This window comes from Flavobacterium aquariorum, from assembly GCF_003254745.1.
GTDB lineage: Bacteria > Bacteroidota > Bacteroidia > Flavobacteriales > Flavobacteriaceae > Flavobacterium > Flavobacterium aquariorum.
Map to the genome: position 1 here is coordinate 115,344 of NZ_QKXH01000012.1, position 46,689 is coordinate 162,032.

The window sequence follows — 46,689 nt, forward strand, 5'->3', positions numbered from 1 at the left end:
TTGACCTTTATATCTCAAAAAAAGCATAAAAATGAAAATTACGGTATTAGACGATTATCAAAATGCAATTAAAGACTTAAACTGTTTTAATTTATTGAAAGACCAAGATGTTCAAATACTGCATATAACAGAAAAAGATCCTCAAAAACTTTCTGAATTATTAAAAGATACTGAAATCTTAGTTCTAACACGAGAAAGAACAGAAATTACTCGTGAATTGCTTGATTTACTTCCAAATTTAAAACTGATTAGCCAAACGGGGAAAATCTCCAATCATTTAAATTTAAGAGAGTGTACCAACCATAAAGTTGCCATCGCCGAAGGAATAGGTTCTCCAATAGCGCCATCTGAGTTAACTTGGACTTTGTTAATGAATACCGTAAGACAGATTCCCCAAGCGATAGAAGCCATGAAAATGGGCAAATGGCAAACGAATATTGGTGCAGCTGTTCATGGCAAAACAATCGGGATTTGGGGTTATGGCAAAATAGGCCAAAAGATAGGCCAATATGCAAATGTATTTGGTGCCAAAGTTTTGGTTTGGGGAAGTGAAAATTCCAGAAATAAAGCAGTTGAGGATGGATTTGAAAAAGCAAATTCCAAAGAACATTTCTTTGAAACTGCCAACATTATAACACTCCACTTGCGTTTGAATGATGCCACAACTGGAATTGTAAAGGAAAGTGATCTTTTGCGAATGAAAGAAAACTCTATTCTTATCAATACAGCACGTGCTGAATTGATAGAAAAAGGAGCATTAGTTAATGCTTTAAAAAAAGGAAGACCAACATACGCAGGATTGGACGTTTATGAAGAAGAACCTATTTATGACACAAATTATGAATTGCTTCAAATGGACAATGTTGTTTGCACACCTCATTTGGGATATGTAGAGCAAAATGGGTACGAACTTTATTTTGGAAAAGCATTTGAAAATGCAATCAATTTTATAAATGGAAACCCAACAAATATTGCAAATCCTGAGGTTTTAGAATGATTACAACTGAAAATATCAATATATTTCGAACAAATATTTTATTGAAATTACAACTTTAAATGATTTCTCTATAAAAATTTATAAAAACATATCATGAGCAAATTACATTTGGATGAAATTAAATTGATTGGTTTAGCTTTAAGCAAAAAAACAACTAATGCTAATGGGCAATCTAGCATTGATTGCGGAAGCTTATGGCATAAATTTGAAAAAGAGAATTACTTTGATAAAATCCAGAACAAACTAACGGATGAAATAATAGCCGTTTATCATGATTATGAAGGAGATCATGCACAACCTTTTTCTTATTTTATTGGATGTAAAGCGCCATTGGATACAAAAACTCCAATAGGAATGGAGAGTTTGATTATTCCAAATCAAACGTTTCGAAAGATAATTGCCAAAGGTGAAATGCCCTATTGTCTAATAAAAGCCTGGAAAGAAATTTGGGATTCAAATATTCCAAGATCTTATAAAACTGATTTTGAAGTTTATGACAAAAGAAGCAAAGACTGGAGCAATGCAGAAGTTGATATATACATTTCAATTCAATAGAACATTACAACAAATACACCTCAACCATATCCCCTTTTTTCAATTCATAATGTCCGTTGGGAACGTAAATCAATCCGTTTGAAACTGAAAAAGAATTAAGCATGGACGAATTTTGATGTGATAAGATTTGTGCTTCTCCATTGCTGATATTTGCTTTCAAAAACTGAGAACGGCTGTTTCTAACTTCAAAATCATCGGATAAAGGAAACAATACAGCTTGTTTGTAATTTGCCTCAGCTCCCGACATAATTGCCAATGTGGGTAAAACATACACATAAAAACAAGTTAGGCAAGCCGCAGGATTTCCAGGTAACGCAAAAATCATTTTATTATTCAACTTTCCTGCAAACAATGGCTTTCCAGGCTTTTGATTGACTTTATGAAATAAGGTTTGCACATGAAGTCCTTTTAAAGCTCTTGCCACAAAATCATAATCCCCAACTGATATTCCGCCAGAAACCAAAACCATTTCGTTGTTTTTTATCGCATCTTGGAGTACATTTTTAGTGTTTTCAAAATCATCATTGACTTCGTATATCGTCACGGCATCATAATAAGCATCAATTAATGCCGATTGCAACATAATTCCGTTACTCTCATATACCTTTCCGTATTCGAGTGGCGTACCGGGTTTGGCCAACTCATTGCCTGTGACCACAATTCCAATATTTGGTTTTTTATAAACTTTAACGTGAGTAAAACCAAGTCCTGCCAAAAAACCGATTGCAGCTGAGTTCAACAAAGCTCCTTTTTCTAGTGCCAAATCTCCTGCCGAAATTTGCTCTCCAATGGGCCTAACATTCGTTTCCGGCTCTACCAATTCGTCCAGTAATAATTGTGTTCCGTTAGCCGCAACCAATTCAATCTGGATTACAGCCTGTGCCGAATCCGGTATGGCTGCTCCCGTAAAAATTTTGACAGCCTGTCCAGGAATCAATTCCACTATATGAGAATCTCCCGCTTTTATTTCGCCAACAATTTCATAAACCAAATCATTGTGCAAACACAAAGCATAACCATCCATCGCCGATTGTCGAAAAGGCGGCATATTAATGGGTGACAAAAGAGATTCTGCCAAAATATGTTTTCTGGCTTGAGAAAGAGAATACTCTACTTTATGCAAAGCTGGCAAATTATGTTCTAATATCGAAAAGGCTTCTTGAACGGAAATCATAGGACAATTTTTAATAGTACTCAAAAATACAATTCGAAAATGACTTTAACGAGAGGTACTAAATAAAATATAAACACAAATTTCACGAATTAGCACTAATTCGTTAGTGAAATTTGTGTTTATATTATTTTACAAACTATAATTCAAATTGAACATCAAACGGTAATTGGCTTCAATATTAGAACCTGCCAAATTCTGAGTAACTGGAAGCATGGCACTCATGCCAAGAGAAAATTTATCCTTCCCAATTTCTAAACCAAATTTACTGAACAATACATCACCGGCCGTATTAGGCAATTCTTGTCCGTGTTGTTTATTGGCATCATACTTTTCACCCACCAACCCCAAATGAGGCATTATTTTTACGGTATTTGCTTCCAATAAATAAAACAACAATCCTCCGTAATTAAGTTGGTTACCATATTGATAGTTTTTACTATTTTCCGTTTTAATCGTATAATCTAAGAGTAAATTCAGACCTAGATTATTTTTTTGGATGACGTAATCGGCTACCAAAAGGTAATCCCAACTACCCGTTCCCACTTGAAAACTTTGATTAACTGTCCCCAGATTATTAGCTTCGTTAAACTTTCCAGTAGGCATTTTTACACCACCACCCATTTGCAATTTATGGGTTAAGGTAATGCTGTCTTTATGTGTTTGATACAAAGTGTACATTCCCATCAAAGTGATATCACCCAATCCTTGAATTTCTTCTTTTCCAGTTGTCAGTTCTCGGCTGTGGTGCTGAAAAGGAATCAATGTAAAAATCTGAATCCTTTCCGTAATAGGTATTTTAGACCAAATCTGGACAGTATTAAAATTTTCGTCCACCCAAGGTGAATTGTCAAAAATCCCATCTTTACTGGTGTAACTTTGATTCAAATAACGAACTCCCACAAAGTTTGAATTGAGCATAGAACCAAAACCCAATCCACCACTACTAGCAGAACATCCGCAGGCATCACAATCTTCATACTCATATTCGCTAAGCAATAACAGATTATGTAATTTTTCGGCATAAATACTGTCCTTTATTGGATTTGAAAATGCCAATTGAAAACTACAAGCTAGGATTATAAAAAAATATTTTTTCATATGTGGATATTTATTGTTTTTTATAGGTCATATGTAATTCGCATATCTTCATTGGTGTTTGCGACCAATTTAAGGTCATGCTCATTTCATTGTATTTTAAAATTCTGAAAATCGCTTATCGGTTAGATATTGATTATCGGTTAATGTTTTTAGAAAAGCAATTACTTGCGCTTTCTTTTGGCTGGTCAAAGTAATTCCAAGTTTGCCATTTTGATTTAAAATGGGGTCTAAAGTTTCGGAATCAACAACACCAGAAGCATAATGTTCCAGAACAGCCTCTAAAGTTCCAAAACGTCCATCGTGCATATAAGGAGCTGTCTTTTCAACGTTTCTCAAACTAGGTACTTTGAACTTATAATAATCAGTCGCCAATTGGGTCACGCGATAACGCCCTACATCTTTTAACTTCGGATTAATTGCCAAGCCGTTGTTTCGAAACGAATTGTCGGTCATTAAATCTGTGGCGTGACAGGAACTGCATTTGGCTTTGAAAATATCATAGCCAGACAACTCTTCCGTTGTCAAAGTTCCTCCCGATTCGTTCCGACGGTATTTGTCAAAACGTGAATTACTGGAAGTCAACATCAATATAAATTGTGACAGTGCTTTCAGCATATTCTCGGAATTGATCTGACCATCCTTGAATGCAGAAACAAACAATTTTTGATACGTTGCATCCGACTTCATCATGGCAATGGCATCGGTAAAATTACCGTTCATTTCGATTGAACTCGTAAACGGAATAATGGGTTGCAAATCGAGATGCGAAGCAGCACCATCATACATAAAAGTTGTTTGATAACCTAGATTTTGAATTGCCGGTGTGTTTCTGGTTCCGATATTATCCCCTACTCCGTGACTAAAAACGTGACCATGATGGGTAAATGCATTTTCCTGAATGTGACAAAACCCACAGGAAACCAATCCATCCGAAGACAATCTTCCGTCATAGAATAATTTTTTACCGAGTTCAAATCCTTTCTCTGTTGGCGGATTCAAGGCAATATTGTAAGCCAAAGGAGGAAAATTGGACGGAACGGTAAATGCTAATGGCACATCAATATAGTTGTCATCAATATCATTGGAACAACTTAAAAATAATGGTATAATTAAACACAGAAAATATATTCTCTTCATGTTTTTTTGAATGTTGAAAGAATTACTGAAGCTCTAGGATAGCCCCGATAGCGCCGATATCTCCCGATTTAGAAAAACAAGGTTTTTTTGCCGTAGTTTTTCTAAATCGGGAATAAAGGCAATAGCGGGAGAAAAGTTGTTATAAAAACCAATCTTCTGCTCCTAAAAATTCAGCAATTTATTAGTCGTTGTGTACGTGTGCTACCGAGAACATTCCGTTTAAATTGGCAGTAATCAAAGGCAACTGAGTACCTCCCATAATCATGGCTCCCATTCCTCCCATATTGTTGTCTGAAAGCTTAATTTTATTGGTACCGTCAATGATTTTAGACACATCAGCTATGACGTGAATTTCAGGAGTAATAGTAGTTCTCACCAAAGCATTTGAAGGCAGGGTCAAAGTAACTTCTGTATAGTTATAGTCCGTTCCAGTTTGTCCTGTATGCACCATAAATGAAGTGTCTGTCGTTACTGAAGAAGAAGTAAAAGTTCCCTCGAAAGCTACAAATTTATAACCAGCAGACCAACTCCACAGCATTCCTGCATCCTGTGCTTGAGTAAGGAAATCTCCCTGACCAGTAGCGCCCAATTCCCACTGTGCTTTGTCTACACCAATTCCGAATTTTATTTTGGTGTAATCACCAGCAGGGATGTTTTCCAATTCGATTTCGTGGCTATCGTCAGTCGCTTCATCAACAATAAAATAGCTATCATTTTTTGGATAGGTAAGTGTCGTACCATCAGCTTTGGTCAAAACTATATTACTTATGATGTACTTTATTTGACTTATTTTTAAAACTTCCCCTTGCGAAGTTGTGTTGGCCTGTGTATCTAAAATCAAGTCATTTGCCCCAAAAGCATTATCAAATTCCACCACTAATTTTCCAGTACCTGTGATTGCTTCATCATCATTGTTAGAACAGCCTACCAATACAGTGCTGATTGCCAAAACAGCAATTGCTTTATTTATTATGTTTTTCATTATTTAGTATTTCTTAATTTATTTAAAATGGGTGCGTGCGCAAAAACGTTTACAAAAGATGAATATCATTTGCAACTATTGACACAAAAGTGTTTTTAAAAATTCTAAGAAATAAAAATGGGTGGTCGGAAAAGTGATTCCAAATGGGAATTGGAATATAAATTAGAATAGGTATTGCTATTGTTTTCTTTATCCAAAAATGATACGGAAGCAATAGAAAAAGTTTTGATTTCTTGAAAAAACAATAATTCAACAACGGGAGCATACCCTTTTTTATCGGAAGAAGCAGGCTTTTCGTTTTCGGCAGCTTTTGCTAATTCCTTCATCAAATGACATTTTCCGTTACAATGCATCATTGGCTTTGCCTTGTTTTCACAAAGTACCTTTGAGATATATTCATAATTAACCACATATTCTATAACCGGAAAAATCGGTTTTAGAAAAATAGCGATTATGAGTATGAATACGAAGTTTTTCACGGCGCAAAGATAGCACAGCATTTTAAATTTTTAATGACATATATCAGTTTTTCATAAATTAACGTTAAAGCATTAAACCTTTGCTACTTACAACCATCTTAAACCTAATAACTTAAAAACAGACAAACATGAAAATTTTAATTATTGCCTTAGTATTCGGAATGGGATTGACTGGATTTGCACAAGAAACCACCACAAAACAAAACAGAGCCGGAATGGAAAAAATGACTCCAGAACAGCGTCAGCAAAAACATTTGGCTTATCTAACCAAAGAATTGACTTTGGATGCCAAACAACAAGAAGCCGTAGGTAAAATTTTGGCAGAGAAAGGTACCAAAGTACAAGATCTAAAAGTTCAAAAAGACACCAGAAAAGCCAGCGAAAGCAAAATGACTTCAGAAGAAAGAGCAACTTTAAAAAATAAAATGGAAGCCGAAAAAACAGATACTGAAGCCAAAATGAAAGCCATCTTATCAGCCGACCAATATCAAAAATGGATTACGCTAAGAGAAGAAAACAAAGAGAAAATGAGAGGAAAAAGTGAGGCAATGGGAGGAGCGCCAATGGAAAAAATGACTCCAGAACAGCGTCAGCAGAAACACTTGACTTATCTAACCAAAGAATTGACTTTGGATGCTAAACAACAAGAAGCCGTAGGTAAAATTTTGGCTGAGAAAGGTGCCAAAGCACAAGATCTAAAAGCTAAAAAAGAATCTCGTAGATCCAGTGGCGAAAAAATGACCGACGCAGAAAGAGAAGCATTCAAAACTCAAATGCAAGCTGAAAAAGCAGATACTGAAGCTAAAATGAAAGCCATCTTATCAGCCAACCAATATCAAAAATGGCTAACAATAAGAGAAGAAAACAAAGAAAAAATGAAAGGAAAAATGAAAGAAAGAAGAAATGGAGGGATGTAGAAAATAATAAAAATTAAAAACAAATTCCACTAATTAGCACGAATTGATTCATACTAATGGTGGAATTTGTGTTTTTATTAATTGACGTTATTTAGAACGTTTTAGAAACTTTGTCAATTGCTTGAATGGTAAAATCCAAGTCTTCGTAAGTTAATGCATCGGTGATGAACCAAGTCTCATAAGCTGATGGCGCTATGTAAACCCCTTCGGCAACTAATCCGTGGAAGAATTTCTTGAAAGTTTCATTATCACCTGCAGCAGCAGATTGAAAATCAGTCACTGGATTCGCATCAAAATGAACCGAAATCATAGACCCTATTTGATTGATGGTGAAAACAACATTATTAGCTTTCAGAACTTTCTCAATTCCTGCGCTTAAATAAGCAGTTTTTTCTTCTAATCTTTTGAAAATTTCCCGATCGTTGTCCAACGCCTGCAACATCGCCAATCCGGCCGCCATAGCCAATGGATTCCCCGACAAAGTTCCCGCTTGGTAAACAGGTCCCAATGGTGCGAGGTAATTCATAATTTCGGCACGAGCGGCAAAAGCACCAACAGGCAATCCACCCCCAATTACTTTTCCGAAGCAAACAATATCTGCATTGATGTTGAACAATTCCTGAACTCCACCTCTGGCCAATCTAAAACCTGTCATTACCTCATCAAAAATCAATAAAATTCCGTTTGCAGTACACAACTCACGCAAGCCTTCCAAAAATCCTTTTACTGGTGGAATACATCCCATATTTCCGGCAACAGGTTCAACAATTATGGCAGCAATTTCATTTTTATTGGCTTCGATTAAAGTCTTCACATTCTCCAAATCATTGTATTTAGCAAGCAAAGTGTCTTTGGCCGTACCTGCAGTCACACCCGGGCTGTTTGGCGTTCCAAAAGTAACCGCACCACTCCCCGCCTGAATCAAAAATGAATCGGAATGACCGTGATAGCAACCCGCGAATTTGATGATTTTATCTCTTTTGGTAAATCCACGAGCCAAACGCACCGCACTCATACATGCCTCTGTTCCTGAATTCACAAATCGGATTTTATCAATATTTGGAACCATAGATACAGCAAGTGCAGCAATTTGTGTTTCTAATTCAGTTGGCATCCCAAAAGACGTCCCTAGTTTCGCTTTTTCAATTACGGCTTCCACCACAGGCTCGTAGGCATGACCCAAAATCATTGGTCCCCATGAATTGATATAGTCGATTAATCGGTTTCCATCTTCATCGTACAAATAAGCTCCTTTGGCACTTTTTACGAATATTGGCGTACCTCCCACGGCTTTAAAAGCTCTTACTGGTGAATTTACTCCCCCTGGGATTACTTTTTCTGCTTCAGCAAAAAGCTGACTACTTCTTTGGTATATCATTTTTATATTTATTTGAGATGATAGACAAAAAGATGATAGATAAGAGACTCCAACGAGTTCTATAAACTGTCATATTCTTTAAATTATTCATTAGTCTATTATCTATTTTCCCTTTTATTATCTATTATCTATTCGTCTATTATCTATCTGTCTTTACTTCACTATCAACTTCTGTCCAATCGAAAGTGTATTCTCTGTTAGATTATTTTTCTGTTTTAATTCTTCTACCGTCAAATTGAATTTTTTGGAAACGGAATAAAAAGTATCTCCTTTTTGAATTTCATACAAACTGGATTCATCTGCACCAAAATTGTCCTGAAGCAAAACTTTGGTTTCTTCCTTTGCCATTTGTTTTCCTAAAACTTTGGCGTCGTACTGACTCAAATTATAGGTCTCAATATAACTTATTAATTTTTCCGGATACCTTGGATCAGTGGCGTATCCTGCGTCTTTCAATCCTTTTGCCCATGATTTATAGTCCCCTTTAGGTAAGGTAAACAAATTGGCATATCTTTTTTTACCTGTCAATACCATTGCGTGATCTTGGTAGGATTCGGAGGCTTGATTGTATTTTCTAAAACATTCATTGGCAGAATCGTCGTCTTTATAGATTTTATCACCAGTCCAATCGTTATGACATTTGATTCCAAAATGATTATTGGCTGTCGTTGCCAAATCACTTTGTCCCGAACCTGATTCTAGAATTCCTTGTGCCAAAATAATACTGGCAGGAATTCCGTAAGTTTTCATATTAGACATCGCAACTGAATTGTATTGCGCAATATAACCATAGGTCATTTCATTTGTGGACATTGGTTTTGAAGTGGACTGTGTACCAACTTTACTGCTGCTGCCGTTTTGGATTGGTTTGGAATATTTCCATCCCACCGGTTTTTTTGTAGTGACAATTGTTGGTTTCGATGAACCACAACTTATAAGGGTTGCAATTAAGAGAAATAAAAATATTTTCTTGACCATATTTAATTTTTGATATTGATTTTACTATTGTACTTCAATCAATGTTTTATTTTTGCTTTTCAAAAGCGTGTTCATCCCCTGGATTCCCTGTAATCCTCCTGTATGAATCAATAGAATTTTGGAATTATGAGGAAAATAATCTTTGTGAATTAAATCTATAACGCCAAAAACCATCTTTCCCGTATAAATAGGATCTAATGGAACTTGTGTTTGTTTGTAAAACTGATTTATAAACTGAATCAGTTCTTCATTTACCTTTCCGTAACCCCCAAAGTGGTATTCGGTAATTAACCCCCAATTTGTATTGGTGGCAAATTTACGAATTTCATCTTTTAAAAAGTCTCCTTTTAATGCTGGAAATCCCAAAACTTTTTGGTGTGGCAATGCGGTATTGATAATCCCCGAAACGGTTCCACCCGTTCCAACCGCGCAACAAACATAATCAAATGCAGCGTCTTCCTCAATCAGTATTTCTTCGCAACCTTTTACGGCATATTCATTGGTTCCGCCTTCTGGAACTAGGTAAAATGATCCAAATTTATTTTTTAGATTGGCTATAAAATTAGGTTCAGTTTTATGTCGATAAGCTTCCCTGGTGACAAACTCGAATTGCATTCCACATTCTTGAGCAAACTTTAAAGTGGGGTTTTCGTCAATTTTATCGCCCAACTCATCTCCGCGAATCACGCCAATGGTTTTGAAACCCTGCTCTTTTCCAGCATAGGCCACTGCCGCAATATGATTGGAATAAGCGCCACCAAAAGTCAACACAGTTTCGTGATTTTCGGCTTTCGCCTGAAGCAAATTATACTTTAGCTTCCTAAATTTATTTCCAGATATAAAGGGATGAAGCAAATCTTCCCGTTTTATTTCGAGAGAAATTCCATTAGGTAGTTCGTATGTTATTTTTTGGTTCAAAGTTTAGGATTTATTAGTTTTAAATAGTTTAAAAAACTAAAAAAAGTTCTCTTTTTAAAATAGTCAAAGTCCGTTTCATTAGCATAAGCCTCTCTTTCAAAACTGATATTTCTATAGGCTAAATTGGCGTTTTTATACTGCAGCAAACGTACCGCATATTCCATAAAATACCAAACAAAAAAAGGCAAGATTAGTAGCTCCAATTGTTGTCGGAGGTGAATTTTTTCGTGATTGACAAGTACTTTATTTTCGGAATCAAATGCATATTTTACAAACACAAAAGGAAAGACTGTTAACCCGCGATATCCTTTAGGAATTAAATATTTGGCAACAATAACAAACATTGGTTATAAAATTTATAGATTTGTACAGGCAATTTAGTCCGAATTAAAGAAAATCACAATCGCCTAGTCGCGAATTGCAAGCATAAAAACAGAATGGCAGAACAAAGTAATGAAAATAAATTAATAGAAGGTGAAGATTTTTATTATACACCCGAAGGTTACAAATGTTTTACCGAAAAACACCACTTAAAAAGAGGCTATTGCTGTAAAAGCGGTTGTCGTCATTGTCCCTATGGATTTGACAAGAAAACGGGGCTTTTGAAAAAGTAATCAGTTTGCAGTTTTTAGGCTGCAGAACTTAGATTACAGAAAACAGTATTTTATATATTTCAACACTAACAATGGACATTCTTTCTTTAAAATATAAAATTAAAATTCATAAGTCCTACCACAGGTCGGATATACGGTATCCTTAGTGGCGAATTCCTCTAAATTAAGAAAAATATCTTGATTTACGGGATGCGAGAGGGATAGAAACTAGCTACCGAAGTAGCGTGGATAGCCCGACCGCATTAAGGAAAATGGGCGACTAACCGACACGAAACGTAGACCCCTTTTCTTAATGCGGTCTCGCCCAAAAGCTGCTCATTAGAACAATTAATTTTAGATTTTAAATACCAAAAAAATGACTTTTCAAGAACAAATACAACAAGGAATTCCTTTAATATTACCACAGCCAAAACCGTATGAAGCCAACATTAACCACGCGCCGAAACGGAAAGAAATCTTAACAGACGAAGAAAAAAAATTAGCACTTCGTAACGCTTTGCGCTATTTTGAACCCAAGCATCACGCCGAATTACTACCAGAATTCAAGGACGAACTCGAAACTTACGGTCGCATTTATATGTACCGTTTACGTCCCGATTATAAAATGTATGCCCGACCAATCTCGGAATATCCTGGAAAAAGCGAGCAAGCCAAAGCGATTATGCTGATGATTCAGAACAATCTGGATTATGCGGTGGCGCAACATCCACACGAATTGATTACGTATGGCGGAAACGGAGCGGTCTTCTCGAATTGGGCTCAATATTTATTGACGATGAAATACTTATCGGAAATGACCGATGAGCAAACATTGACGATGTATTCCGGACACCCAATGGGATTATTTCCATCCCACAAAGAGGCGCCGAGAGTTGTGGTAACCAACGGAATGGTCATCCCTAATTATTCCAAACCCGATGATTGGGAGCGAATGAATGCCCTGGGCGTTTCGCAATACGGACAAATGACAGCAGGAAGTTATATGTACATCGGTCCACAAGGGATTGTGCACGGAACTACGATTACGGTTTTGAATGGTTTCAGAAAAATAAAACGTTCCCCAAAAGGTGGTTTATTCGTGACTTCTGGTCTTGGAGGAATGAGTGGTGCGCAACCCAAAGCGGGAAATATTGCAGGTTGCATCACAGTTTGTGCCGAGGTAAATGCTAAAATAACACATATTCGTCACAGTCAAGGTTGGATTAATGAAGTGATAGAAAACTTAGACGAATTAGTACAGCGAGTAACTTTGGCGAAAGCCAATAATGAAACAGTTTCTATCGGTTACCTTGGAAACGTGGTAGATGTTTGGGAACGATTTGATGAAGAAAACCTATATATTGATTTGGGTTCTGACCAAACTTCGCTTCACAATCCGTGGGCTGGTGGATATTATCCGGTTGGAATTTCATTTGAAGAAGCCAATGAAATGATGGCGAACAATCCTGATTTATTCAAAGAAAAAGTACAGGAAACATTGCGTCGTCATACAACAGCCATCAACAAACATACAGCCAAAGGAACTTATTTCTTCGATTACGGAAATGCCTTTTTACTGGAAGCCTCTCGTGCCGGTGCCGATATTATGGCCGAAAATAAAATTGATTTCAGGTACCCGAGTTATGTACAGGACATTATGGGACCTATGTGTTTTGACTATGGTTTTGGGCCTTTCCGTTGGGTTTGTGCCTCAGGAAAGCCGGAAGATTTAGCCAAAACAGATGCTATTGCCTGCCTAGTTTTAGAAGAAATGGCCAAAACTGCTCCAATAGAAATTCAGCAACAAATGCAGGATAATATTCAGTGGATAAAAGGTGCACAAGAAAATAAATTGGTTGTGGGTTCTCAAGCCCGAATCCTATATGCTGATGCTGAAGGCCGTGTAAAAATCGCCGAAGCTTTCAATCAGGCGATTGCCAAAGGTGAAATAGGATTGGTAGTTCTAGGTCGTGATCATCACGATGTTTCGGGAACCGATTCCCCTTACCGCGAAACTTCCAATATTTATGACGGTTCTCGTTTCACCGCAGATATGGCTATTCAAAACGTGATTGGCGACAGTTTTCGTGGTGCGACCTGGGTTTCCATTCACAATGGTGGTGGTGTAGGTTGGGGAGAAGTTATCAATGGTGGCTTCGGAATGGTGTTGGACGGTAGTAAGGAAGCTTCCCGTCGCTTGGCTTCTATGCTTTTTTGGGATGTCAATAACGGAATCTCAAGACGCAGTTGGGCTCGTAACGAAGGTGCAGTTTTTGCCATAAAACGTGCTATGGAAGTCGAACCGTTGTTGAAAGTGACGCTACCCAATTTGGTGGATGATAAATTATTAGAATAAAGCACATAAAAATCATTTTAAATCTGCTGAATCTGCGTGACATAAAAAATTTGGCACGCAGATTTTTGCAGATTCAGCAGATAAAAATAAAATCTAAAGAAATTTTCGGGAGCTAATCCTGCTATTCGCTTCAAGATTTTTCATAAACTCGTTTTTTTCTAAGAGCAAAAAGAGCTTCCGTTGGTCGCTTTTTTTGTTCAAGAAAAAAATACTCGTTTATCAAAAAATGCTTTCCGCTACTATCAGGGCTAACACAGCTAACTGTAAACAAATGTCTTTGAAAGAAGTTTTTGAAAAATCATTTTTTTTAACTACCTTAGAGTAGCCAAATTGGTACGATTTTTGCAGTTTATTTACTCCACCATAAATCAAACAAAACATGAAAACATTTAAATTCCTGCCCCTATTATTACTTTTCATTGTTAGCTCATGTGACACTGTAAGAGTATATTCTGATTATGACAAATCCGTTGATTTTACGCAATACAAAACTTTTGCCTTTATGAAATCTGGAATTGACAAAGTCGAAATTTCTGATTTGGATAAAAAAAGAATCCTAAACGCCATCGATCAACAATTACAGGCTAAAGGATTGACCAAAAGTGAAACTCCCGATTTATTAGTCAATATTTTTACTAAATCTCGTGAAGAAATTAGTGTAAACCAATTCAATGCAGGTTATGGCTACGGTTGGGGATGGGGATGGAATCCTTATATGTATGGAGGCCAAACATATGTGAGCTCTTCTACAGAAGGCACATTATACATTGACCTAATCGACGCCAAAAAGAAAGAACTAATCTGGCAAGGTGAAGGCACTGGAACCCTTTCTAAAGACATGGCAGAAAAAGACGCGATAGTCAATGATATTGTCACCCAAATTTTGGCACAATATCCGCCTGCAAAACCTGAAAAAAAGGAAAATAAAGAAAAGAAAAAATAATTTAGTTTTTAAAAAACCTACCTTTGTGTAGGTTTTTTTATATCCAGAAATCATGACAAACAAAGACATAACAAATATAGAAGATATTCAATTAATGGTAGATACATTCTACTCGAATGTGCGAAAAGACGAACTGATTGGTTCTATTTTCAACGAAAAAATAGGTGACCGCTGGCCAGAACATTTGGAGAAAATGTATCGCTTTTGGCAAACTATTCTACTGGAAGAACACACATATTCTGGAAGTCCTTTTCCGCCACACAAACAACTTCCTGTCGAAAAAGAACATTTTAACCGCTGGATGGAGATTTTTACCGAAACGGTCGATAGTTTATTTACTGGTAAAAATGCTGATGAAGCCAAACTCAGAGGCAAAATGATGGCCGAAATGTTCAACCACAAAATTGAGTATTTCAGACATGAAGCGAAGCATCCGCTTTTATAATCTAAAGACAGAAACCGCAATAGTGATTTTGCGGTTTTTTTATGTTGAAATTTATATATAAAAATAAAACTCTAATTGAGTTTACACAAAATTTCACTTAACCTACCTAAACCATAGGCACGCATACCAAAATGATAGGCACACCTGCCAAAATCATAGGCGTGCCTACTTAAAATTATGGCGAGCCTAAACAATCAAAACGCGAGCCTATTAAAAACAAAGGCGACGCCTCCAAAATTTATAGGCGAGCCTATAAAAAAATATGCAACGCCTAGTAAAGTCGATGGCGCGCCTGCCAAAACTAAAGGCAAGCCTATCAAAAACAAAGGCGACACCTTCAATTTTAATAGGCGCGCCCTAATATTATTATGGCGCAGCATTACATAAACCAAGGTTCTGCATTGGAATCATTACGGTTAATTTTTGAATCTGTAAATTTGCTAAAATCGTAGTTAAAAAACTTCTTTTACGCCTCTGAAAATTGTACTTTTGCATACAAACTACATCGATTTCGTTATGAACACAAAAATAGAAAGCAATCCATTATTAGAACGATTGCCTAAACATTTAAAACAGTTTATCAAAGCTCAGGATTACAGTGATTACACACCTATAAACCAAGCCGTTTGGAGATATGTAATGCGTAAAAACGTGAATTATCTCTCTAAGGTAGCTCACAGTTCCTATCTTGAAGGGTTGAAAAAAACGGGTATTGAAGTAGACAACATTCCCAGTATGTATGGCATGAACCGAATACTAAGCGAAATTGGATGGGCTGCTGTGGCCGTTGATGGTTTTATTCCACCGAATGCTTTTATGGAATTTCAGGCATATAATGTTTTGGTCATTGCATCAGATATTCGTCAACTCGAACATATTGAATACACTCCCGCTCCCGATATTATTCACGAAGGTGCCGGCCACGCCCCTATTATTGCGAATCCGGAATATGCGGAATACCTGCGCCGTTTTGGTGAAATAGGTTGTAAAGCCATTTCTTCGAGCAAGGATTACGAAATGTACGAAGCCATACGCTTGCTTTCTATTTTGAAAGAAGCGGAAGGTACTCCACAAAGCGAAATTGAAGCTGCCGAAAAAGCGGTGGAAGACTTGCAAAATAATATGGGTGAATTATCAGAAATGGCACAAATTAGAAACCTGCATTGGTGGACAGTGGAATACGGTTTGATAGGAACACTCGAAAACCCTAAAATTTACGGTGCCGGTTTATTGTCATCCATTGGTGAAAGCGCTTGGTGCATGACCGATAACGTAAAGAAAATCCCTTATGGTTTTTCGGCTGTCAATCAAAGTTTCGACATTACCAAAGTGCAACCGCAATTATATGTTACTCCTGATTTTGCTTATTTGAGTTTGATTCTCGAAGAATTTGCCGATACCATGGCTTTACGCACCGGAGGATTATCCGGTATCAAAAAACTGATCCATTCTAGAGCCTTGGGAACTATTGAATTGAGTACCGGTTTACAAGTTTCGGGTGTGTTTACAAATGTCATTGAACACGAAGGAAAACCAATTTACTTCCAAACTACTGGAAAAAGTGCTTTGTCTTATCGTGAAAAAGAATTGGTAGGTCACGGAACTAGTACGCATCCGGAAGGCTTTGGCAGCCCAATAGGAAAACTAAAAGGTATTAATCTGGCTATTGAAGATATGAGTCCTCGCGACTTAAAAGCTTACGGTGTCTATGAAGGACAAACTGCCTCTTTGGAATTTGAAGGCAATATAAAAGTGGTTGGAGAAATCATTACCGGAAAGAGAAATCTGCATGGAGAGATTATCTTAATTTGTTTCAAAAATTGTACGGTGACCCACGGAGATACTGTTCTATTTCAACCGGAATGGGGAAATTATGATATGGCAGTGGGAAAAAAACTGGTTTCGGCTTTTTCTGGACCAGCCGATGTCAACAGCTTTGATTTGATTTCGCACGTTCCTTCGAGCAAAACCATTAAGGCCAAACATTCTGCTGAAAGAGATGATTTGGAAGTATTGTATCAAACCGTAAGAAGCATTCGCGAATCGAATGACACGGTGACTTCATTGGAACCTATTTTTGAAAAACTTCAAAATAATCATCCAAACGACTGGTTACTTTCAGTCGAATTGATTGAACTTTTACACACACGAAATGAAACGAATTTAATGCAACAAGTAATTCTGCACTTGGAAAACTTAAAAAAACAACGTCCAGAACTCGAAAAATTAATTTCGAATGGATTGGAGTTGATTTTTGAGAACGAAAAAACGACACATTAGAATTATACGCACGAATTGCACTAATAGGCACGAATTACAGAAACTGTAGTTCGTGTTTTTTTTTAGCAAAAAACAATCATTAAAAAGGATAACCAATTGCAATATTAAGCATCAAATTATCTTTTCGCCAAGCTCCGCTTCCAAAATCGACTGCATCAATCACCCAATTACTTCCGTTAACCAAATAAGGCTGTCTGATGGGGAAAGCGAGATCGGTTCGCAGGATCAAAAAAGAAAAATCAAAACGCAATCCCGCTCCTACTCCTACCGCAATCTGTTTCATAAAATCTTTAGAAATCTGACCGCCGGGTTTGTTTTTATCTTCGTTCAGAAGCCAAACATTTCCTGCATCCAAAAACAAAGCTCCATTTACTATGCTGAATAATTTGGTTCTGTATTCGGTATTGAATTCTAATTTTATATCCCCCAATTGATCTTCTAAAAATTCGGCATTTGGATCGGTATTTTTATAACTTCCCGGTCCCACCGATTGTGATCTAAAAGCTCGAATACTGTTGGGCCCACCGGCAACAAACTGTCTGGACGACGGCATCACGGTATTGTTACCGTAAGCATATCCCGCACCGGCAATTAATCTAGTGGCCAACTTACTGTTTTCACCGAGCTTTAAGTAATGTCTAAAATCTCCTTTGACTTTTACAAATTGGCTGAAAGGCACATCAAAGAACTTGATAGTATCCCCCTTTTTGGCATTTGCTCCCATAAGCAATCCTGTAACATTTCCCGCTAAATCCAATTCTCCATTGAAATAAAAAGTATGTTTCTTTCTTTTTTGCATCGTATTGGTAAAAGTATAAGAATAGGTAGGCCCAAAAATTAACTGCTTTTCGATTACTTTTCCTAATGATGGATTTGTCTTAATTTCTTCCAGATATGAATCGGTTACGTCTTTTGGACTCACATAATTGATTTCCAATACTTTCAGTTCATGTTCTGCCCTAGCGCTTTCTTTCCATAAATAGCCGAAAGAGGTTTTGAATGAATTCAAAGTATATTGTTCTGCCTTGCTTTGGCGTTCATAACGAAGAAGCACTTTGGTTTTAGGAACGAACTCACTCGAATTTTGCCATTTAAAAGGTGCAACTAAACGAGGCCATACCAAGCTGGCTTCCCCTCCAAAAGTATAAATATCGTGTGCACCATTCTGACCCGAAACCTGAAAATCAATTCCTCCAAATAAGGAAAGCGTAAACAATTCGGCTCCACCAAAAAAGTTTCTGTTATTCCAATTAATCTTTGCTTCGGTTCCTGTATATCCTGCCGAATTGGTACTGGCTCCCACTTCAAAACGAAGGAATTTTTTGGGTAACAACGTTAGATAATAATAGGCATTTAAGGCATCTGGAATTGAATCATCCACTTTAAATTCATTTTTAACGAACTTGAAAGTTCCTAAATTTATAAACCTGTTTAAGGAAAGATTATGGTTTTTTCTGTTGTACAAATCACCCTTTTTAAAATACAAAGTGCGGTCAAAAACTCTGGGATTGAAAGTCTTGGCAGAATCAATAATAGTGAAATCTTTGTACTTTACAATATCTTCCTTTTTATATGCAAAACTATCCGTTAGAATGGAATAATTCGGATATACGATAATATCATTTATGGTATAGGGCTTTCTCGCTTTGGATGGTGTTTCTTCTTTTATTTTCAGTCTAATATTCACTTCGTGATCTCCTTTGGTACTATCAACCTGTGCCAAAATATAATCGGGATTGAAAAAATAATATCCTTTTTCTTTTAATCTGGCATCGATTCGGTCTCTCTCCAATTTTATAGCTTCCAAATCATAAGGGTTTCCTGAAATTAAAAGGGTTCTCCTTTGGGTTCTTGCAATCGATTTGCCCAAAGCAGTGGAGTCGTCCGGAAAAGAAACATTTTTAATTTTGTATTGCTTTGACGGCCAAACGATATATTCTGCCGTGGCTTTTTTTCCATGTCTTGTAGAATCTGACTGCACTTTGGTTTTAAAATACCCCCTGTTTTCGGTATAATTTCTAAGCACAGAAGCATTATATTCTAAATCTACTTTGCTGAATAAAACGGGAGGCTCCCCAACCTTAGTGCGCAACCAGTATCGAAATCCTTTTTCTTTTTTGGGTTTTCCTGCCAGATTATAAATATACAATTTGGGCCTTAATCCCAATATTTGTTTGTTTGGTATAGGGCGCAAAAGATTTTTCAATTCGGTTTCTAATGCTTTCCTGTCTTTTCTTTTTATCATTGAATCCTCAACTTTTACAGAACCTCCAGTATACAGCAAGTCCCCTTCGGGCAAATACTTGGTGTTACTACATCCTAAAATAAAGAATGAGCACAGGATTAAAAGATATTTTGAATGTTTAAGTGTCATATTAAGGCTATTTCCTAAATAAAAAGTATTTGTTTTTTTTAAAACCATATAAGGCATATAAGAGCATTTAAGCTAGAAGGTTAAAACAATCTCTTATATGTTCTTATATGTTCTTATATTCCTTAAATGGTAAATCTTTTTACGGTGTTTTTTTATTATATTATAAGGTTAATCCTTTCGCTTTTTGTTTCTCTTTCTCTAATCTCTTTTTTTCTTTACGAATTTGTTCCTTTTTCGTAATCTCAATGTCTTTGGCACTTCGTTTAAAAAGTTCTCTGAATTTATTGTACTCCATCGTTATGATAAAGACAACCCCTGTTTCCACAATTTCGCCTTGAATCGCAACTTGGTACTCATTTTTTCTATACGCCCGAACCATATATCTACCGTCTTTACTCAATTGATATTCCAACGAAGCATCACCCGCAATATTGGACGCATCTTCATTGGCTCGTTCTGCTCCTTCCACACCAAAGCTACTGCCTACGGTAACTTTTAATCGGTCGTTCAAAAGTTTTTTTGAAATCCCTACATTCAAATCCGTTCTAGTTTCTTTCGCCCCGGTGGTGTAATCTTCAGTCGATTCCAAATCAAATTCTAGTTGAACCCCTGCAATTAAATCTCCTGCGAGATCGTTTAATTGTTGTGAAAGTATTTTACTTGCACTTTGTCGGGCAAGATACTCGGCGCTTGTGCTTCCGCTTTCACTGGAAAAAGGATTCTCGCCCACGAATCGATTTAACAATAACAAGGCAAATACCTGTTTGTTTAATTCTGATGGATTTTGTCTCAGCTGTTCCAATTTTGTCTGTGATGCACTCACTATATCCGACGAAACATTGTAATTCCCATCAGGTAAAGTAATATCAAAAGTAATTTCAGGTTTTAACAATTCGCCATTCATCTTCAATAAAGTTTGAAAAGGTATTTTTTGTTTGTAAGTATTTTTAACCTCTGGAGTTAGGGTTCCAAGTTGATCGACGAGCAAATCCAATGGTGCAGTATTGACTTTATACACAGCCGTAATATTCACAGTTGCCATTGTTGGTTCACCATTCCAAATAATATAACTGCCTTTCTGAATATCAAATTTTCGTCGAATCATATTGAAATTCATTTCATAAGAACCACTGTCAAACTCGTATTTCCCCGTCAGCGTAGTTTTTCCGGAAGGGTCAATTCCTGCGGTAAGTTCCGCCTCGCCTTTTAAATTCAGATAATCCCCATTTCCCTTATCAATCACTAGTGTAAATTCGGCTTCCTTATCAACAGTAATAGCAACCGAGACATCCATCCCTACAAATTTCGACTGATTCAGTTCTTTCTGCAATTCAGCCGTTTGCTTTAAATACAGATTATCTTCATCTACAAACTCCACAATTCCTTCCCTGTCCACAATAGAAGGATCAGACTGAGGAAGCACAACGGTAAATTTTGTTTCATCATTTATTTCAATATTCCCGTTAACGAGAGGATTTTCAAGGGTTCCTCCTATTTTTAATTTGGCATCCAAAAACAAATCGCCATAAAACAGGTCATTATCGGTAACCTTAGAATGTATTGCTCTGAAATCATCTGCTTTTACGGCTAAATCAAAATTGAAATCTCTAAAATTTTGAGTTGTCATTCTACCATTTACGCCAAGTTCATTTCCATTTTCATCAAAAATAGAGAAGTTGTCGAATGCAATTTCTTCATTTCGCAAAGCGATTTTTTCATCATTTACGGTAAAATAAGAATTCAGTTTTGTGATTCGGAAACCTGCATCTTTAAATAGCAATTCTCCATTAACTTTTGGTTCCAAAGCATTTCCGGTAATTTTAAATTGTCCAGACAAAGAACCTTTTCCATCGGTTATGTTTCCAAACGAAAACCCCTGAATGCTTTTGATATTTAATTGATTTACATCTAAGTCAAGATCGAAATTTTCGTTGTCAATCCTATAAGTTCCCAAAAGGGCAAGATCATTTCCTTCGCCAGATAGCGTCATATTTGCCGAAAGAATATTTGATGTTTTATTATCTACTTTTAAACTGATGTCGCCAATAGGTTCTCCCCCAAAAGCAAACTTATCAATGGTCAAATCTGAAGTAAAAATAGGGTTCACCATCACGTTATCCAATACGACAGAACCATTTATCAAACCTTGCATTACGAATTCTTCTTTCTTGATCATATTCAAAATTGTCTCCATTTTGAAATTCACAAAATCAACGTGAAGCGGAGCATTATTCTGATTATTTTGAGATTGAATCTTAAGTTCATTTCCGGAATGATCCAAATAAAATTTATTGACATAAAGTCTTTGATCTCCAAATTCAATTGAATTTTCCGGATTTATATTCCATTTGTCATAGTTTAAAATCAAGTTTTCGGCATTCAGTTTAATGATGTTTTTTGAATCTTCGTGAAGTAATTCACCTGCAACAAAATAAAGATCTTTTTTCTCTTTATCTTTTACCTGCAACGCATACGAAAGGATATTGTTTTCCGCTTTTCCCGATAAACTTGTAAACGGAATTTTAAATTGCCCACCTTCAATCGTCGCTACAGAAACTTGATATTCTAAGGCATTATTCTTCGTTGCGACATTTATTTTACCGTCGGATATTGTAGTATTTGCATAAATAATTTTCGGAATTGCTCCTTTAATTTCCAACGTATCCCCAACACTATTGTATTTTCCTGAGATATTTATAGGGTCCAATCCAGTCAACTTTGGAATCAATTTATATAAAATAGGGTCATTTTGAACAGCAATAGTAAAGGTAAATTGTTGGTTCTCCGAATTGGGTTTGTATTTCGCAGACTGAACATTAATGTATTTTGACAGTGAATTTTTTATCGCATCAGAAAGTGTGGTCAGTTTGTATTTACCGTCAATTTCGGCTTGAATAAATTGCGAACTGATTTTAATATTGTTTTTTTGATTGTCTGAAAAAGCAATAATTTTAACCTTATCTAAAACAATCGGTTCTGTATCCTGCAAAATTTGAACATTAGAAGCTACAATTTCTCCGTTCAAATAATCGGGATTACTGTTGGCAATATCTGCGACAACGTTTCCTCGAAGTTTCATCGGGCCTGCATGCAGATTTAGTTTTTCCAAATCGGCGATATCAAGATTCAGATTCAATTTTACGTCTGGATATTTATCTTTAAAACCTCCATTTGCATCCAATTTGAATTTTAGATTTGGATCTTTACTGTCGGCTTTTATATCAAAATTTCCTTTGGCAATCGTACCTTTCAAAGCCATGTTGGAGTACGTATATTTATTGAAATCCGCTTTTTTCACAATAGCTACGAGCTTAGCATTTGCAGTTTTAGGATTCAGACCTTGCCCTTTAACTTTTGCATTTAACGTAATTTTCCCCAACGAATCATTCTTAATTAATCGGCCAAGATTAAAATCCATAAAAGCAATCGTGGCGTCATATTTTTCGCCACTCTTAATTCTCCTGTCAAACAATGCATCCACATTGGCTTTACCATAACTGCTGTTTAACAGTAATTTGGTTTTGAAATTATCGATGGTGCCTTTGAATTTTCCATTAGCATTAAATTGTTCCGGAAGCCGAATCGTTTTGGGAAGTGATCCTTCAGGAACAAAAGAAATTACGTCACGGGAAGAAGAAGTTATGTTTTTTATATCCAAATCAAAAAAAGCTTTTTCGTAATTGGGAAGCCCTTTTATTTTACCTGAAACAGAGACTTTAGTGTTCCCGATTCCCTGCATTTGAAAATACGGAATATTCAAATCTTTAACTTTTCCGTTTACTCGGGAATTGATGTATAAAATAGCATTGGGATTCGATAGAAAAGGATTCGTTTTACGCAATTGTGGAGCGAAAAGTAAAACATCCTTAAACCCAATTCTTGACTGACTCAAATTAGCATCAATCGACAAATCACCTATCTTTTTTGAAATACTGCCAATCGATTGATAGTTCACTTTTAATTTGTCTTTTAACTCTGTTTGAGGTGTTCTTAAATACAAATCATTCAGATAAGCTTGTTTTGGTCCATAAAAAAACTGCGTTCTAAGCTGTTCAATTTTCAGTCCGCTTTTCTCGTTTACTGTCAAAGATTTTACCTTGCCCGAAATAGTGTCATTTGCAAAATAAATCTGCTTCCCTTTGGCATTCAATCCATTCATATCAAGATGCCTGTAATCGATGCCATTTGCTGTCACAGGGAATTCCATATCATCAAACTTGAAAGCAATATTTTGCAAATCGATGGATTCCAATTTCATTTTCCATCCTTCCGTTCTGGAAGCAGATGCAGTCATGTCGGGTGCTTGGATTTGTTTTTCTTTTTTTCCGAGAAGTAAATTTCCTTTTAGTCCGTTTAATTCAAAACTGACAAAATCAAACATTTTATTTTTTATATCAATGTCGTTTACCAAAAGATTTAGTTTGCCCAAAGTCAGGCCTGAATTCATTTTAGAATTTTTATTGTCGTACAAAACATTAATTTTAGACAATGTTATTTTCTTTAATTCTAAATTAAAATCGGTTCTTTTGGCAATTGTGTCAACCGTTTTCACAGACACTTCGGCAATTTTCTGCACCAAATCCTGATTTAAAACCACATTCAGCCCATTCAAATCAATGTATGGAATATTGAAATCCATTTTGTCTAAATCAAATTTTTTGAATTTTGTACTGAAATTTTCGAGCTTTAGGCGAAAATCGTTATTCGATAAATCATCTTTAAAGTTAAATCTGATGTTTTTTAAATCCACATCCACAACAGATATACTATAAGGTTTACTGTTCGGGTCTTTGGGTTCAGTCGAGGCAAATGCTTTAATAATGTAATCGTAATTAAACGCACCATCTTTATTCCTAGAAATATTGGCGGTTGTGTTTTCCAGTTCAACCGAGTTTATCTCAACTTCGTGATTGATGATTTTAAACAAATCAATGTCAATGGCCAACCGTTTGCCGCTCAATAAAGTGTCTTGACGTTGGTCTTCAAAGTAAAAGCCTTCAAGTACTATCGTTTTTGGAAAACTTATTGCAATTCGATCTAGGGAACTTTTGGTTTTAAGTTTATCATTCAAATAAGTAATGACCCTATCCTTAGTGAAATTTTGAACAGCAGGTACTTGAATCAAAACAATAATCAAGAGCAAAAAAAACACGATTGTAAGAGCGCTCCAAAGCATAATACGTACTGCTTTTTTCACATAAGGATTTAGTTTTATGCCCATATAAAAATCTTTGTAAATGAATTCGGTGGCGTTTTCACTATTCCTGCCCTTTATTAGAAATTTCTCAATCTACAAATATGCAATAACTATAATTTTATAAGTTATACAATTCCTACAATATGTTTTAAAATTATTGTGAGATTCTTCTAATACTTGTCAATAAGTTCAAATATTCTATGAGATTTAGGGCTCTCCCGTACTTCAAAAATTGCTTTCTACAGTTTTACTTTCGTCGCAAAATCTTTTTCATTTTCAATCACTTTTCCGTCATATTGCAGTTTCCATCCCATCGTATTTGTAAGAATCAAAATCTTCGACAATTCACTTATCAAACGGTTTTGGGCATTGGATTTCAACGAAGATTTTTCGATTTTCTTCGCTAAATTGGTTTTTACAGATTTATTGATTTTATTGTAATCATCCCCAGTAAACGGATTCATCTGACTTTGCTCCACATCATAAAATTTGATGTCTGGGCTTATTTTAATTTCTTCTTTCGGGATACTTATGATTGTGATGGTTTTATTGGCTTCATCAATATCATATTTCATTTGATGCAGATCATAGGAAACTGTAACATCAGCATTAACGATTATCAATGCTTTTTTCTCAAACGAAAGCATATTCATCATGTATTTCTGCTGGTTCTTATAGGTAACCACTTCTGAATAATGCCCTTCGGTAACCACCAATTTACCCACATTTACAATTTGTTGTTGAATCAAATTGGTATTGTAATCTAAGGAAGATTCATCTCCTTTTTTGAATTCACAGAATTTGAATGCCAAAATTATAACCACCACTATTACTGCACCTGCAACTATTCTCTTTATCATAATTAAAATTTCATAAATGAATACTGAGCCACTAATGTAGCGATTTTCGACTGAAGATTCACTTCAAATTTTTTATGGCTCTCCGAATGGGGATTAAATGGGCGGTGTTGCAAACCCTTTTGAATACCTTCGACTACATCCATTGTTGAATAAGCCGTTTCCGAAATAGTAGATTCCTTAAATCGTTCCCAAATATAATCAATTGCCATCTGGCTTGGATGTAACATATCCTCCGCATAGAAACGATAATCGCGAAGTTCATCCATCATGATTTCGTAGGAAGGGAAGTAGACTATAGATTGCAGATTGTAGATTGCAGATTCCTTTAAAACGTGATAAATCGTTGAAATCAAATGTGCTTTACTGACTTGATTTTCAACAAAACCATCTTTAAGATGGCGTACCGGCGAAATAGTAAAAATGAAGTTACATTTGGGATTGATCAATTGTATCAAACGAATTACATTTTCAATACTTTCCTGAATAGCTTGTACAGAAAGTAATTCTTTATCAAACTGCTTTTGGGGCACTTTATGACAATTGGCTACTACTGCATTTTTTTCAATACTTTGATACACCCAGGAAGTTCCATACGTAATAATGACGTGGGTTGCTTCCTGCAATTGTTTTTTAGTTTCCCTCAAAATTTGATTCAGATTTACCAATAATTCGGATGCATCCGAATTGCTTAAATCAGAATGAACCTCAAAACAATGCCAACGTTCATTGTGAAAAAAAATATCTTCTTCGGTAAATAAAACCTCATTGATCACTCTATCGATAATTTTTTCAATAGAAACCGGATTAAAGATAATCCCGAATGGATTAATCGTGCTTTGAAATTTGAAATATTGAAATTTATCTCCCATATTTTCGGCAAAGCAAGAACCCAAAGAGACAATTTTGGAGTTGTAGTCTATTGGATTGGGATTTTGTGGGATATCGATTTTGGTTGTGAAGTTCATTGTACATTTTTAATATTTCAAAAATACGAAATAAAAAAACTTTAAATACAAAACCCCAAATACTCCAATTTTGAAAAGGCGTATTTGGGATTTTAATTAATTTATTAATTCTTGAAATTTACTTCACAAACTCAATAGCTTTAGTCAAAGCCTGAGCAATTCCATCTGCATTTTTTCCTCCTGCGGTAGCGAAGAAAGGCTGTCCTCCTCCTCCTCCTTGGATGTATTTCCCTAATTCACGAACCACTTGACCCGCGTTTAGTTTTTTATCGGCAACCAATTCTTTAGAGATATAACAAGACAACATTGGTTTTCCACCATCAGCAGTTGCCAAAACCAAGAATATATTTGTTCCTAAAGTTCCCAATTCATAAGCCAAATCTTTTGCTCCTTCCGGACTTAAGTCAACTTGTCTGGCAAGAAACTGAATACCATTTATTTCTTGCAACTCCTGAGCCAATTCGCCTTTCATATTTTTGGCTTTATCTTTCAATAAAACCTCCAATTGTTTTTTAAGCGAAGTGTTTTCTTCCTGTATTGAATGAATAGCTTTTACAGGATCAACGGCATTTTTCAACACTTCTTTTATCTCAGCAAAAGTAATCAACTGCGATTCGAAAAAATCTTTGGCAGCTTCGCTTGTAATTGCTTCAATACGTCTGATTCCTGCAGCAACGGCACCTTCCGAAGTAATTTTGAAATGCCAAATATCACTTGTATTAGGAACATGCGTTCCTCCGCACAACTCTACCGAATCACCAAATTTTATCATTCGAACCAAATCACCATATTTTTCTCCAAATAAAGCCATTGCACCTTCTTGCAACGCTTGGTCTTTTGGAATGGCCCTTTTTTCTATCAATGGTAAACTCTCGCGAATTCTTGCATTTACAAAATCTTCCACTTCTTTAAGTTCATCATCTGTTACTTTAGAGAAATGAGAAAAGTCAAAACGCAAAGAAGCGGAACGTACCATCGAACCTTTTTGTTCGATATGAGTTCCCAATATTTTACGCAATCCTTGGTGCAACAAGTGAGTTGCCGTATGGTTTGAAGATGTTTTTGCTCTTTGAATTGCATCCACCACAGCAGTAAAACTATCGGTTAAATTGTCCGGCAATGATTTGGTAAGATGTATCGTTTGATTGTTTTCTTTTTTAGTGTCAATAATATAGATAATGTCTCCGTTTGGAGCTTCCAAATATCCTTTATCACCCGTTTGTCCTCCACTTTCTCCATAAAAAGGCGTCGCATTGAAAACCAACTGATAAATTTCACCATCTTTCACACTATCCACTCTGCGGTATTTCGTGATTTTAACATTGTGCTTCAATCTATCATAACCCACAAATTCCTGAACGTCGTCTTCAACCAAAACATTCCAGTCTCCAGCCGTAACTTTGGAAGCCGCACGAGAACGCTCCTTTTGTAATTGCAATTGTTCCTGAAATCCTTTTTCGTCTAATTCCAATCCTTTTTCAGACAAAATCAAAGCCGTTAAATCGATTGGAAAACCATAAGTATCATACAATTCAAATGCTTTTTTACCATCAATTATTTTACCAGAATTGGTGTTAATCACCGCATCCAACAACACCAATCCTTGATCCAATGTTCTCAAGAAAGAACTTTCCTCTTCACGAATCACGTTCGAACACAATGCTTTTTGCGAACGGATTTCTGGAAAAGACCCTCCCATTTGAGCACTTAAAGTGTCAACTAATCTATATATAAAAGGCTCTTTGGTATTCAAGAAAGTAAAACCGTAACGAATCGCACGACGTAAAATTCTACGAATTACATAACCAGCTCCCGTGTTTGATGGCAACTGACCGTCGGCAATGGCAAAAGCTACCGCACGCACGTGATCCGCAATTACCCGAATCGCAATATTTACTTTTTCTTCGGCTTCGTCTTTCGCTTTAATTGTATATTTAGTTCCGGTAATCGTTTCGATTTCTCTGATTAGCGGTGTAAAAACATCGGTATCATAATTGGACTGAACTCCTTGCAAAACCATACAAAGACGCTCAAATCCCATCCCCGTATCCACGTGTTGAGCAGGCAATTTCTCTAGAGAACCATCGGCTTTACGATTAAACTCCATAAATACATTGTTCCAAATCTCCACTACGTGCGGGTGATCATTATTCACCAAAGATTTTCCTGAAACCAAAGCTTTTTCTTCGGCAGAACGAATATCAACGTGAATTTCAGAACAAGGTCCACAAGGTCCCTGGTCACCCATTTCCCAGAAATTATCTTTTTTGTTTCCCAGAATAATTCGGTCTTCGTCAATCAACGTTTTCCAAATATCCCAAGCTTCCTGGTCAAAAGGCACATTCTCATCTGGATTTCCTTCAAAAACCGAAACATAAAGTATGTCTTTTGGAATTTTATACACTTCCGTCAACAATTCCCAAGCCCAGTGAATAGCCTCTTTTTTGAAATAATCTCCAAAAGACCAGTTCCCCAACATCTCAAACATCGTGTGGTGATACGTATCAATCCCAACTTCCTCCAGGTCATTATGCTTTCCGGAAACACGAAGACATTTTTGTGTATCGGCAATTCTGTTACTTTTTGGAGTTCCCAGACCCAGAAAATATTCTTTAAACTGCGCCATTCCCGAGTTGTTAAACATCAAAGTTGGATCGTCCTTAAGAACTATCGGAGCCGATGGTACAATTAAATGCCCTTTACTTTCAAAAAAATCTAAAAATTGTTTACGTACGTCTTGTGATTTCATTTTTGCTGTATATTCAGTAATTCGTTTATTTTTTTTAAAGTTTCTAAGTCTCTGAGACTCTAAGTTTCTAAACTAAAAAACTTATACACTCAGCCAATTAGAACCTTAGTAGCTTTTCTTCTTGGGCGTGCCCCCGTTGAGAAAAGGGGCTTACTTATAGCACCGCTTACAAAGCCCCTTTCCTCAACGGGGTCGGGCTATCCGCGCTACTTCGGTAGCTAGCTTCTATCCCTCACGCAAACCCGCACTATCAAGAACTTCTTTCTAAACCAAAAGACTCAGTCTCTTAGTATCTTAGTCCCGATAACTATCGGGATAGCGTCTCTCGAAAGACAGGCAACATTTATTTATTATTAAAAAAAAGAGCAGAACAACTGAAACATTTATTAAATTTGTTCGACTTACCTTTAAATAATTTGCAAAAATAGGGTATTTTAAAATATGGCGAAAGTAAAATATTATTACGATTCCGTAAATCTGGCTTATCGCAAAATAAAAATCAGAAAGAGAAGAAAAGTTGGCTTTGCCGTTCTGTTTTTATTGGCATCAGCTATTTTTGGATTTTTAAGCTTCATTATATTGTTAAACACCCCTTATTTTGACACACCAAAAGACCGCTTGCAAGCGAGGGAAATAGAAAATTTAAAATTAAACTATGCCATTTTAAACAAAAAAATGGACCAATTAGATGATGTAATCGAAGATATTGAGGACAGGGACAACAATTTATATCGTGTTTATTTCAACACAGCCGCCATTCCCGAAGAAGAACGAAAAGCTGGTTATTCAAAAATAAACCGTTATGCAGCTTTACAAGGCTATAACAATTCAAAATTGGTAATCAACACCACAGAGAGAGTGGATGCGTTGAGTAAAGAATTGGCCATACAATCCAAATCATTGGATGAAATTGTAAAATTGGCCAAAGCCAAAGGCAAACTGCTCTCGGCAATTCCGGCGATACAGCCCGTAAAAAATGAAAATTTAAAAAGAATGGCCTCTGGTTTTGGATATAGAACTGACCCATTTACAAAGGCTAGAAAAATGCACGAAGGAATGGATTTTACGGCCAAAACAGGAACACCAATCTATGCCACTGGTGATGGAGTTGTTGCACAGGCTGACAATACCGCTTCGGGATATGGAAACCATATTGTAATCAGACACGGTTATGGATATGAAACACTTTATGGCCATTTAAGTAAATACAATTGTCGCGCAGGAAAATCAGTAAAACGAGGAGATATCATAGGATATGTAGGCAGCACTGGACGTTCCGAGGCACCACATTTGCATTACGAAGTACACAAAAACGGAAAAGTGGTTAACCCGTTAAATTTTTATTATGGCAATATTTCGGCAGTGGAATACGTTGCAATTTCAAAAATAGCTAACCAAGAGAATCAATCTTTGGATTAGTTTTTTAGTTGGCAGATTTCAGTCGTCATCTGAGCGAACTTGAAGGATAAAAAGAAGATTTAAAAAAAATATTCAAAATAAAATTATGCATATAGAATTATCGCCAGATAAAAGATACTACAGCATAGGCGAAGTCGCCAAAGCATTTGATGTAAACGCTTCCCTAATTCGTTTTTGGGACAGCGAATTTGACATTCTAAAACCAAAGAAAAATGCCAAAGGGAATAGAATGTTCACCCCCGAAGATATCAAAAACCTGCAGCTTATTTATCATTTGGTCAAAGAAAGAGGATTTACTTTAGAAGGCGCCAAAATACATTTAAAAGAAGGCCAAAAGAAAACAATGGATAAATTTGAAATTATCAGTAAATTAGAAACCATAAAAATGCAATTAATCAACATTAAAAACGAATTACAATAACAATAAATTAAAACAACAAACAAACTCTAAATTAAACAAACATGAAAAGATTTTTGCCTTGGATTATCGGAATTGGATTAGTTATTATAATTGGCCTTTGGTATATTAACGTTAAAAACGGAGCTATTGAAGTTGATCAGGCTGTTAAAAAAGAATGGGGAAATGTTGAAACAACTTATCAAAGAAGAAATGACCTTATTGGAAATTTGGTAAATACAGTTAAAGGTGCAGCTGATTTTGAGAAAAGCACTTTAACAGCTGTAATTGAAGCACGTGCAAAAGCAACTTCAATAACTGTTGACCCCTCAAATATTACACCTGAACAATTTGAAAAATTCAGTCAAGCACAAAGCGGTGTTTCTTCAGCTTTATCAAGATTATTAGTTAGTGTTGAAAAATACCCCGAATTAAAAGCTAACCAAAATTTTATCGATTTACAAAGAGAACTAACCAGTACAGAAAATCAAATTCTTACCGCAAGAACTCGTTTTAATGAATCTGTTGAAACTTACAATAATTATGTTTTAAAAATGCCTAGAAATATAATCCTTTCCGAGTATAAAGAAAAAGCACTATTCAAATCAGTTGCGGGTGCTGAAAAACCTGTTGAAGTAAAATTCTAAAAAATCTAACCCTGCTTTGGCGGGGTTTTTAAAACCAATACGATGTCAAAAGTAGAAGATTTTTTAAGTAAAGAAGACGAGCAGGAAATTGTTGAAGCTATTCGAATAGCCGAAAAAAATACTTCTGGCGAAATTAGAGTCCATTTAGAAAAAACAACTTCCCTAGATGCATATGATCGTGCTATGGAAGTTTTTCATGAATTGAAAATGGATGAAACCGAATTGCAAAATGGTGTTCTAATCTATTTGGCTGTCGAAGACAAAACCTTTGTGATTTGTGGAGACAAAGGCATCAACGATATTGTCACCAATACTTTTTGGGACAGTACACGTGATGTCATGATTACCCATTTCAAACAAGGAAATTTCAAACAAGGATTAATTGATGGCATTTTGAAAGCAGGAGAAGAACTGAAAAAGCATTTTCCTTGGCAAGAAGGAGATACCAACGAATTATCAAACGAAATATCAAAAGGATGATGGAAATAAGTCGAAAGTCGAAAGTCGAAAGTCGAAAAATAAAAGCTGGGTGGAACTTATTTCTTTATGTTTTTCTTTTCTTAAATAGTAGCTTTCTATTTGCCCAATTTACAATTCCGGAGAAACCTAATTTTCAAACTTCGGTTTATGATTATGCCAATGTTTTAAGCCCGCAGGAAAAAGCACAGCTTGAAGAAAAACTCATCAAATACTCAGATTCAACAACGACCCAAATTGTGGTAATCACTATCGAAAGTCTCAAGAACGAAAGTATTGACCAACTAGCCACAAATTGGGGACAAAAATGGGGAATTGGAGGAACACAAAAAGATGATAATGGGGTCATCATACTTTTGGCCAAAAACGAAAGAAGAATCGCCATTCACCCAGGATACGGACTTGAAGACCGTTTAACAGCAGCTATTGGTGGGCAAATTATTGACTATATAATTGTTCCTGAATTTAAAGCGGGTAGTTATTACCAAGGTTTAGACAAAGGCACAGACGCACTTTTTGATGTTTTTAAAGGAAAATACAAAGGTGAACGTAAACAAACCAAAGGAAAAGATTTTCCAATTTTACCAATCATTGTTATAGTTATCATCGTTTTGATATTACTTTCCAAAAACAAAGGTGGCGGAAATAGTAATTCAGGAAACCGTGGCGGTGGAGGCCCTAGCCTACTCGACGTCATTATACTAAGCAGCCTCGGAAGAGGTAGCGGAGGTGGTTTTGGTGGTGGATCATCAGGTGGCGGCTTCGGAGGCGGAGGTGGCGGCTTCGGTGGTGGTTTTGGCGGAGGCGGATTCTCTGGTGGAGGTTCAAGCGGAAGCTGGTAGAAATTATAATAAAAACAAATAAACCACTCAAATCGAGTGGTTTATTTACTTATGCACTATTCTTAAAATTCTACAACTTAAAAATTTTATCTATTTACCAAATAAAAAATAAGTTAGGAAAAATTATTAATCATTTTCTATTAAGTTTGAGGAAATAAAAAATCAAATTTCTTTTTTAAAAATAATGTCAATGAAAAAAATTTTTACTTTAACATTTGTCGCATTTAATTCTCTTTTTGCTCTCTCTCAAGTTCCTGCTCAATCCGTTAAAGGAGATACTGATGACTTCTACCTAACAGTAGAAGATGCACCTGATTCTAATAATGCAAATCCAGCTATTTTTACTGAGAACAACAAATATGGCATAAAGCAAGGCAATACTGTAATTGTAAAACCCACTTATGATTATATTGATTTTTCAGAAAATGATTTCAAAGTAAAAAGCAATAATAAATTTGGCATCATAAATAAAAATGGGGAATCTATTTTGGAAACCAAATACGATTCAATTGGCAATGGAATACAATCTTACATTGTAAAACTCAACAATAAATATGGAACTGTCACAGACAAGGGAATTTCATTATTGCCTATCAAATACTCTAAAATTATTTATTCAAACAACGCATCAAAAACAACTTTGGTTAGAGACGAAAAGAAGGAGTTAAAATTAATCTTGGACAACACTGCATCCAATTATTCATTTGACAATATTTATTTATATAAAAATTCGGCCATTATTTCAAAAGACTCCAAAAAGGGTCTGATTGTAGGAGGAAAATTAATTTTGGAACCTATCTATGATAATATATCGACAGACGGAAAAAAATTAAATGAGAATGACTATATAAAAAAATTACTCGATAAAAATAAATATTTCATAAACTCTGTTTCCCAAGATATTTTCATAACCGAAATTGGTCCAAAAAAAGGATTAATTGAAAATGGCATCCGAATTTATGATGATGAGATGGACAAAATATACAATGATTATATGAGAGGCATCATAATCGTTGAAAAAGACAAAAAGAAAGGAGCTTATTTACCAAAAACAAAGCAAAAAATTGACATAGACTACGATGCCATTAATTGTGATGGCACTCGATTTATTGAATTGAAAAAAGGCAGTATTTCGGGTATGGTTGATTACAAACTCAATCAAATATTGCCTTTAGAATATGATGACATTCAAGTTATGGGAATGCAGAGTGAGTTCAAAATCATAAAAAACAAAAAGCAAGGCTGGGCTTCTGCAAAAGGAGAAATTTTAATTCCTCCAATGTATGACGAAATAGATGATTTTAATATGTTCCTTTCAGATGCTGATAGTTTCAAAAATTTATTTAAAGTAAAAAACAATGATTTGACAGGAGTAATAAACTTATCAAATAAGGAAATAATACCTATTGGTTTTGAATATATTTTTGAGAGAAAGAACTTCATTTGTGGCAAAACTAAAGATGGAAAATGTGGATTATACAAAAAAGATGGCTCTGTAATTTTAAAACCAGAGTATAATTTTATTTTTGAATCGGATAACGATAAAAGCAAATTACTATTTGCTATAAAAGGCACAACTTATTCCATTATCAATACTGATGGTAAAACCATTTATGATAATTCAATCAAAAAATATGGGTACATTCTTAATGAAGATAATTTAGTATGTCCATTTTTTGACACTCAAAAATCATTTTTATTTCTTCAAGACACAAAAAACAATTATGGTGTTTATGATGAAATAAACCAAAAGCAATCTCTTCCTCAGATTTATAGCAAAATAAAACAAAAACTGACTGTTGAGACGAATACCTATTTTATTGCTTCTAAAAATAATAAGTTTGGAATTGTTGATGATAAAAACACAACCCTCGTTCCTTTTTTATATGATGACCTCAGTTTTGACTTAGCAAACCCATATCCAAGTAAAGAAATCATTCTGCCTGCTAAAAAGAATGGTAAATGGGGATTGATTTCACTAAAAAATAAAGTCTTAGTTGATTTTGGATATCAATTTATTGCAAAAATAGACGACTCTAAAAATATTTATAAAGCTAAAATTAAAAACAAATACAAAATCATTGATGAAAATGGTAAAGCTTTATGTTTCGACACATTCGATGATGTAGCTAATTTTGAAGGTAATGAAACATTAACTTTCGATAAAAATACTATGAGAGTTATAAACAATAAAGGAGTATACATGGGCGTAAAAAAAGAAATGAATATCCACGACGGTTATAAAACTTTTGATGAATTAAAATTTGCACTAGTAGAAGCCATGGATAATCCCAAAAATGATCAATTAATGACTTTTTGCACAAAAATTGCTCCTTCAAAACATATCCTTTATTATTTAACGACAAATATATTTGATAGAAAGTCTCTTCAATACACTCCAAACCAAGATATGATTGCGAAAGAATATTATAAAAAACTATTAGAGTTCAAACGGGATAGATGGAATGATGATAGATTTTATAATAAAGCATCATTGAAATTTGTAAATGACTATACTTACATTGACAACAATGGTATTGTAACAAATTCAAGAACTAGTGACCATGCATTTGGTGATACACGCTTAATGGAAAAAATAATAAGAAACGCTGTAAAAGTTAATGGCTTTTGGATTAGCTCTTATTTTATGTATCGCAATTTTGAAATATCTGATTATTAAACTAATGCAAAGGAAGCGGGTAACAAACACAGAAGAGAGTTCAACACGGATTCTCTTTTGAGTTTTAAGCAACAACGTTTATTATGAAAACGAATCCCCTAGTCCAGATTGACACGAGCGAAGCGAACTAACGAAGTAAACAGCATCCTATTGTCCCAGTCCCGATGGCTATCGGGAGGGATAACAGATATAGCATACAGCTCAATAAAGCTCCTCAAACAAAAATGGCATTACACTCTTAAACTGGGATACCACAAGGATTAGTTAGTTTGAAAATTAAATTAAAAAAAATTAAAAAAAAGTCTATATTTGAATCATGAATGTATTCATTGAAAAGAATCCATTCAATTTTATATCCATTATAAAAAATAATCATCCAGAATGCTTTCACACAAAACCAAATATGCCCTTAAAGCGCTTCTTTATTTAGCCCAACAAGATGAAAATCACATTTCAAGAACTATTGAAATTGCTGAAGGCGCGTCCATTCCAAAAAAATTTTTAGAACAAATACTTTTGGATTTAAAGAGAGGTCATTTTGTAGGTAGCAAGCAAGGAAAATATGGTGGTTATTATCTTTTAAAAGACAAAGAAACGATCACTTTAGCCGATATCCATCGACTATTTGATGGTGCAATTGCATTACTTCCTTGTGCTTCATTAAATTTTTATGAGCGTTGCTCTGATTGTGTAAGCGAGTCGGAATGCTTATTACGACACGGATTGATGACCATTAGAGACGAAACTTTAAAAGCAATGCAAGGCATTACAATTGCCTCATTGGTAAAAAAATAAAAAAATATTTCCTAAACTATACTAAATTTATAGAATTTATATATATTTGCGTCAAATTAACGTATGATTAACAATCAAAATTAAAGAAATGCAAACGAATCAAAGCCCAAAAAATGCAGTCAGGAAAACTACTCTTCCAAATTTAGAAAAAATTATTCCTCAAATGATGTGTATGTACATGTGCTAGTTTATCAAAAAAATTTGATTTTAAATACTACTAATTACATATAACATACATAATAATGAGAACTATATATACAAAAACAATTTCAAGTCTAGTACTACTATTTATTTTTTCAACTTCTTTTGCACAAAACGTTGTAACAGGAGTCATAACAGACAATCAGAAAAATCCTTTAGAAGCTGTAAATATTGTTATAAAAGGAACTACATACAATACTACTTCTGATTCAAGCGGAAAGTTCAGTATTGACACTCAACAGAAACTTCCTTTTTCCCTACTCATACAATATGTAGGCTACAACACCAAAGAAATAAAAATCGGTCTACTCTCAGACACACCATTAGAAATAACACTAAGCACAGAAGATGAAAATGTTTTATCCGAAGTTGTCGTTTCTTCCAGACGTCGAATAGAAAAAGCACAAGAGATACCAATTGCCGTATCAGTTGTAACCGGAAAACAAGCAGAACAAGCTGGTGCTTTTAACGTGAATCGCATTAAAGAATTAGTTCCTTCAGTTCAACTTTATTCATCAAATCCAAGAAATACTGGAATTAACATTCGCGGTCTGGGTTCTCCTTTCGGACTTACAAATGACGGTATCGATCCAGGTGTTGGATTCTATGTAGACGGTGTTTATTATGCTCGCCCGGCAGCAACCACTCTCGATTTTATCGATGTGGAGCGAATTGAGGTGTTACGTGGACCGCAAGGAACCTTGTTTGGTAAAAACACAACTTCAGGCGCTTTTAACATAACTTCTCGTAAACCAAGCTTTACATCGGGTGCTGACTTCGAAGTGAGTTACGGAAATTATGCCTACCTGCAGGCCAAAGCTTCGGTTACCGGAGCTTTGAGCAAAAAAATTGCCGGTAGATTATCATTTTCTGGCACGCAACGTGATGGTATAATCGATAATGTTGCAACAGGAAGACCAACAAATACACTAAACAATCAAGGTATTAGAGGACAGTTGCTTTATACTCCATCAGAAAACACCAATATTACATTGGCGGGAGACATTACCACTCAACATAATGACGGATATGCACAAGTTGTTGCAGGTGTTGCACCTACACAAAGAGCAGCGTATCGTCAATTTAATGCCATTATAGCTGATTTAAATTACCAACTTCCAAGTTTGAATGCCTTTGACCGCAAGATTGATCACGATACACCATGGCGTTCCAACCAAGATTTAGGCGGGGCATCCCTTACTATTGACACCAAAATTGGAGAAGGAACACTTACCTCAACCACTGCTTGGCGTTTTTGGACATGGGATCCATCCAATGACAGAGACTTTACAGGCTTACAAGTACTTGCCAAATCGCAAAATCCTTCGAGACAGACACAATTTACCCAAGAAGTTCGTTATGCAGGTCAGATTACATCAAAAATAAGTGGTGTTGCCGGTGTGTTTTTTATTGACCAAACATCAAAAACAAAGGGTACAGAAGAATCAGGGGATGCTCAATGGCGATTTTCCCAAGATTCACAAAGTGCATTATGGAAAACACCAGGTCTTTTTGAAGGATATGGAATACATACAAATGCCAAAATACATTCAACAAGTGCGGCAGTCTTTGGACAATTAGACTGGGCTATAACAGAACGTTTACACATATTGCCAGGATTAAGATATAATTATGACAATAAAGAAGCAGATTACGACCGTAAAACTTATGGAGGTCTTGAAACTTCAGATCTAGCATTAATTGCTTTGAAAAAGAAAGTTTATACAGACCAAGCTTTTACAGCCGAAAAGGATGATACTGACTTTTCAGGAAATCTAACAGTATCTTATAAGGTTTCAGACAAGATTAATACGTATGGAACTTATGCAAAAAGTTACAAACCTGTTGGTGTGAATGTAGCGGGACTCCCTAGCCTTGCAGGTCAACCTATACTTGAACTTGCCGTAATTAAGCCTGAGGATGTAAACCATTATGAATTTGGAGTAAAAACGACTCCTATTAAAAATGCCATATTGAACCTGACCTACTTTAATACAGATATCAAAGACTTCCAAACCAATGTTCAAGCTGCTGAATTAGGTGTAAATCGTGGATATCTTGCCAATGCTGACGAAGTACGTGTAAAAGGTGTGGAACTAGATGCCAGTTTTATAGTTAACAAACATTTTGCGTTCAGCGGAGCTGCTACCTATACTGACGGTAAATATGTGAAATTCACCAATGCTCCGCTTCCATTAGAAGAAACTGGTGCTGCCGTATCCTTTAAAGATGTTTCTGGAACTGATTTACCAGGCGTTTCAAAATGGGCTGGAAGTTTAAGCGGTGAATATACTAAAGATGCCAAATTCTTTGCAAATGCCGGTAAGTTTTTCATAGCCCTTGACGGATATGCGCGTTCTGAATTCTTTTCAAGTCCTTCAGCTTCAAAGTATCTGATAGTTCCTGGTTATGCCATCTTCAATGGGCGTTTGGGTTTCCGTGCGACAGAAGGTCTATCTGTTCACATTTGGGGACGCAACCTTTTGGATAAGGATTATTACGAGCAATTATTGCCTGCTGGCGGAAATTCAGGACAATATGCTGGTGTACTGGGAGATCAAAGAACGTACGGAATAACCATTAAATATAATTTGTAACAATTTGCCAAGTCAGAACCCTCACTATATAGCTTTGAAGGTTTTACTTTGTTATAAATAGATTTTAAAATATAAAACTGTATAAAGCTTAGTGATTATATAGAGTTTATTTAAATTTGTAATAAATTGATAAACCCTACATGAAAATCAGCCGGATCTCTTATCTATTATTAGTATGTTTTGTCTCCCAAGCACAAACCGAAAAAAATGTAGATCATCAAAGTTTACTTTGGACACGCTATTACAACCAATTGACAATAAACAACAAATGGTCCATTCATACTGAATTTGACAATAGGATTTTCATGAATCCTGTAGAAGAAAATTTATATGAAATGCGAATTCAGGGGCGTTATAAGATCAACAAAGATGTGGAAGTTGGTGCCGGATATGCTTATTTCTCTGTAGCCACACAAGTTCCCGAAGTCACTTATGATTTTAGAATACCCGAATACAGAGGACAACAGGACATCACTTGGAAACAAGAATACGGAAAGATAACACTGAATCAGCGGGTTCAAGCAGAAGAGCGATTTATACACAATTCCAATAAACAGGAATTACTCCCGGGGACCACTTTCTATTGGAGATTCAGATACCGTCTTCAAGGGGAATACTCCTGCTGGAAAAAGGAAAGTCAGTATTTGAAAACAATTGTATATGACGAATTGATGATTAATGGTGGTGAAAATGTTGTTAAAAACACATTTGACCAAAACAGAATTTATGCCGCGTTGCAATACGGTGTAAACAAAAATATTGCTTTAGAATTGGGCTATTTAAATAGTTTCCAACAACGACCAAGTGGTGTTGATTATTTTGACAGAGATATTATCAGGTTTACCTTTTTCCATAAAATAAAACTAAAAGAAAAACATAAAGTACAGACTAATTAAGGCTCTGATGAACCAAAAACAAAGTTGACTTACTCTGTTTTTTGATTGTTTATTTTGGAAATTATAATGTAATTTAATAAGAATCAAGTCATTCCAAAAACAAAAAAAACATGAGTACTGAAAAAATTAATTACACTTTAATTAATCTATTAAAATATTTTCTAAAGTTAGGAACAACAGGCTTTGGTGGTCCTGTGGCATTAGTTGGTTACATGCATCGCGACTTGGTCGAACACAGAAAATGGATTAATGATTCCGACTTCAAAGAAGGACTAGCGCTTTCGCAATTGGCACCCGGTCCTTTAGCTGCGCAATTGGGAATTTATATTGGCTTTGTGCATTTTGGAGTTTTGGGCGCAACCTTATCGGGCTTAGCCTTTGTAATTCCCTCCTTCATAATGGTCGTTCTATTAGGTATTGCCTATCAAGCATATGGCGGATTACCGTGGATGCAAGCCATTTTTTATGGCATAAGCGCAGCTGTAATTGGAATTATTGTTTTGAGTTCCTATAAATTGACCGTCAAATCGATTAGTAAATTTGAAATTCCGGCTATAAAGAGCAATTGGTTGCTTTGGATCTTTTACATCTTAGCCACTATACTTACGGCTGTAACGCAAAAAGAGGAACTACTTTTGTTTGTGGCTTTGGGTTTCATCTACATGATTGTGAAAGCACCACCACAATGGATTAAACGTCCTAAAGTTGCTTCCTTCTTTTTTCTTTCAACAGCTGGATTTTCGGCTATAGAACTTGGGAAATTAGGAGACCTTGCCTGGTTTTTTATCAAAGCTGGAGCATTTGTTTTTGGAAGCGGGCTGGCTATTGTACCCTTTTTACACGCTGGAGTGGTCAACGAGCATGGGTGGCTAACCGAAAATCAATTTGTCGATGCGGTAGCGGTAGCGATGATTACTCCTGGCCCTGTTGTAATAACCGTCGGTTTCATTGGATATTTGGTCGCAGGAGCTTCTGGAGCCACTATTGCTGCTTTGGGCGTTTTTCTGCCTTGTTACTTATTCACGGTAATTCCTGCCCCCTATTTTAAGAGAATATCACAAAACAAAAGTATCAAAGCATTTGTAGAAGGAATAACTGCTGGGGTTATTGGCGCTTTAGTGGGTGCCGTAATTGTAATTTCCCTCCGAACCATTGTAGACATTCCCACAGCATTAATTGCAACAGGTACAGTTCTCATTTTGATATATGTCAAAAAAATACAAGAACCACAAATAATAGGAATTGCTGCGTTATTGGGCATTTTACTCAAACTGATATAATTTAATAAAAAAAGTGCTCCTAAATTCTACAGTTTGTCAATCCAATTTTAAGAATAGATTATTCACCAATTAACTAAATTTTGTAAAAACAGACCGTAACTTTAATAGAAAAGTTAAGGCCATGAAAAATTTTGCAATTAAGCTGACGTGGTTAACCACAATTTATCTTGTTGTTTTTGCTGCACTATGCCAAACAAAACTATTTTTTCCAGTTTTAATGGGTTTGTACTTTATTGGTGTGAGTCTACTATTGCTTTTAATCTTTACAGTACTGCACGATGAAGAATACAAAACAAATAAAAAATTTAAGGATTGGTACCGTGATAACTCCAAGAAAAATTTAGTACACTAAGAAATCGTATTTTCAGATCAAGGCAAAAAAAGTCCCGAATTTCTTCGGGACTTTCTATTTTTATTTCTCTCTAATATAAATATCGATTGGAACTCCTGAGAAATCCCAGTTTTCTCTAATCTTATTCTCAAGGTAACGTTTGTAAGGTTCCTTAACATATTGCGGCATATTGGCAAAAAACACAAACTGAGGTGTCTGAGTTGGCAACTGCATACAATATTTAATTTTTACATATTTCCCTTTAGTTGCCGGTGGCGGATAGGCCTCTATCACTTTCAACATGAATTCGTTGAATTTTGAAGTCGGTATGCGTTGCTGTCTGTTTTCATACACCTGAACAGTCGCTTCCAATGCTTTTAACAAACGTTGCTTAGTCAAAGCCGAAACAAAAAGAATAGGCACATCCGTAAACGGCATTAATTCCTTTTTAATTTTCTCCTCATAATCACGGGTTGACATGGTATCTTTTTCAACCAAATCCCATTTGTTTACCAAGATTACAACGCCTTTTCGGTTTTTCTCGGCCAACCAAAAAATACTTTGGTCCTGGCCTTCAAATCCACGGGTTGCATCAATTACCAAGATACAAATATCGGCATGCTCAATTGCACGAACCGAACGCATTACGGAGTAAAACTCCAAATCTTCTTTTACTTTCGCTTTACGGCGAATACCTGCCGTATCTACCAAGTTAAATTCAAAACCAAAACGGTCAAATTTTGTATCAATTGCATCACGAGTAGTACCCGCAATATCAGTTACCATAAAACGTTCTTTACCAATCAATGCATTGATAAAACTTGATTTTCCTGCATTAGGACGACCTACCACAGCAAAACGAGGCAAAACTACCTCTTCTTGAACGGGTTCCGGTTTCACTGGGAAAGCTTCAATCAAAGCATCCAATAAATCCCCAGTTCCACTTCCAGAAATACTGGCAAAAGTGTAATACTCACCTAAACCAAGGTTATAAAACTCAAGAGCGTCTTTTTCACGCATGGCATTATCTACCTTATTTACCGCTAATAAAACAGGTTTGGTCACTTTACGCAACAAACGCGCAACAACATCATCCATTGGGGTAATCCCCTCTTCAACATCTACAACAAATATAATAACATCCGCTTCATCTATAGCCAATTCTACTTGTTTACGGATTTCACCTTCAAAAACATCATCCGATCCACGAATGTATCCTCCCGTATCAATCACAGAAAACTCTTTTCCGTTCCACTCGCTTTTACCGTAGTTTCTATCTCTGGTAACTCCAGAAACTGAATCTACAATAGCTTCTCTTCTTTGTATCAGCCTATTAAAAAGGGTTGATTTCCCTACATTAGGTCTTCCTACTATCGCAACAATATTGTTCATAATATAAATTCAAATATTTATTTCTCCCGAATACTGTTTTCCAGTTTCGGGTTGCAAAGGTAGTGTTTAAAACCATGAATATCAATTTTTTTGGTATATTCGCCACAGCTTGTTCCCTTAACCGCTTCATTTAGAAAATTATGGATGCCAATAATGAGATTCGTTTGCGTTTGCGCTTCTACAAAGAAATCGATTTAAACATTGATACTTTGCGTCAAAAATTCATCCATTTTACAACCACCAATTCCCAGGATTTCATTCTAAAAATAAAAGAATACCACATTTGGATCAACATCAAAGGACCCAAAAAAGCCTATTGGTCACCGCATTTGCACCTAGAAATGGAATCCAAAGGCGATAATCAAACCCACATCCGCGGATTGTTTGGCCCCGACCCCGATTTATGGACGTTTTTCATGTTTTTGCATTTCATGATAGCAGGAACATTCATCATTTTTTGCAGTATCGCCTACTCTGACACTATTTTAAAAAAATCCACAACAGGTGATTTTGTCGTGATGTCCCTGATGGTTTTCGCTTGGTTCTTGCTCTACGTAATCGCCAAACAAATCCGAAGCAACGGCGAAAAACAAATGAACGATATTGAAAAAATATTTCTAGAAATCTTAGAATCTTAAGTATAGAGTAATTAGTAAAAAGTAATTAGTGATTAGCTTTTGAGTGTGTCAATTTTGAATTCATCTATATTATGTTGGATCTTTTGCTAATCACCAATGACTAATTACTAATCACTAAAAATTTCGGTAGCCAATCCAACTCTCCATTACAACTCCTCGTTCAAAAAGGAGTTGTTCCAATGCGCTTGCTCGAGCTTCTTCCAGTCGCTCTACAACCACAAGAACAACAACCTTTTTTCACTGCGGGGTTTTCATTTCGATCCGGGCTAAAAAAAATCAGCATTAGAACAAATTCCAATACTGATTTTAAACTATTTTATTTCATAGAAAATTAAAAAGCTATTCACTAATTACTTTTCACTAATTACTTTTTTTACTGATTATATCCAAAACGCTTCAACATATTTGCGTTGCTTCTCCAGTTTTTATTCACTTTCACGTACAATTCAATATGGATTTGCTTCCCGAAGAATTTCTCCAAATCCACACGGGCATCCATTCCCACTTTTTTCAAAGCAGCACCTTTATGACCAATAACGATTCCTTTTTGGGTATCACGTTCCACCATAATCAAAGAACGAATACGGATGATATTCTCATCTTCGAAAAACTCTTCGGTTACGATTTCAACTGCGTATGGAATTTCTTTGCTGTAATTCAATAATATTTTTTCACGAATCGTTTCGTTAACAAAGAAACGTTCCGGTTTATCTGTCAATTGATCTTTTGGGTAATACGCAGGTGATTCCGGCAACAATGAAATAATTCTTTGAAAAACTTCAGGCACATTAAAATTCTGCAAAGCAGATATTGGATAAATTTCAGCATTCGGCACTTTGGCGGTCCAAAAAGCTACTTGCTCTTCCAACTGTGCTTGATTCGAATTGTCAATTTTGTTTAATAATAACAAAACCGGAATTTTCGAATGGATAATTTTATTAAAAAAAGCTTCGTCTTTCAATTCTTGCTCACCAATTTCTACCATATAGATTAAAACATCGGCATCTTCAAAAGCGGACTTCACAAAGTTCATCATCGATTCCTGCATTTCGTAGGCCGGTTTGATGATCCCAGGCGTATCCGACAAGATCATTTGAAAATCTTCCCCGTTTACAATCCCAAGAATTCTATGACGTGTTGTTTGTGCTTTTGACGTAATAATTGATAACCTTTCACCAACAAAGGCGTTCATTAACGTTGATTTCCCAACGTTTGGATTCCCTATGATGTTTACAAAACCTGCTTTATGTGACATTTCTACTTAAATTTATGCTGCAAAGGTAGTCATATCAAGTCAATACAGGAAATAAAACATTTTTTAAAGTTTTCATTGGATTTATCAAAATTCGGCGTATCTTTGCACCCGAAACAACGCGGGATAGAGCAGTAGGCAGCTCGTCGGGCTCATAACCCGAAGGTCACAGGTTCGAGTCCTGTTCCCGCTACTAAGGTAGCCTTATTGAGATTACAAAACGCGCATCGCGGGATAGAGCAGTAGGCAGCTCGTCGGGCTCATAACCCGAAGGTCACAGGTTCGAGTCCTGTTCCCGCTACTAGAAAAGCTTCAGAGAAATCTGAAGCTTTTTTCTTTTTAACCATCTTTCTCAACGTCTCTTTGTGTTCACGAGCGGGACGCTCGCGCCAGCAGGGTAACATAATCAACAGTATAAAAAACATTGAAATGTTAGAAATTCTTTACCAAGATGAATATATTATAGCAATTAATAAACCAAGTGGATTGTTGGTTCACAAATCATTTTATGCGCGCGATGCAAAAGTTTATGCTATTCAAGAATTGAGAAATCAAATAGGAGGGCAACACGTTTATCCTATTCATCGGTTAGACCGAAAAACTTCTGGTATCTTATTATTTGCGTTAGATAAAGAGATTTTAAAAATTATGAATGATCGTTTTGCCACACGCGAAGTCGAAAAAAAGTATTTAGCAATTTTACGTGGTTGGTCACCCGAAGAACTAACGATTGATTATGATTTAACCAATGATGATGACATTAAACAAAATGCGATAACATACTTTCATCGTTTGCAAAATGCCGAAGTCGAGTTAGAATTTAACAATCAACCAACGTCACGATATTGTTTGGTAGAAGCGATTCCTGAAACTGGACGTATGCATCAATTACGAAAACATTTCAAACATATTTTTCATCCCATTTTAGGAAGTCGCCCACATGGTTGTAACAAACAAAATAAATTATGGTTGGAGAATTATGAGCTGAAAGGAATGATGCTTCATGCACATCAGTTAATTTTTAATCATCCAATAAAAAATGAACAACTAATCTTGAATGCAAAGATTAATGAAGAGTTTAGCAGAGTAGGTATTATTCTTAATCTAGATTTGAGTAAGTATAAATAGAATAATAATTTGTAACTCATCGGGCTCGTATCCGCCGCCGCGGACACAGGTTCGAGTCCCGCTCCCCTACTAGAAAAGCTTCAGAGAAATCTGGAGCTTTTTTCGATTAATTGCTTTGTGCATTTACGTCCTTAAGCTTCTAAACTTTTTTCATACATTATTCATACACTATCCATGCCTTTGATACGCCTTTGATATGTACTGTGTGCCGTCCTTGACCCGTCCTGAAATAACTATACAGATTATTAAATAAATCCTAATATAGTTATACAAATATAATTCTTAATCCTAAACTTACTATACAACTGTTTTTTTATGGCTAAATTTTTTATTGTAATTCTT

General features: G+C 35.8%; 38 protein-coding genes and 2 tRNA genes. 24 read left to right on the top strand and 16 right to left on the bottom strand.

Annotated features, from left to right (window positions below; all coding sequences use genetic code 11):
• The first annotated feature begins 31 nt into the window (after positions 1-31).
• Entirely contained in the window at positions 32-997 is a 966-nt protein-coding gene (locus DOS84_RS16985) for a D-2-hydroxyacid dehydrogenase family protein (protein WP_111411296.1), read from the top strand.
• 93 nt (positions 998-1,090) lie between these two features.
• Positions 1,091-1,552 (top strand): GyrI-like domain-containing protein, encoded by a 462-nt coding sequence (locus DOS84_RS16990; RefSeq protein WP_111411297.1) that lies wholly within the window; start codon positions 1,091-1,093, stop codon positions 1,550-1,552.
• 4 nt (positions 1,553-1,556) lie between these two features.
• Here the strand turns inward: DOS84_RS16990 and DOS84_RS16995 are convergent, their stop codons facing one another.
• The 5 genes from DOS84_RS16995 to DOS84_RS17015 all read right to left on the bottom strand — a co-directional run bounded on the left by DOS84_RS16995 (position 1,557) and on the right by DOS84_RS17015 (position 6,443).
• Positions 1,557-2,726 (bottom strand): molybdopterin molybdotransferase MoeA, encoded by a 1,170-nt coding sequence (locus DOS84_RS16995; RefSeq protein WP_111411298.1) that lies wholly within the window; start codon positions 2,724-2,726, stop codon positions 1,557-1,559.
• A gap of 129 nt (positions 2,727-2,855) precedes the next feature.
• Positions 2,856-3,824: a transporter gene (locus DOS84_RS17000; RefSeq protein ID WP_111411299.1), complete on the bottom strand. Its 969-nt coding sequence runs from the start codon at positions 3,822-3,824 to the stop codon at positions 2,856-2,858.
• 96 nt (positions 3,825-3,920) lie between these two features.
• Positions 3,921-4,961, bottom strand: a complete 1,041-nt coding sequence (locus tag DOS84_RS17005) for a cytochrome-c peroxidase (protein WP_111411300.1) — start codon at positions 4,959-4,961, stop codon at positions 3,921-3,923.
• A gap of 181 nt (positions 4,962-5,142) precedes the next feature.
• Positions 5,143-5,943 (bottom strand): MbnP family protein, encoded by an 801-nt coding sequence (locus tag DOS84_RS17010; protein WP_111411301.1) that lies wholly within the window; start codon positions 5,941-5,943, stop codon positions 5,143-5,145.
• 104 nt (positions 5,944-6,047) lie between these two features.
• Complete coding sequence (locus DOS84_RS17015; protein ID WP_243636394.1) at positions 6,048-6,443, bottom strand: hypothetical protein; 396 nt, start codon at positions 6,441-6,443, stop codon at positions 6,048-6,050.
• Positions 6,444-6,550: 107 nt separating this feature from the next.
• On the opposite strand from DOS84_RS17015, the gene DOS84_RS17020 reads away from it, so the two are divergent.
• The gene (locus DOS84_RS17020; RefSeq protein ID WP_111411302.1) at positions 6,551-7,339 is read left to right on the top strand and encodes a hypothetical protein; all 789 of its coding nucleotides are present in this window, start codon (positions 6,551-6,553) and stop codon (positions 7,337-7,339) included.
• Positions 7,340-7,430: 91 nt separating this feature from the next.
• On the opposite strand, the gene hemL is transcribed toward DOS84_RS17020, so the two are convergent.
• From hemL to DOS84_RS17040, 4 genes are all read right to left on the bottom strand, one after another.
• Positions 7,431-8,717: a glutamate-1-semialdehyde 2,1-aminomutase gene (hemL, locus tag DOS84_RS17025; RefSeq protein WP_111411303.1), complete on the bottom strand. Its 1,287-nt coding sequence runs from the start codon at positions 8,715-8,717 to the stop codon at positions 7,431-7,433.
• A 153-nt stretch (positions 8,718-8,870) separates the two neighbouring features.
• Positions 8,871-9,695: a glucosaminidase domain-containing protein gene (locus tag DOS84_RS17030; protein ID WP_111411304.1), complete on the bottom strand. Its 825-nt coding sequence runs from the start codon at positions 9,693-9,695 to the stop codon at positions 8,871-8,873.
• A 24-nt stretch (positions 9,696-9,719) separates the two neighbouring features.
• Positions 9,720-10,613, bottom strand: a complete 894-nt coding sequence (locus DOS84_RS17035) for a 1-aminocyclopropane-1-carboxylate deaminase/D-cysteine desulfhydrase (RefSeq protein WP_111411305.1) — start codon at positions 10,611-10,613, stop codon at positions 9,720-9,722.
• Complete coding sequence (locus DOS84_RS17040; protein ID WP_111411306.1) at positions 10,610-10,957, bottom strand: hypothetical protein; 348 nt, start codon at positions 10,955-10,957, stop codon at positions 10,610-10,612. Before DOS84_RS17040 ends, DOS84_RS17035 begins: the two co-directional genes overlap by 4 nt.
• 93 nt (positions 10,958-11,050) lie before the next feature.
• On the opposite strand from DOS84_RS17040, the gene DOS84_RS19140 reads away from it, so the two are divergent.
• From DOS84_RS19140 to DOS84_RS17065, 6 genes are all read left to right on the top strand, one after another.
• A complete protein-coding gene (locus DOS84_RS19140; protein WP_165830459.1) occupies positions 11,051-11,227 on the top strand; it encodes a C1orf53 family protein in 177 nt (58 codons plus the stop codon).
• Between the two features lie 355 nt (positions 11,228-11,582).
• On the top strand, positions 11,583-13,562 hold the full coding sequence (locus tag DOS84_RS17045) for a urocanate hydratase (RefSeq protein ID WP_111411307.1): 1,980 nt from the start codon (positions 11,583-11,585) through the stop codon (positions 13,560-13,562).
• 379 nt (positions 13,563-13,941) lie between these two features.
• The gene (locus DOS84_RS17050) at positions 13,942-14,505 is read left to right on the top strand and encodes a DUF4136 domain-containing protein (protein WP_111411308.1); all 564 of its coding nucleotides are present in this window, start codon (positions 13,942-13,944) and stop codon (positions 14,503-14,505) included.
• A gap of 52 nt (positions 14,506-14,557) precedes the next feature.
• A complete protein-coding gene (locus DOS84_RS17055; RefSeq protein WP_111411309.1) occupies positions 14,558-14,950 on the top strand; it encodes a group III truncated hemoglobin in 393 nt (130 codons plus the stop codon).
• Between the two features lie 177 nt (positions 14,951-15,127).
• A complete protein-coding gene (locus DOS84_RS17060; RefSeq protein ID WP_111411310.1) occupies positions 15,128-15,337 on the top strand; it encodes a hypothetical protein in 210 nt (69 codons plus the stop codon).
• 129 nt (positions 15,338-15,466) lie between these two features.
• A complete protein-coding gene (locus DOS84_RS17065) occupies positions 15,467-17,230 on the top strand; it encodes an aromatic amino acid hydroxylase (RefSeq protein ID WP_111411311.1) in 1,764 nt (587 codons plus the stop codon).
• 79 nt (positions 17,231-17,309) lie between these two features.
• Here DOS84_RS17065 and tamL read toward each other — a convergent pair whose 3' ends face one another.
• From tamL to alaS, 5 genes are all read right to left on the bottom strand, one after another.
• Positions 17,310-19,604: a translocation and assembly module lipoprotein TamL gene (gene tamL, locus DOS84_RS17070; protein ID WP_111411337.1), complete on the bottom strand. Its 2,295-nt coding sequence runs from the start codon at positions 19,602-19,604 to the stop codon at positions 17,310-17,312.
• Between the two features lie 160 nt (positions 19,605-19,764).
• Positions 19,765-24,825, bottom strand: coding sequence for a translocation/assembly module TamB domain-containing protein (locus tag DOS84_RS17075; protein WP_111411312.1), 5,061 nt, complete (start codon positions 24,823-24,825; stop codon positions 19,765-19,767).
• Between the two features lie 215 nt (positions 24,826-25,040).
• Positions 25,041-25,661 carry a DUF4230 domain-containing protein gene (locus DOS84_RS17080; RefSeq protein ID WP_111411313.1) on the bottom strand — a complete coding sequence of 207 codons (621 nt, stop codon included), beginning with the start codon at positions 25,659-25,661 and terminating at the stop codon, positions 25,041-25,043.
• Between the two features lie 2 nt (positions 25,662-25,663).
• Positions 25,664-26,626, bottom strand: coding sequence for a GSCFA domain-containing protein (locus tag DOS84_RS17085; protein ID WP_111411314.1), 963 nt, complete (start codon positions 26,624-26,626; stop codon positions 25,664-25,666).
• A gap of 118 nt (positions 26,627-26,744) precedes the next feature.
• Positions 26,745-29,375 carry an alanine--tRNA ligase gene (gene alaS / locus DOS84_RS17090; RefSeq protein ID WP_111411315.1) on the bottom strand — a complete coding sequence of 877 codons (2,631 nt, stop codon included), beginning with the start codon at positions 29,373-29,375 and terminating at the stop codon, positions 26,745-26,747.
• A gap of 441 nt (positions 29,376-29,816) precedes the next feature.
• Between alaS and DOS84_RS17095 the strand changes: the two genes are divergently transcribed.
• The 11 genes from DOS84_RS17095 (at position 29,817) to DOS84_RS17145 (ending at position 41,958) form a co-directional block, all read left to right on the top strand.
• Positions 29,817-30,794: a M23 family metallopeptidase gene (locus tag DOS84_RS17095; RefSeq protein WP_111411316.1), complete on the top strand. Its 978-nt coding sequence runs from the start codon at positions 29,817-29,819 to the stop codon at positions 30,792-30,794.
• Between the two features lie 85 nt (positions 30,795-30,879).
• Entirely contained in the window at positions 30,880-31,215 is a 336-nt protein-coding gene (locus DOS84_RS17100) for a MerR family transcriptional regulator (protein ID WP_111411317.1), read from the top strand.
• Between the two features lie 41 nt (positions 31,216-31,256).
• Entirely contained in the window at positions 31,257-31,838 is a 582-nt protein-coding gene (locus DOS84_RS17105) for a LemA family protein (protein WP_111411318.1), read from the top strand.
• A gap of 42 nt (positions 31,839-31,880) precedes the next feature.
• Complete coding sequence (locus DOS84_RS17110; RefSeq protein ID WP_111411319.1) at positions 31,881-32,318, top strand: TPM domain-containing protein; 438 nt, start codon at positions 31,881-31,883, stop codon at positions 32,316-32,318.
• Positions 32,318-33,157, top strand: coding sequence for a TPM domain-containing protein (locus tag DOS84_RS17115; protein ID WP_424320179.1), 840 nt, complete (start codon positions 32,318-32,320; stop codon positions 33,155-33,157). The genes DOS84_RS17110 and DOS84_RS17115 overlap by 1 nt, the downstream gene beginning before the upstream one ends.
• Before the next feature lie 190 nt (positions 33,158-33,347).
• Positions 33,348-35,837 (top strand): WG repeat-containing protein, encoded by a 2,490-nt coding sequence (locus DOS84_RS17120; RefSeq protein WP_165830460.1) that lies wholly within the window; start codon positions 33,348-33,350, stop codon positions 35,835-35,837.
• Between the two features lie 381 nt (positions 35,838-36,218).
• Positions 36,219-36,632, top strand: a complete 414-nt coding sequence (locus DOS84_RS17125; protein ID WP_111411322.1) for an RrF2 family transcriptional regulator — start codon at positions 36,219-36,221, stop codon at positions 36,630-36,632.
• Between the two features lie 242 nt (positions 36,633-36,874).
• On the top strand, positions 36,875-39,430 hold the full coding sequence (locus DOS84_RS17130; RefSeq protein WP_111411323.1) for a TonB-dependent receptor: 2,556 nt from the start codon (positions 36,875-36,877) through the stop codon (positions 39,428-39,430).
• Between the two features lie 140 nt (positions 39,431-39,570).
• Complete coding sequence (locus tag DOS84_RS17135) at positions 39,571-40,326, top strand: DUF2490 domain-containing protein (protein ID WP_111411324.1); 756 nt, start codon at positions 39,571-39,573, stop codon at positions 40,324-40,326.
• Positions 40,327-40,436: 110 nt separating this feature from the next.
• Entirely contained in the window at positions 40,437-41,606 is a 1,170-nt protein-coding gene (locus DOS84_RS17140) for a chromate transporter (RefSeq protein WP_111411325.1), read from the top strand.
• A 121-nt stretch (positions 41,607-41,727) separates the two neighbouring features.
• Complete coding sequence (locus DOS84_RS17145) at positions 41,728-41,958, top strand: hypothetical protein (protein WP_111411326.1); 231 nt, start codon at positions 41,728-41,730, stop codon at positions 41,956-41,958.
• A 60-nt stretch (positions 41,959-42,018) separates the two neighbouring features.
• On the opposite strand, the gene der is transcribed toward DOS84_RS17145, so the two are convergent.
• Positions 42,019-43,329, bottom strand: a complete 1,311-nt coding sequence (gene der, locus DOS84_RS17150) for a ribosome biogenesis GTPase Der (RefSeq protein ID WP_111411327.1) — start codon at positions 43,327-43,329, stop codon at positions 42,019-42,021.
• A gap of 140 nt (positions 43,330-43,469) precedes the next feature.
• Between der and DOS84_RS17155 the strand changes: the two genes are divergently transcribed.
• A complete protein-coding gene (locus DOS84_RS17155; protein ID WP_111411328.1) occupies positions 43,470-43,967 on the top strand; it encodes a hypothetical protein in 498 nt (165 codons plus the stop codon).
• Positions 43,968-44,340: 373 nt separating this feature from the next.
• Here DOS84_RS17155 and era read toward each other — a convergent pair whose 3' ends face one another.
• A complete protein-coding gene (era, locus tag DOS84_RS17160) occupies positions 44,341-45,222 on the bottom strand; it encodes a GTPase Era (protein ID WP_111411329.1) in 882 nt (293 codons plus the stop codon).
• 117 nt (positions 45,223-45,339) lie between these two features.
• On the opposite strand from era, the gene DOS84_RS17165 reads away from it, so the two are divergent.
• The 3 genes from DOS84_RS17165 (at position 45,340) to DOS84_RS17175 (ending at position 46,347) form a co-directional block, all read left to right on the top strand.
• A tRNA-Met gene (locus DOS84_RS17165) sits at positions 45,340-45,412 on the top strand.
• 35 nt (positions 45,413-45,447) lie between these two features.
• Positions 45,448-45,520: transfer RNA gene (locus DOS84_RS17170), tRNA-Met, on the top strand.
• A 128-nt stretch (positions 45,521-45,648) separates the two neighbouring features.
• Positions 45,649-46,347, top strand: a complete 699-nt coding sequence (locus DOS84_RS17175; protein WP_111411330.1) for a pseudouridine synthase — start codon at positions 45,649-45,651, stop codon at positions 46,345-46,347.
• Positions 46,348-46,689: the final 342 nt, after the last annotated feature.

Coding starts and splice junctions, on each gene's coding strand:
- DOS84_RS17065 (WP_111411311.1), top strand. CDS start 15,467: ATGAACACAAAAATAGAAAGCAATCCATTATTAGAACGATTGCCTAAA.
- DOS84_RS17110 (WP_111411319.1), top strand. CDS start 31,881: ATGTCAAAAGTAGAAGATTTTTTAAGTAAAGAAGACGAGCAGGAAATT.
- era (WP_111411329.1), bottom strand. CDS start 45,222: ATGTCACATAAAGCAGGTTTTGTAAACATCATAGGGAATCCAAACGTT.
- DOS84_RS17075 (WP_111411312.1), bottom strand. CDS start 24,825: ATGGGCATAAAACTAAATCCTTATGTGAAAAAAGCAGTACGTATTATG.
- DOS84_RS17030 (WP_111411304.1), bottom strand. CDS start 9,695: ATGGTCAAGAAAATATTTTTATTTCTCTTAATTGCAACCCTTATAAGT.
- DOS84_RS17005 (WP_111411300.1), bottom strand. CDS start 4,961: ATGAAGAGAATATATTTTCTGTGTTTAATTATACCATTATTTTTAAGT.
- der (WP_111411327.1), bottom strand. CDS start 43,329: ATGAACAATATTGTTGCGATAGTAGGAAGACCTAATGTAGGGAAATCA.
- DOS84_RS19140 (WP_165830459.1), top strand. CDS start 11,051: ATGGCAGAACAAAGTAATGAAAATAAATTAATAGAAGGTGAAGATTTT.
- DOS84_RS17175 (WP_111411330.1), top strand. CDS start 45,649: ATGTTAGAAATTCTTTACCAAGATGAATATATTATAGCAATTAATAAA.
- DOS84_RS17045 (WP_111411307.1), top strand. CDS start 11,583: ATGACTTTTCAAGAACAAATACAACAAGGAATTCCTTTAATATTACCA.
- DOS84_RS17145 (WP_111411326.1), top strand. CDS start 41,728: ATGAAAAATTTTGCAATTAAGCTGACGTGGTTAACCACAATTTATCTT.
- DOS84_RS16995 (WP_111411298.1), bottom strand. CDS start 2,726: ATGATTTCCGTTCAAGAAGCCTTTTCGATATTAGAACATAATTTGCCA.
- DOS84_RS17040 (WP_111411306.1), bottom strand. CDS start 10,957: ATGTTTGTTATTGTTGCCAAATATTTAATTCCTAAAGGATATCGCGGG.
- DOS84_RS17085 (WP_111411314.1), bottom strand. CDS start 26,626: ATGAACTTCACAACCAAAATCGATATCCCACAAAATCCCAATCCAATA.
- DOS84_RS16985 (WP_111411296.1), top strand. CDS start 32: ATGAAAATTACGGTATTAGACGATTATCAAAATGCAATTAAAGACTTA.
- DOS84_RS17080 (WP_111411313.1), bottom strand. CDS start 25,661: ATGATAAAGAGAATAGTTGCAGGTGCAGTAATAGTGGTGGTTATAATT.
- DOS84_RS17105 (WP_111411318.1), top strand. CDS start 31,257: ATGAAAAGATTTTTGCCTTGGATTATCGGAATTGGATTAGTTATTATA.
- DOS84_RS17155 (WP_111411328.1), top strand. CDS start 43,470: ATGGATGCCAATAATGAGATTCGTTTGCGTTTGCGCTTCTACAAAGAA.
- DOS84_RS17050 (WP_111411308.1), top strand. CDS start 13,942: ATGAAAACATTTAAATTCCTGCCCCTATTATTACTTTTCATTGTTAGC.
- DOS84_RS17060 (WP_111411310.1), top strand. CDS start 15,128: ATGGCGAGCCTAAACAATCAAAACGCGAGCCTATTAAAAACAAAGGCG.
- DOS84_RS17130 (WP_111411323.1), top strand. CDS start 36,875: ATGAGAACTATATATACAAAAACAATTTCAAGTCTAGTACTACTATTT.
- DOS84_RS17100 (WP_111411317.1), top strand. CDS start 30,880: ATGCATATAGAATTATCGCCAGATAAAAGATACTACAGCATAGGCGAA.
- hemL (WP_111411303.1), bottom strand. CDS start 8,717: ATGATATACCAAAGAAGTAGTCAGCTTTTTGCTGAAGCAGAAAAAGTA.
- tamL (WP_111411337.1), bottom strand. CDS start 19,604: ATGACACTTAAACATTCAAAATATCTTTTAATCCTGTGCTCATTCTTT.
- DOS84_RS17010 (WP_111411301.1), bottom strand. CDS start 5,943: ATGAAAAACATAATAAATAAAGCAATTGCTGTTTTGGCAATCAGCACT.
- DOS84_RS17135 (WP_111411324.1), top strand. CDS start 39,571: ATGAAAATCAGCCGGATCTCTTATCTATTATTAGTATGTTTTGTCTCC.
- DOS84_RS17115 (WP_424320179.1), top strand. CDS start 32,318: ATGGAAATAAGTCGAAAGTCGAAAGTCGAAAGTCGAAAAATAAAAGCT.
- DOS84_RS17055 (WP_111411309.1), top strand. CDS start 14,558: ATGACAAACAAAGACATAACAAATATAGAAGATATTCAATTAATGGTA.
- DOS84_RS17125 (WP_111411322.1), top strand. CDS start 36,219: ATGCTTTCACACAAAACCAAATATGCCCTTAAAGCGCTTCTTTATTTA.
- DOS84_RS17000 (WP_111411299.1), bottom strand. CDS start 3,824: ATGAAAAAATATTTTTTTATAATCCTAGCTTGTAGTTTTCAATTGGCA.
- alaS (WP_111411315.1), bottom strand. CDS start 29,375: ATGAAATCACAAGACGTACGTAAACAATTTTTAGATTTTTTTGAAAGT.
- DOS84_RS17020 (WP_111411302.1), top strand. CDS start 6,551: ATGAAAATTTTAATTATTGCCTTAGTATTCGGAATGGGATTGACTGGA.
- DOS84_RS17015 (WP_243636394.1), bottom strand. CDS start 6,443: ATGCTGTGCTATCTTTGCGCCGTGAAAAACTTCGTATTCATACTCATA.
- DOS84_RS17140 (WP_111411325.1), top strand. CDS start 40,437: ATGAGTACTGAAAAAATTAATTACACTTTAATTAATCTATTAAAATAT.
- DOS84_RS17095 (WP_111411316.1), top strand. CDS start 29,817: ATGGCGAAAGTAAAATATTATTACGATTCCGTAAATCTGGCTTATCGC.
- DOS84_RS16990 (WP_111411297.1), top strand. CDS start 1,091: ATGAGCAAATTACATTTGGATGAAATTAAATTGATTGGTTTAGCTTTA.
- DOS84_RS17120 (WP_165830460.1), top strand. CDS start 33,348: ATGAAAAAAATTTTTACTTTAACATTTGTCGCATTTAATTCTCTTTTT.